We start from the raw sequence: 57,671 nt of genomic DNA on the forward strand, positions 1-57,671 counted from the left end.
CTTACAGTGTTCGCTACACCCTTGTAAGCTATTTGCCATCAAGGGTTCGTTAAGCATTTGGTAGCTGACTTTATCATTGTGAATAAAACGCCATAATGCTTGTGTTTGAGCGAAACTACTTTGATTATTAATGGTAGCTTTCATACCTGTGTGTAGATAACCATTTAGGTGTGTGTGATTACGTACGAGTTGTTGATATCGTTTAATGAGCCTCGTATCTAGCTCCATTTTCTCTATGCCATACTAATTTATTCTAACAGCTTTATGAGCTGTTACCAATTGTGTAGATACCTATGCTTTGAGAAAGGGGGACTTGCCCTCCGTTTCAACATATTGCAATAAATAAGCTAAAGATACAGCTAATAACTCAGTTATTAATATTCCCAACTATTCATGTTGAGAGTGGGGTTTATATACTGTGAATATATGACTTGCTGGGTGTTGTTGCACCCAGCCAGCCTACGCCCATTAATCTGCTCCCCTATTTAACTTGCACTTAGCAGGGTCTGTAAGCTTTCTATCACGTTTTTGGATTTGACTTGACCACTTAGCTGTTGCAATTGCGCTTGTGCCTCAGTGCGCATCGGCTCAGCAAGGGTGTACCAGCGTGATAATGCCTGCAATAAGCGAGAGGCCAATACAGGGTTGGTCGCATCTAGCTTTTGCACCACAGAGATATAGGTTTGTAGCCCTTCTGTCGTCCACAGCTTGGTTGGCTGTGACGCAAAGCTACCCACCACTGCACGGATTCGATTTGGTGTACCCCAATCAAAGTCCTCACGCTCAATCAACGCCTGAATATCTGCCACGCTGGCATTGACATCGCCGGCTTGTACACTGAACCATAAATCCATGACCAAGGCTTGCTTATTAAAGCGCTGATAAAAGTCGGACAACACCTCAGCTTTGGCAGGATGCTGATGATTGACCATAGCGGTCAATGCGCCCAAGCGTTCGGTCATACAGCTGGCCGTGTCATACTGAGATTGCGCCCACTGATGCGCCTCCTTGATACCCGCCGTCAGTGCCATATCTAGCACTACATTACGCAAGGCACGTTTGCCACGTGCTTCTGGCGTATCTTCATAGCTATTAATCGGTAACTGCTGATACACAGTAGCCCAATGTTCAGCTAAAGCTTGCGCCAGCTGCTGCTTTAAGGCCTGCCATTTTTGCTTCATCTGTTCAGGCTGATAGTTTGAATTGACCGAGCTTGCCAGCTCACGCTCAGCAGGAATGTCCAAAATGCGAGCCGCCAGCATCGCATCGGTTTCGGCCAGTTCAACGAAGGCTTTGCTAACGGCTTGTAGATACACTTTTGGATCATGACCTTGTAATAAGATTTGATTGACCAAAGCTTGTGCACTTTGCCACTGGTTAAAGCCGCTGGTTTCATGTGCCAACAAAAAGGCCAAGTCTTGCTCGCTGTGGTCATATTTTAACTGTACTGGTGCACTAAAGTTACGCAGCAATGACACCACAGGCTCTACACTCTCTACCGTATTTAATTGTTCAAATACAAAGTCTTGTTGTGCTGTATCTAGCATCAATAAACGCTCTTCAATCAGCTCACCGGTTGTTCTGTCGAACACTGCTGTCGCAATCGGTATTGGCAAGGCTTTTGGCGCATCACAGCCCTCAACGTGGCGGGTGCGCTGTGATAAGCTGATCGTTAGCCTGCCACTTTCTGGGTCAAACTGCTGTGAGCCAGTAACCTCTGGCGTACCTGGCTGAGTGTACCAGTCAATAAAGTGCTCGACCGATTTGCCATTAGCACTTAACGCCGATAGCCAGTCTTCAACGGTCACCGCTTGCCCATCATAGCGCTCAAAATAGGTATCTGTACCTTTCCGATACTTATCACCTAGGGTATTGGCGAGCATACGCACCACTTCAGCGCCTTTTTCATAGACGGTTGTGGTATAGAAGTTATTGATTTCAACAAAGCTATTTGGACGTGGTGGATGCGCTAAGGGACCTGCATCTTCAGTAAATTGATAGGCACGTAGCATAGACACATCATCAATGCGCTGTACCGCAGGTGACTGATGATCGGCCGAAAATGATTGATCACGGAAGACGGTTAACCCCTCTTTTAAACACAGCTGAAACCAATCTCGGCAAGTGACTCGGTTACCTGTCCAATTGTGGAAATACTCATGCGCAATGATGGCTTTGACGCTAAAGCTACGGGCATCCGTGGTGGTCTCTGGGCTAGATAACACGCAAGAGGTGTTAAAAATATTTAAGCCTTTGTTTTCCATCGCCCCCATATTAAACTGCTTCACCGCTACGATCATATAGCGGTCTAAATCATAGGCACGTCCGTAGTTGACCTCATCCCAATGCATTGCGTCTTTTAACGCCTGCATCGCCACATGACACTTATCTATATCATACTGCTGCGCATAAATCTCCAGCGTTACCTCTCGACCTTCAATAGTGGTATAGCTGTCGGTTAGCACAGCTAAGTCTGCAAACACACAGGCAAACAAATAGCTTGGCTTTTTGCTGGCATCATGCCAAATGGCATAATGGCGATTGCTGTCTTCTGCGACATCACCTGATTCAATCAAGTCACCGTTGGCAAGTAAGGTCGGGAACTTTTTGTCCGCCTCTAAGCGAGTGGTAAACACCGACAGCACATCAGGGCGGTCGGGATAATAGGTAATCTTACGAAAGCCTTCTGGCTCACATTGAGTAACATACATCACCTCATCACCATCGCCAGCGATATACAAGCCTTCAAGCTCGGTGTTCTTTTGTGGCTCATGGCGGACACTGATTTTCAGTTCAACAGCATCTGGCGCATCTGGGATGATTAACTGAGTGTCATCTAAGTGATATCGACTGGCATCAAGAGGCTCATTATTCATATTGATACCAGTTAAACTCATGTTTTGACCAAATAACACCAAATCGCCTGAGTGCTGACGAGTCATCTTCAGTATGCTATCTACGGTCGCATGATCATCAAACATTTTAATATCTAAATGGACACTATCGACACCAAAGCTAGGTGGGGTATAGTCTTTTAGATAAATTTTTTGTGCAGGAGTGCAGGTTTTTTGTTGGTCTTCAGCTTCAGTACTCATGATATCTCTCTTGTTTGCCTATTTGCTGTCAGTTATGCTGTATTTTTAACTTTAAATAACTAAGTTTTTCAATGGCTAGGTTTTAATTTGATTTAAATTTTTTGTTTTAAAAGATGTATAGTGTTTTAAAAGATGTATAGTGTTTTAAAAGATGTATAGTATATTGTAGCATCCATTCTTATTTAAAGCCCCTAACCAAAAACCCATCTAAAATAAACTAAACTCAGACAGACTAAGCGAAATTATGCCAACTCAGCCTTTATCAACCCAGCAGCCAGCACAAAGACAGCGCTCACCTATTGTCAATGCAATGGTACAGCATCTATTACAGGTCATTGATTATTTACAGCAAGACGGGAATGAAGTACCTTTTAGCCTGCTTTTGATCAGTGAACAAGCAGTGCTAGAGCTAATGCCCATCTTAATTAAAAACAACTATGCTGACTTAGATATAGACATCTATACCCTCACTACTGAGGACTTTATTACAGCTGACTTTAATCATCGCTACACCTTAGGCTGCTTTATTGACCCTCAGTTAGTAGCAGTTGCACAACACAATGAACAATGTATGAATGTGACAAACATCACCACTATTCACAGCCAGCAACAACAGATTGCCACCCGATTAAGAGACTTATTTGCCCAACAAAGCGTGATATTTTTAGCCAATTCTAGCCTATCTACCACACACTCAAACCAAGGGGCTAATCAGATAAATATGTCAAGAAATCTCAATGATCTAGGTTATATCTTAACGCCCATAGCTGATGGTATCACCAATAAAGACCTAGCCACACAATCCACCATTATTAACTGCTGGCAATTTAATTTATATGATTACAAAGCTCGCCCTGATTGGCTCAATGCCAAATACTGGGCCAATCCTGAAAACTATGATAAATATCGCTGGTAACTAATCCCTAAAATATTCCCTAAAATAATCCCTAAAAATAAACCCCTAAAGCAGCCCTAGAATATACCCTAGAATAAGCCCTAAAAAAGTAACTAAAGTAGGCCAAGCTGATGGCAACAAAGATAAATTAACTTGTTATCTGGTCTAAATTTTGTCATGATTTTATCATGCTTCTATACAGCTACTATCTAGAAAATCGGAAGTCTCAATCCAGTAACACGAATAACACAACACAATATCTATTTTTATTTGTGTAATATTGGTTATAATGCATCTGTAATTATTTTTGCAAATATTCCAGTGTCCATCTGCGCGCTTGCTTCATCTGAATGTTCGTTGAAACAACACAGCGCTGAAAACACTTTTGAGTAAACTGAGGAACTCATATGCTTTCATATCTTAAAGTTTCAGCCATTGCACTTGCTTCTGCTACCCTACTTGCCACAGTCGGCTGTGCCAGCAAATCAAGCTCATCAGATCTTGTGGTTGCGCCAATGGCAGTGCCAGGTAACGCTGCGCACCAAGTACAACCGCTTATTGCCAACTCAGCTCAAGTTCAGGCTGATGCTCAAAATGTACGTAGCGTGGTTCATTTTTCCTTTGATAGCTTCGAGATAGATCCTGAAGCCGCCGCCATTTTAAATGAGCAAGTCGACTTTTTAGCCAACAATCCTGAAGCACGTGTGTTAGTCGCAGGCCACACTGATGAGCGCGGCAGCCGTGAATATAACCATGCGTTAGGTGAACGCCGTGCCCAAGCGGTAAAAGCTTATTTGGCCGCACAAGGTATCCCAGATGCCCGTGTTGAAACCATCAGTTATGGTGAAGATCGCCTGCTTGAGATGGGTACGGATGAAGCGTCACACGCTAAAAATCGTCGTGCGGAATTGACTTACTAGCACTAGCGCATTGCTTATTTGCTAATGACTCGCTCAATTTAATTTGATGACAGCCTGATAACATTCAGTATTAGGCTGTTATTATTTACAATCGATCTTAAACCGTCAAACAGCAAACACACAATCTAAGCTTCAGCACACAGCATAAACTGCAAAAAGCCAATGCAATGATAACGCCAAAAACCATCAACCTTAGTAATATAAACTTTCTCGCCTTTGATTGTTACGGCAACCAGCAGCCTTTATTTTCTACAAAAGCTAAGATTTGGCTTGCCTCTGCATGCTTTGAGTCCTTAAACACAACATTAACGCAACAACAAAAACAAAAACTGGCAGTACGTAAGCTTGCCAGTAAATTGATAGCGCAGCTTTCAACACAAATCACTGCTATTGAGATTTCTCAGGCAGTGAGTTTAGATGACTCTCACTATCCATATCGATTACAGCCTTTCGGTCATCGAGTCAGTTTTTCGCACTCTCAGCAGCAGGTGGCCTGCGCCATTACGTCATCACAGATGAATATCGGCATTGATGTAGAGTTAAATGGAGTTTCAGACAAGGTCTGTCAACGTTATTTTCATCGTAACGAGCTAAGCTGGTTACAGTTTTTGAAGCAACAGGGCACTATTGATGACGACGCCTTATGCCAACAAGCACGCCAGCTACTATGGATGCTTAAAGAAGGCTCTATCAAAGCCTTTAACACAGGTCAGCTTATCTCTGGGCTAAAGACGGATGTCAGCTTACCAGCGCAACGCCTATTATTACAATATCAACAACACTTACAAGATACCCAATCCTTTAACGCCACTACTGCCTTTTGTTGTACACAAAGTGGCACACCTCCCCTCCTGACAACAGGCTCATCTACTTATATTTATCTACCTTATTTGCAGTTGGTAGTTGTGATGGCACAAGGTGACTGACAATAAGACGATATCTATTAAACAAGTAACTGTTGAATAAGTAACTATTAAACAAGTAACTGCTAAATTTTCACCCTTTTTCATCAAAACTTACCTTTAAGCAATCCGTTAAAGATGACTTTAACGAGCACATCCATTACAATATTGCCCTGCCGAGAGGTGTTGCATCAGTTGCTACTGTTCCAGCTATTTGTTAACCAGCTATTTGTTAAATAGCGGATTGGTTTTATTCATAAAACTTATTATCTGCAAATAGATAGAGCAACTGTCAGGCTCGGTTAGTCAGAATGAATATGTGCTTTTTTACTGGCAAACAACGACACCTGCGTTTCTTTTCCCCTTAATTTTTTTATGTTCACCAAGGAGCTCGAGATGGACGCAGTGTCTAATATCGATTCAAAAACCAATTTAGAAAACTTCACAGATTACAAAGTAGCCGACATCAGCCTAGCTGATTATGGCCGTCGTGAAATCGCATTGGCCGAAGCAGAAATGCCAGCGCTAATGGGATTACGCAAGCGTTATAGTGAACAACAGCCATTAGCCGGTGCTAAGATTTTAGGCTGTATTCACATGACCATCCAAACCGCAGTACTTATCGAAACCCTAGTCGCTTTGGGCGCTGAAGTACGCTGGACGTCATGTAATATCTTCTCAACCCAAGACCATGCTGCCGCTGCTATGGCTGCCAATGGTATTCCTGTATTTGCATGGAAAGGTGAGACTGAAGAAGAGTATGAGTGGTGCTTACGTCAACAGCTGTATGTTGGTGGCGAAGAAAGTGGTCAGCTTTGGGATGCCAACCTAATTTTAGATGATGGCGGCGACTTAACCGCACTGATTCACAATGACTATCCTCAAATGCTAGAGACCATTAATGGTATCTCAGAAGAGACCACCACAGGTGTGCATCGCTTAATTGACATGCTAAACAAAGGGACGCTAAAAGTACCTGCTATTAACGTCAACGATGCCGTCACCAAGTCTAAAAACGATAACAAATATGGCTGTCGCCACAGTCTAAACGATGCTATCAAGCGTGGTACAGACATGCTACTTGCTGGTCGTCGTGCCCTAGTTATCGGTTATGGCGATGTGGGTAAAGGCTCAGCGCAAAGTCTGCGTCAAGAAGGCATGATTGTCCGTGTATCTGAAGTCGATCCTATTTGTGCGATGCAAGCTTGTATGGATGGCTACGAGTTAGTTTCTCCATATATTGACGGCAACAACACAGACTCAGCCGACAGCATCAATACCCGTTTGCTACAAGATACGGATCTGATCGTGACTACTACTGGTAACTACCATGTGTGCGATAGACATATGCTGGCCGCCCTGAAACCAGGCGCTCTTGTTTGTAACATTGGTCACTTTGATACTGAGATTGACACCCAATTTATGCGTGACAACTGGCGCTGGGAAGAGATCAAGCCACAAGTTCACCAGATTTATCGCTCAGATGACAAGGATGACTACCTCATCTTGTTGGCAGAAGGTCGCTTAGTGAACTTAGGTAACGCCACTGGTCACCCATCACGTGTGATGGATGGTTCCTTTGCCAACCAAGTACTGGCACAGATGTATTTGCACGAGCAAAAGTTCTCTGAGCTATCTGCAGAAGAGCGTGCCAACGGTCTATACGTGAAAGTATTACCGAAAAAACTGGACGAAGAAGTGGCTGCGGCAATGGTTGCTGGCTTCAATGGTGTTATGACTAAGCTAACACCTGAGCAAGCTGATTATATTGGCGTCTCTGTCGAAGGTCCATTCAAGCCAGACGATTACAAATACTAATCATCTGATTAGGCTAATAAAAAGTACTAACGTTAAACCATTTTAGTATTTAACAATTTGTGATAAGTGGTTTACATTATAAAGCTGAGAAATTGGATAATTTCTCAGCTTCTTTTTAGGGCCCATTTTTAGGATTTATTTTTTATATCAAGGACAGGGTATGACTAAGCCACAATTTTCTTTTGAATTTTTCCCAACCAAAACCGATGAAGGTGTTGAAAAGCTGTGCAACACCTTTGATACTTTAAACGAGCTGGCACCCAGTTATTTTTCAGTGACATACGGCGCTGGTGGTACCACACGTAAGCGTACTTTAGGTATTGTCGAAACTCTGCAAGCACGTAGCAACACTCCTATCGCACCGCACATCTCATGTATTGGTGATGATAAAAGTGAAATTGCTGAGCTACTCGATTTTTATAAATCCATTGACATTAACCGTATGGTTGCGCTACGTGGTGACTTGCCTTCTGGACAAGTGGGTATGGGTGAATTGCCATTTGCCGTTGATTTAGTACGCTTTATTCGTGAACATTCTGGCGATCATTTTCATATAGAAGTGGCTGCTTATCCTGAAATGCACCCGCAAGCCAAAAGCTTTGATGCGGATATCCAAAACTTAGTCAACAAATTTGAAGCCGGTGCAAACTCAGCAATCACTCAGTTTTTTTATAACGCAGAAAGCTATTTATACCTGCGTGACGCTCTAAATAAGCGTGGTGTTGACTTAGATCAACATAAGTTGGTCGCTGGTATCATGCCGATTACCAATTCAAGCAGTCTCATTCGCTTTGCTGACAGCTGTGGCGCTGATATTCCACGCTTTATTCGCAAACAGTTGGCCGATTATGGCGATGATCGCAAAGCCATTCGTGAGTTTGGCTTTGAAGTGGTACATCGTTTGTGTGAGGTGCTTATTTCTGAAGGCGTTCCGGCACTACACTTCTACTCAATGAACCGAGTAGAACCCAATAAGCGCCTGGTTGAATCTTTAGGTTTGAGCAATAGCTAACCTGAACAACAACTAACGCATAATTTTATTGATGACATGAAGGCTTGATAACATGCGCCGTTTTTTTTATTCATCCGACACACCCAACTTAAGCTTACAGCAGTTGCCTCTTGATAGTGAACTGCTATTAACAGACGACATTTATCATCACTGGTGCCGAGTGCTGCGTGCCAAAGTCGGTGAGCAAAGCCTTATCTTTGACGGCTTAGGCGGTAACAGCTTAATTGAACTGATTGAGGTTGATAAAAAAACAGCGACTGCCCGTATCTTAGCCCATCATAGCAGTGACAATATTTCAACGTTTTACAGCAGTATTGCGTTGGTCATGAGCCGTGGCGATCGAATGGATTATGCGATTCAAAAAGCCACCGAGCTGGGTGCCACTGCCATTCAGCTGCTCACCAGCCAGCATGGTGAGGTGCGCTTAAAAGCCAATCAAGTGGACAAAAAACTCAATCACTGGCAGCAAGTTGCCTTATCCGCCTGTGAGCAGTGCGGTCTCAATCGCCCACCACTTATCCTATCACCTGTCTCTATCGAAGAGTGGCTGCAAGGTAAAAAAGGTGATGTGCATGACAGCGTCCAGCTTTTAGTAACGGATGATTTTTATCAAGGCTTATGGCAACAGACTCCTGTCGCTTTAGTACTGGCTGTGCCCAGTCAGCAAGAAAAACAAACCCTAAATGTGGATGGCAAAATTCGACAGCAATTTAGCCGCTCTGTCACCACACAATCTCAGCACGCCCACCCTCGCTTTGACTTACTCATCGGTGCTGAAGGCGGTCTATCTGAGCAAGAATATCAGCTGGCACGTGACGCTGGATACTTGCCTTGGCAGCTTGGCAATCGAGTTTTGCGTACAGAAACAGCGCCTGTGGTTGCCCTCTCTACTTTGCTGTATATCAGTACAGCTACTCTTGCCTGAAACGGGGGAAATCAGGCGCTTTTTTCACGTTAAAAAATATAAAATCTACAACTTTTCTCTCAATTCAATATCTTATTTGTGACCCATAAGTCTTTGCAAACTCTTGTAAAATAACGGCTTAACTACTATCTTTTGATGTGAAATATTATCTTATCACCGCCAATCTCTTCTCTTAATAAAAGGCCTACTTTATTGAGATAAGTTCGGCTGTTTCTTTACTCACAACATATCATTTAAGGATAGCCTCATGCAGTATAAAGCCCCTCTTCGTGACATGCAGTTTGTTTTACATGAACTTTTAGACAGTGCAGCACACTACCAAAGCATCCCTCAGTTCGCTGAAATTGAGCGTGATATTATTGACAGCTATATCGAAGCGGCTGCCAACTTTGCAGAAAATGAAATTGCACCGCTCAACCGCAGTGGTGACGAAGAAGGCTGTACCTTTAATAACGGTGAAGTCACCACACCAACTGGCTTTAAAGAGGCGTACAAACAATATTGCGAGCTTGGTTTTGCTGCTTTGGCAGCTGAAGAAGAGTTTGGCGGTCAAGGCATGCCATTCTCACTGGGCACTGTGATTAACGAAATCATGGGCTCAGCCAACTGGTCATTTTCTATGTATCCAGGCTTATCACATGGTGCGATTGCTACCCTTGAGCACCACGGCACCGATGAGCAAAAAGCCACTTATTTAGAAAAAATGGTCACTGGCGAATGGTCAGGTACCATGTGCTTAACCGAAGCGCATGCTGGATCTGACTTAGGTATCATCCGTACCAAAGCTGAGCCCAATGGTGACGGCACTTACAGCATCACAGGTCAAAAAATCTTCATCTCTGCCGGTGAACATGATATGACAGAGAACATCATTCATATCGTCTTGGCTCGCCTGCCTGGCGCCCCTGCTGGTACCAAAGGCATCTCCTTATTTATCGTCCCTAAAGTGAATATTAATACTGACGGCAGCTTAGGTGAGCGTAACGGTGTAACCTGTGGTTCAATCGAACACAAGATGGGTATCAAAGCCTCTGCCACTTGTGTGATGAACTTTGATGGCGCTACGGGTTATCTTATTGGCCCAGAAAATCGTGGTCTAAACTGTATGTTCACCTTTATGAACGTGGCTCGTATCGGTACCGCAGTGCAAGGTTTAACTGCATCTGAAGTAGCGTTCCAAGGCTCACTTGAATACGCTAAAGAGCGTCTGGCCATGCGTTCACTATCCGGCGCCAAAGCACCAGATAAAGTCGCAGATCCTATCATCGTTCACCCAGCGGTTCGCAACATGCTATTGACCGAAAAAGCCTTTGCTGAAGGTGGTCGTGCACTGGTCTATTATCTGGCAATGTTTGCTGATATCGTGGCCAAAGGCACAGGCGAAGAACAAAAATACGCCGATCAAATGCTGTCATTGTTAACCCCAATTGCCAAAGCTTTCTTAACAGAAACTGGCTATGAAGCTGCCAACCACGGCGTTCAAGTCTATGGTGGTCACGGCTTTATCTCAGAATGGGGCATGGAGCAAAATGTCCGTGATACCCGTATCGCTTGTCTATACGAAGGTACCACTGAGATTCAATCTTTAGACCTATTAGGTCGTAAAGTACTGGGCTCACAAGGAAAGATGCTGGCCAACTTCACTAAAGTCATCCATAAATTCTGTAAAGAGCACGAAGACGATGACTCAATGGGCGAATTTATCCGTCCTCTAGCCAAGCTAAATACCGAATGGGCTGATTTAACCGCTCGCATTGGTATGCAAGCTACTCTAGATGCTGACTCAGTTGGCGCTGCAGCCGTTGACTATATGTACTTTAGTGGCTATGTTACTTTGGCCTACTTATGGGCACGTATGGCTGCTGTTGCCAAACAAGCCTTGGCCAATGGCACCACTGAAACTGGCTTCTATGATGCCAAAGTCAAAACCGCTCAGTTTTACTACAGCAAGCTATTGCCACGTACTCGCACTTACTTAGCTCGTATTGACTCAGGCGCTGAGCCTTATATGAGCATGGATGTGGACCAGTTTGCATTTTAATAAAATTGATTAGTTTATCCGTTTAATTAACTTTGTTAATAAAACAATTATCCCATTAAACTAATACGATTCAAGTCTATTGAGGTTTAGGTATAAGTGCTATCATCATGTATCGCACTTATACCGCACAGCTTATATTAATGACAGCAGCTCTTAATGACAGCAATCGCCTCAAATGAATCTCAAATCAATCACATCAACACATACAGCAACACATTAAACAATAACTGAATTAAGGACAAAACATGGCAATTTATAATCCACCGCTAGATGAAATGCGCTTTATGCTAAACGACGTTTTTGACGTTGAAAAATTTTGGCAAGCCAACGAAAACCTAGCTCATGTTGATATGGATACGGTCAACATGGTACTGGAAGAAATGGCAAAGCTGTCTAAAAACGTATTGTTGCCATTGAACCGTTCAGGTGATGAAGAAGGCGCAACTTATCAAGGTGATGGTGTTGTCACGACACCTACTGGCTTTAAAGATGCATTTAAACAATACGCTGAAGCAGGCTGGATTGGTCTTGGCGGTGATCCTGAATACGGTGGTCAAGGTTTCCCAAAAATGGTCACCATGTTGACCGAAGAGATGGTTTTCACTACTAACCAAGCTTTTGCACTCTACCCTAACCTAACCGTAGGTGCGACCCTTTGTTTATTAGCCTCAGCATCTGAAGAGCAAAAACAAACCTATCTTGAAAAAATGTACTCAGGTGAGTGGGCAGGTACCATGTGCTTAACTGAGCCACATGCAGGTACTGACTTAGGTATTATCAAAACCAAAGCTGAGCCACAAGATGACGGCAGCTACCTAATCTCAGGTACCAAAATCTTTATCACAGGTGGTGAGCACGACCTAGCGGACAACATCGTTCACCTAGTATTGGCCAAAACGCCAAATGCACCCGCAGGCTCAAAAGGTATTTCTTTATTCTTAGTACCTAAATTTATGGTCAATGAAGATGGTAGCCTAGGCGAGCGTAACACGGTCGCTGCTGGCTCTATCGAACACAAAATGGGTATCAAAGGCTCAGCCACTTGTGTGATGAACTTTGATAACGCCAAAGGCTGGATGGTGGGGGAAGAAAATACTGGTCTTGCCTCTATGTTCGTCATGATGAACTATGAGCGTGTCACCATGGGTCTGCAAGGTCTGGGTGGTACTGAGCTTGCCTATCAAAATGCAGCGGCTTATGCACTAGATCGCGTTCAAGGCCGTAGCGACCTTGGCGTACAAAACCCAGATAAAGCCGCTGACAGCATCGTGCATCATGCTGACGTGCGTCGTATGCTATTAAACGCCCGTGCCAACGCTGAAGCCTCACGCTGCTTTGCGATGTATGTTGCCAAGCAATTAGACGAGTCTAAGTTTAGCATTGATGAGGACAATGCCAAAGCCGCTGCTGCTCGTGTTGCGCTATTAACACCGATTGCTAAAGCCTTCTTAACCGATAAAGCCTTAGAAGCTACTATTGACTGTCAGCAAGTATTTGGCGGTCATGGCTATATCCGTGAATGGGGTATGGAGCAAATCGTTCGTGATACCCGCATCTCACAGATTTATGAAGGTGCCAACGGCATTCAAGCCCTTGACTTGTTAGGCCGTAAGATTGCTCGCAACCAAGGCAAATACCTAGAAAGCTTCCTAGCTGAAATCCGTGACTTTGTGACCAACATGAGCGCAGATCATGAGATTAAGCAAGCCACCCTAGATGCTGCGGATGTGATTGAAGAGTTAACCACAACCGTATTGACCAACATCGGCACACGCAAAACTGAAATCAATGGCTGTGCGGTGGATTACTTACATGCGATGGGCTACTTATGCTATGCCTTTATGTTTGCCATGATGGTTGAAGCAGCGCATGACAAAGAAGGCGAATTTTATGCCAATAAGCTAAAACTAGCCACTTACTTTGTTGGCCGTATCCTACCACGTATCAAAGCGCACGCCGCTATGGTTAAAACAGGTAGTGAGCCAATCATGGACTTTGATATTACTTACTTTGAACAAAATATCAGCTAATTGCTAGTTAATTATTAGCTGTTAGTCATTTCTAGCTAGCTGTTAGTCATTTATTAGTCAGTGCTAATCACATAATTGATACCAATAATACTTAAATTGACTAACAATTTTCGCTTATAATAGTCTGATAACGTTACAAAAAGACAGCTCTCGTGGCTGTCTTTTTTGTCAAAAAATGCTTATAGTCTTGTTTATCTTAACCACACAAACTTATTAACGATTACAATAATTGAGTTCTTTTTAAGGTTTGAGCCAAATTAGTTATATTAATCAAATCAATTAAGGGTATATAAGTGGCAGAATTAAAAGATATTTTGCAAAAAATAAATGCATTAGGTGACACACCTGAGCCTTATTTACTCAAAAAGCTGATTGACACTCTACGCGTATCAGAAACTGAGTTTAAGAAAAACCCAGATTGTACCAATGATCAATTACGTACTTTAAATACGCTACTACGTCAGCATCCTGAGTATGCTAATGGCTTAGCCATCTTTATTCTAACCTTGCTCAATAAATATCACCGTATGTCACTATATACGGATACTGGAATCTTATCAGACCATAGCTTTGCCAGTAGCTTATCACGTCTGGTGGGGCATCGTTTTGTGCCTTTATTACCAGATGATAACTCTATTGTGGAGCTAGTTGACTATCTATTTGACGGCAAACATGATGAAGACTGGCTGGCTAGTATTGATGAGACGCTTTGGTTTGAGCTCATTGATTTGCTCATGGTCGATGATGCCCACGCCAACTTAGTAGCAACAGCAAAAAACAATATCTTAAATGCCATGGTCATCTTGTCGTATCGAGTCAGTGGTATCGGCTTGCATCCTGATTTGATGAAAGCCTATCCGCAAATGCTCGATTACTCAGCCGCCTTTGTCGCACAAAACCAAGAAGCTGTGCTCTTTGCCAATGAGTATCGAGAAATCCATGAACTCGATAATTACACCGATATCATACCTGAGCAAGCCACCGACCTTGCGCCCCTTTTTGTGATGCTGGAGCAATGTGACAATATTGTTGATACGGTACGCAAGCGTATTTACAAAACAGGTATCTCCATTCGCCTAACCAACATGCTACTGCGCTTAGAGCAAAGCATTACCCGTATGCATATCTTGGGTTATCTATTGGGTGATGACAAAAAACAACGTGATAAAGCCGTCTATGAAATGACACAAGCCATTATCATCAGTGTCAAACGCCGTTATAGCATTGGTTATTTGATTAATAACAACACCAAACTTCTATCACGCAAAATCACCGAAAACTCTGGTCGTGTCGGTGAGCACTATATTAGTACCAACAAAGCTGGCTACATTAAGATGTTTAAAAAAGCCGCAGTTGGTGGTTTTTTGATTGCCTTTATGGCGACCATCAAGATTCTGTCTTATGACCTAGATCTGGCGCCAATGAGCCGTGCTTTTGTCAACAGTATGATTTATGGCTTAGGTTTTGTATTTATTCATATTATTCATGGCACGGTTGCGACCAAACAGCCAGCAATGACAGCAGCAGCGATTGCCTCGACCATCTCTGATAGCTCTGGCAAAAAATCGCATCAGTTGGTTAAACTATCTGAATTGATGGTAGATATTATCCGTACTCAATTTATTGCCATTATGGGTAACGTATTTATTGCAATGCCACTGGCACTGCTGATTTCTGTGGTCTGGTTGCAACAAATAGGGGCCCCGATGATTGACACTAAGCAAGCTGAACACTTATTACACGACTTGCATCCGTTTCATTCATTGGCCTTATTCCATGCTGCGATTGCTGGAGTATATTTGTTCTTAGCAGGTTTGATTGCTGGTTATTATGATAACTTAGCCTTGTTTAATAACATCGGTGAGCGTATCGCCCGTCATAAACTATTATTAAAAATATTGCCCAAAAACTGGCCTGAGCGCTTGGGAGTGTTTGTCGAAAACAACCTAGGTGCTATCATGGGCAACTTCATCTTTGGTATTTTCTTAGGTAGTACTGCTACTGTCGGATTTTTGTTTGGTCTACCGTTAGACATTCGCCACATTGCCTTCGCTTCAGCCAACTTTGCTCATGGTATCTTTAATATTCCAAGCGATGACTTAACTGCTGGGCTAATTCTGGTCTCGCTGCTGGGCGTGGTGTTGATTGGTATTATTAACTTGCTGGTCAGCTTCTTTTTAGCGATGACCGTTGCACTGCGATCAAAAGGCGTAAAAATACCAGAATGGAAAACCATCAGTAAACTAATGTTTACGCACTTATTAACCCAACCAAGAGACTTTTTTTTGCCGCGCCCTGAGCCAATGCAGTATGCTGAAATTGATAGCGATGGATTAATGATCCATGAGGACAGTAATAAAACTCAGAAAAATAAGCTATTTCCAAAGCACTTTGCGGTTCGTCGTTTGACCAACACTCATGTTAAGGTCACGCCAGAGGGTGTGGCTATTGATACCAAAGCTTCAGAAGCAGCAGCGACAACAACAGAGGAAGTAGAACAGCAGCCACAACAGAAGACCTCTACTCTGGCTGCGGATAAGCAACCTAAAGCGGCTGAAGAGCAAAAAGACAGTGGTAATATGGTGGGCTTAACCAGCTTGCAATATACTTATGTGGGTGATGAGGAAGCAGAAAATGCCAGCGCCGAGCAGCAGGCAAAATCTGATGCATCCGAAGCCAAAGCAGGTAAAGAGAATAAAAATGACAAAACCAAAAATGCCAAAACACCGCTGCCAAAACCAAAAAACCCGCCAAAACTACCGGAGTAAGCTCACCACTCCTTGCTTTTTTTAACAAAGCATCTACACAAAATAATCTAGCCTCAGTTATTATATTAAACACTTGGTTAATATAATAACTGAGGCTTTATGTTAATTAGTAAACTATAAGCAATAAGCAACATGAACCAAAAAAAGTTGGTTTTTTAAAGTAAGTTTTCCGTTATAGTTGTAGTCAGATAAATGAGTTACAAGGCAACCGAGTGCAAGTACTACTGAAGTAGGCTAAACGAGGTTAACACTGTAACTCTTTTATATGGCTGTGGCTATATTTGCAAGGAGTTAGAAATGTCACGCCTACAAGACAAAGTTATTATCATCACTGGTGCCGCACAAGGTATGGGAGAAACCCACGCCCGCTTATGCCTACAACAGGGGGCAAAAGTGGTATTGACCGATATCAATGCCGAAAAAGGTGAGGCGTTGGCCACTGAGCTTGGTGAAAATGCCCTATTTATTCAGCATGATGTGACAAACGAAGCGGACTGGCTGCGTGTTGTTGAGCAAACTGAAGCCACCTTCGGTCCCGTTAATGTGTTGGTCAACAATGCTGGCATCACTATGGCCAAGTCTTTATTAGACACCTCAATTGAAGACTACCGCCGCATCTTGGACATTAACCAAGTATCAGTCTTCTTGGGCATGAAGTCGGTCGTACCTTCCATGAAAAAAACCAAAAATGGCTCTATCATCAATATCTCATCGATAAATGGCTTGGTCGGTGGCGCTATTGGTTATACTGATTCTAAATTTGCGGTGAGAGGTATGACTAAAGCGGCAGCGATTGAGTTGGCTAACTACGGTATCCGCGTAAACTCTGTGCATCCAGGCGTCATTGCTACGCCGATGATTATGCAAGGTGACACCAAGGATGCGGTAGAACAGTTTGCCAAAACCATTCCACTCAAACGTGTGGCGCAACCAAAAGAAGTCAGTGGCATGGTGCTGTTTTTGGCCTCAGATGACTCAAGCTACTCAACCGGTTCTGAATTTGTTGTCGATGGCGGGTTAACTGCTCAATAAACCTTAGCGCTTAGTTTTAAGTTATCCTCATCAAACAGTTACAGCCAAAAGCAAAAAAACCACCCTACTCTTTGATGAGGGTGGTTTTTTATTAGAGGCTGTTATTGTTAACATTAAATCTATTATGAAAATTTCATTACAGCCTTAATAGAAAAAAACTATTTTGGGCATTTATCAGAAGTAGAGAATACCTTACCATCAGACAAACGATAAGCAAGCAAACTATTGCCCCATACACAGCCTGCATCTAGTGCACGCGCATGAGGCAAATCTATCTCTGCTTTTAATGCCGCCCAATGCCCGAACAACACCTTATGATCACGTGGCACATCCCACTCAAACCAAGGTAAAAAGCCGGCTGGCATCTCATCGGTTAAACTAGATTTAAAGTTTAGCTCTAAAGTACCATCTTGTTGGCACAGACGCATACGGGTGAAATAATTTGTAATGGCACGAATACGTGTAAAGCCGTGCAAACTTTCCGACCATTCATCGGCTTCTTTGCTATATAAATGCGGCAATACCCTATCGAGCTGCTTTAAGCTACTAGACAATTGCACTTCAACTTCACGCGCATATTGCTTAGCCTGCTTTATACTCCAATGTGGCGGAATGCCAGCATGTACCAAGACTTTATCTTTCTTAGGCATCAACATTAACGGCTGCCGACGCAACCAATCCATAAGCTCATAACTGTCTTCTGCATCCAAGATCGACTGGGTCTTATCTTTATCTTTTATTGATGCAAATCCACGCCATACAGCAATCAAGTTAATATCGTGATTACCCAATACGGTTTCAGCAGCGCCTTGTTGGCATAGTTTTTTGACGTGACGTAGTGTTGCTAAAGAATCTTCTCCGCGTGCCACCAGATCTCCAACAAACCATAGTTTATCTTGGTTGGGATCAAATTGTATTTTGTCTAAAAGATCTACAAAAGCACCATAACAGCCTTGCAAATCTCCGATTACATACTCGGCACGATATGTCATATATTCACTCAAGTCTCATTTTAATTGTCGTTTGTTACTACTACTGTTTGCTATATACTGTGTATTACATCCACTGTTAGCTATTAGGGTGGGTGCCATCTAGAGGCGTTCTTTAGTTATATCATTAACACCGATGATATCAAAGTCCAATAGGTATCATGACTCATAACTTTATTTCACCAATAAGCATTTGACCAATAAACATTACGAATTTAAGCCAGACTCTTGCTTAGCCACTACCAAATTGCTTAACGCTACAAAGTCTTTTACATCCAAAGTTTCGGGGCGTGCGCTCATAGCAATGCCTATGCGATCAAAATCAGCATCGGTTAAGGTCGGCATTAACGATGACTGTTTAAAGATTGCCCGTAGTGTTTTACGGCGGTGATTGAAGGTCTCGCGCACTACCAACGCAAATACTTTTTCATCCTCAGCAACCACAGGCTTAGTCTGGTGTGGTCGTAAGCGGAACACTGCACTGGTCACTTTTGGCGGTGGATTAAATGCGCCTCTTGGCACAGTCAACAAATACTCAGTTTCACAAAAATATTGCATAATCACTGACAAGCGACCATATATCTTACTACCAACTTCAGCGGTGATGCGCTCCACCACTTCTTTTTGTAGCATAAAGTGCATGTCTTCGATAATGTCCGAATACTCTAACAAGGTAAACAATAACGGCGTAGAAATATTATAAGGCAGGTTGCCCACAATACGTAGCTTCTTGCCAGCAGTACTCGATTGAGTGGACGCTTCATCACCGCCACTTTCAGCGCTTGGCTGTTGATACAAACTGGCATAATCAAAGTTCAGGGCGTTGGTGTTGATAATGGTAAAATTGGGGTGGCTGTTGGCACCGATGCGAATACGCAAGCTGTTTGCCAAATCACGATCTAATTCGATCACAGTCATGGCATCTACTTGCTCAAGCAAGGGTTCAGTTAATGCCCCCATACCAGGGCCAATTTCGACCAAATTATCGTCTCTATTGAGTCTAATACTATCTACAATTTGAGAAATTACACTGCTATCGTGCAAAAAATTTTGACCAAATCGTTTGCGTGGTTGATGTTTGGCTGCTTTTTGTAGCGTGCCATGTAATGGGTGCTTATTTGAAAATGATTGCGTCATAAAAGATTGGTTTTGATTATAAAAAATTAGAAGGCTGTCAGTGAGATGTATCAATGCTATACAGCCTCTAGTTTAGCATAATTAAACGGGTATCAGGCTGTTATCTTATTTTTGTCGTTCAAGCTTATTTTTGTATCTAAGTCTCAAAACAGGAGCTAAAATTAATTTTACCTATTTACTTTTTTCCTATTTACTTATTTAATTTACTTATTTATTATCCATTTATTTATCAACTATACAAAGACTATCTTACTCCTTTCCTACTGTAACAGAGCCTGATGCCATCTGCGCTGCCATCGTCAATGCTCGCCATAAGCTATGACTGCTTGGTTGCAAGCCACTGTCTTGTACATTACCTGCCAAATCTAGAGCCGTACCATGATCTACCGAGGTACGAATATAAGGCAAACCTAAGGTTAAATTGACCGTATCACCAAAACCATGCGACTTTAATACTGGCAACCCCTGATCATGATACATGGCAAGTACCGCATCGCAGTGCTGCAAATGATCTGGTGTAAACAAAGTATCTGCTGGCATTGTCAAAGAGATATCTACTCCCTGCTGTTGAAACTCTTCCAATACTGGGTTGATGACCTCAATCTCTTCTCTTCCTAAATGTCCGTCCTCTCCAGCATGTGGATTAAGACCACAGACCAAAACTTTTGGCTGCTTTAAACCAAATTTTTGTTGCAAGTCCGTAATTAAAATCTGTACAGTTTGTCGCACATTGTCTTTAGTTATTGCCTCTGCTACTTTAACCAAGGGCAAGTGGGTTGTCACCAAAGCAACTTTCATCATGGCATTGGCCAGCATCATCACCACCTTGTCACAGCCACTTTGTTGCATAAAAAACTCAGTATGACCAGTAAACATACTGCCATCTGCCAAGGTAATACCAGCATCAATTAAAATAGACTTTTGCAGTGGCCCAGTGACTATGGCAGCAACCGCGCCCAATGTTGCCAGTTGATGTGCTAATTTTAATTGGGTAAACACCATCGCCGCATTTTGTTCATTTAAAATACCTGCTTCAACTGGAGCCGCACAGGCAACATGAATCACATAAAAGGCAACCGCTTTGGTTTGTTGCTGCTGAGACTCGGTTAGTCTCTGTTGTAAATAAGCGGCAGCATCTGACTGTTGATGTAGTATCTCAGCAGTAGTGATACGTTGCCATAAATGACTGTGATCTTGGTGCATCTGTGTACCATAGATGACAACAGCCCTTTGAGTTAATGCAATTTCATCACATAGTACAATCACCGGTCGTTGTAATTTTTGTAGTTTATCTTGTTTGGCTAACTGCAATATAATATCCATTCCAATACCAGCAGGCTCCCCTGTAGTAACCAGTAATGCGTTATTTGCTACGGTTATACCCATTTATCTTGTCCTATTATTGTCATTCCTTATTATATAACTCTTATCTGATTTACTAAGTTGAACAGGCTAGAGCCTGTCTTTAATTTGTGTAATGATATTTAAATGAGCTAAAAATAGCTAAATCTTGTTATGCAGCGTCAAATAACGGGTTAATATCATAATATTATCTGCGTTATTTTCTTAGTCTGACTGCGATTTGTCATATTTTTATCACCATTTTCAAAATGAAGACACACCCTTTTACAAGCAGCTTATTTGGTTTTAGTTATTTTGGCTTTATGGTAAACTTAGAAGTTGCCAATTTATAATCTCCAGTTATGATACTACTTGCTTATCTAACACTTTTTTGGCATGTCTGGCGTTAAGCTCTTGAATTTACTAAAATAATCCATATAAATTGTTGTAATACAGTTATGACACACCTAAAAATTTAATTCAAATCTAGTTACTTAAAATTCTAGTTACTTAAAATACAGTTATCCCAAATCTATAACCTAGATTTAGTAAACATAATACATATTAACATTATACCCTCACTTGCCTATTGTATGGTACGGATTGTTGTATGGTATGGCTTAACTATATCACTAACTTTCAAAGTTAAATCATAAGTTGACGTAAAACTATAAGTTAGCACCACAAGCAATAAAAGCAACAATACAAGTGGTAGTGGCAAATAATTATCCCATTTTTTAGGGCTGATCAACGCAGAGTAAGGCAAATTTAGCCTGATAGCCCCTAATAGACAAAGACAAGCATCCTATGGCAGACAGTAGCAATAAAAGTAACAAAAAAGACAACAATGATGCTGGATTATCAGACTTACTTAACCAGCAACCTCCGCACAATATTGACATTGAAAAAGCACTGATTGCCTCTTTAATGAGTATTGAAGATTCGTTTGACAAAATCTCTGATATTGTCTCAAAAGACGATTTTTATGCTGGTCGGCATCAGCATATTTTTGCTGCTATTTCTCACTTGGCTCAGGTCGGCGAACCCTATGATACCGTCATGGTGCACGACTGGCTAAGCTCACAAAAGTTGCTAAAATCTGCTGGTGGTGAAAGCTATCTAGCGGATATTTTAACCCAAAGCCCAGGCACCTTGTTCAATCTCACTGCCTATGCAGAGCGGGTACGTGAGCTATCTACACTACGACAATTAATCACCGCAGGAAATGAGATGCTGGCACTGGCTTATGATCCTAGAGAACGCGGTATTGGCGAGATTCTTGATACGGTTGAATCAAACATTTTTGCTATTAATGAGCAGTACAACAAGCGTGCCTCCCAACGCGGACCAACCGACGTGAGCTCGGTACTTGCCAACGTTATGGAACAGATTGATGAGCTAAAAAACAACCCTGACGGAATGATTGGTTTACAGACACCATTTACTGAATTAAACAACAAGACCCAAGGTCTGCAATCTGGAGACTTGATTATTGTCGCTGCCCGTCCCTCTATGGGTAAAACGACCTTTGCGATGAACTTAGCTGAAGGTGTCTTATTCCATGAAAATTTGCCTGTCGTTGTGTTCTCAATGGAGATGCCCGCTGAGTCTATTGTGATGCGCTTGCTATCTTCATGGGGGCAAATTAACCAAACCAATCTACGTTCAGGGCAGATGACTGAAGATGAGTGGGCACGTTTGATGAATGCGGTAGCTCACTTACAGAAAAAAGCTCTATACATAGATGATAGCACCGCCCTGCCCCCTTCAGAGCTGCGTTCACGCTGTCGCCGTATTGCCAAAAACCATGACGGGCAATTGGGCTTAATCGTAGTCGACTATTTGCAGCTGATGAAAGTGCCGAGTTTAAGTGGCAACCGTGTGGAAGAGATTTCTGAAATCTCGCGTAGCCTTAAAGCATTAGCACGTGAATTAAACTGCCCAGTCATTGCGTTATCGCAGCTTAACCGCAGTCTTGAAAACCGTCCAAGCAAACGTCCTATCATGTCTGACTTACGTGAGTCTGGAGCTATTGAGCAAGATGCGGATTTGATTACCTTTATTTATCGTGATGAAGTTTACAACGAAAACTCGGACTTAAAAGGCGTAGCAGAAATCATCATTGGCAAACAACGTAATGGGCCGATTGGTACGGTGCGTCTTGCCTTTGAAGGACAATATACCCGCTTTATCAACTTAACACCAGATCATTTCATGGCGGATGCCAGCTTTGAAAATGATGAATAAGGCTAGTTGAACATTCACCACCTGTACTAAATAAACCCTAATCACCCGCAATAAAATCCAAGTAGAGAGTTAAAACCATACCATGTACCATTTTTTAAATGATTATAGTGAAAGCGCCCATCCAGATATCATTGCCGCCCTACACGACAGCCACAAACAACAACATAAAGGCTATGGCTTTGATGAGTTTTCCGAAAAAGTTCGCAACAGTATCAAGCAAAAAATTGGCAATCCGGATATTGCCGTACACTTTGGCATCACAGGTACTCAAGCCAACTTAGTCTGTATCGATGCCATGCTCGCCTCGATTGATGGCATCATAGCTTGCGACACAGGGCATATCGCCGTTAATGAGGCGGGTGCGATTGAAGCCACAGGTCACAAAGTGATTATTGCACCATCAACCAACGGTAAACTTACCATTGACGCGTTAGAGAAAGTACGCCTGCGCCATAGCTTTGCCCCACATGTGGTGCGTAGTAGAGCCGTTTATATCTCTAACACCACTGAGCTAGGTACTGTTTATAACTATGATGAATTAAAGGCCATCTCTGATTACTGTCGTGAACATGATATGTACTTGTTTATGGATGGTGCGCGCCTTGGTGCTGCCATTGCCAGTAGCCATGACGACCCCAACCAACGCAACCTAACACTTGCTGATTTTGCAGAATTGACCGACATATTCTGGTTTGGTGGTACTAAAATGGGTGCTATGTTTGGTGAAATTTTGATCATCCCCAATCAAAAAATTGCCAAAGATTTTAATATTTATCTCAAGCAACATGGTGGCCTACTTGCCAAAGGCTATTTAATGGCATTACAGTTTGATGTGCTCTTAAAAAACGACAAGTACCTTGAATTATGCCGTCATGCAAATACTATGGCGCGCCAAATATCACAGAGTTTGGTTGATGCTGGTCATAAGCTATTTGTTGCCACTGAAAGTAATCAAGTATTCGCCGTCTTACCACAAACTTTGATTCAATTTTTAAAAACCAAATTTGAATTTTATGAGTGGGAAGTGTTAAACGATGAGTTTAGCATTGTGCGCTTGGTGACTTCTTGGGCAACAGACCCTAAGCAAGTAACCCGCTTTGTTGAAATGGTTAAAGAGCAAGCCAAGATATAGCCAACTAACCACCTTTGCTAATCTTTAAATTAATTAGCAAGTGTTAAGTTGTACAACTGAGCATCTTAAAGTTTAATGCTTAAAGACTCACTAAGCCCACTAACCCGTAAACTTTCCACAAACTTCTTAGGATAACCGTTATGACACAGCCTCAAGCGCCATCAGATGCTCAGCCACTTGTCTTATATCGAGTTGATAATCATATTGCGACCATCACGCTCAATGATCCAAAAAGCCTTAACGCCTTTAGTACGCCATTAAAAGATAAAGTACTGGAGGCGTTAAATAGCGCTGAAGCTGACAAAGAGGTTCGTGTCATTGTGCTGCAAGGCGCTGGCGGTAATTTTTCAAGTGGTGGTGACATCAAAGAAATGCTATCAAATGGGCTTGATAAAGAAAGCTTATCATCTACCTTACAAAATATGGTTGCAGGCGCTCGTGAAGTCAGCTTAAAGCTACGTCAAGTACATAAGCCAGTCATTGCCAAACTAGAAGGTGCGGTTGCTGGGGCGGGCATGAACTTAGCGTTAACTTGTGATTTTCGTGTGAGCAGTGATACTGCTAAGTTTCTGCAAGCCTTTGTACATATTGGCTTGGTGCCAGATGCTGGTGGCGTTTATTTATTAAACCATCTCATTGGCCCTGCCAAAACCACTGAGCTGATTATGCTGGGCGAGAAGATTTCAGCGCAAGATATGGCGAATTTAAACCTATTAAACGAGGTAGTCAGTGCCGACAAGCTCGATGAAACTGTACAAGCGCTTGCCACCCGTTTGGCCGCTTTGCCTGCTGAGGCGCTAGCGACGATGAAGCATATGCTCAATACCCATGCCTACTCTGGTCTTAATGAGGCGTTAGACATGGAAGTATTACAGCAAGCCAGACTTGCTAAGACGGATGACTTCGTTGAAGGAGTAACAGCTTTCGTTGAAAAGCGTAAGCCAGTTTATAATAAATAGTGCTTACTTGAAATAGCCACTTTAATTTATACGATACAGACATGAATAAGCCCCTTTGCTATAAAGGGGCTTTTTTTACCCTCACGAACCATACGGTTAAAGTATAAGTAACTATTACTTAAATTACGACTGATTGGGTAACGCAAAAATCTTGTCAAATATCAGGGTAAACAAAAAGGTGTAAACCAAGAAAAACAACAGCAAAGCTGCCTCCATCATAAACGCTTGATACAGACCAACCTTATACCAAACCATATAAAGCGGTAAGCAAATTAATAATAATCCTCCCTCAAATCCTACCGCGTGCAAACAGCGAATTAAAAACGTGCGCTCATGATTTTGGCGTCGTCTCTCCCACGCTTCAAACCCAGTATTAAAGATAAAGTTCCAAATTACAGCTGCCAAAGATACCATGACAGCAACGGGCAATGACTGCATTGCCTCCCCACCACTGAGCCACATTAAGATGTAAGTGGATAAAATAATGGCTACTATCTCAAACACCGTCACATACACTAAGCGACGCTTAAGCGGGGATAAATGGATCAAGATACTCTCCTAAAGACTAGCGCTTAGCTTAATCTGGCTTAATTCATTGCCATTTGACAAATATTTTTATAAAAAATTTTGTTAATTTTGTCCAATAATTTAATCAAACAGGTATAGTAGTACCATATTGTAACAAATTAGCAATGTTAACCGCTCTATTTATTTTTTGGAAACATTTATTAACTAAGCTGATGGGGATTTCACCATCAGCCTTGGCATTGGGGATCTCACAAGATGAGTCTTAACAATAATGAAACAAAAAGAATAAACTACTTTTTATATACCGCCGTCTTGGTGGGTATCATTGCTGTGTTAGCAGTGTGGAAGCCCACTATGTTGACAGGCGTCATCATTGCAGCCAGTAACTTTTTTTATCAGGCGTTTGACTGGCTAATTATGTGGCTGCCTTTATTGGCATTGACTGTCTGTCTGGCCGTTGCCTTTTCTCGCTATGGCAACATTCGCCTTGGTGGCAAACACGCCAAACCTGAATACTCGTTTTTGACTTGGATGAATATGCTATTTACCGCAGGTATTGGGGTTGGCATCGTCTTTTATGGGCCTATTGAAGGGATTTGGCATTACTATCAATCATCTATCGGTGTCAAAGACACAAGTTTAGCCGCTTATGAACAAGTCGGTAATGCTATGAGTCTGGCGTTACATGTTTGGGGCTTGCCAGCTTGGGCGCTATACACCTTAGCTGGCATAGTGATGGCTTACTTTGCGTATCAGCACAAGATGGAGTTTAGTCCTGCTGCCCCATTACAAAAAGCTTTTCCAAAAAAGCGGTGGGTAAAACCAGTCGGTGTCATTATCACTGCATTGGCTATTATTTCAATTGCTTTATCCGTATCCTCTTCTGTTGCGATGGCGACTGGACAAATTGGGTCAGGTCTTGAAATTATTTCTGGCATCTCTTTTGCTTCATTAGGCTGGAGAACGGTCATTTTAATTGTTATAGCCGCTTTATATACCCTAGGCGCAATTTTACCGATTGCCAAAGGTATGACCTTTTTAGGTAATATGACGGTTTATTTATCATTGGCCTTATTAGCCTTTGTCTTTTTAGTCGGCCCTAGCCATTACTTTTTGAGCACCATGACCGTTGCTGTCGGTAATATCGCTACCCAAACCATACCTCATTCGTTTCAACTGTATTTATTTGAGCCACGTGACTGGATTGTCTGGTACCCCATGGCATATTGGGTATGGTGGGTAACTTGGGCACCCTTTGTCGGCGTATTCTTAGCCAAGATTTCATACGGCAGAACCATTCGTCAATTTGTACTTGCCAGCATCTTAGTTCCTACTGGATTTATCGTTATTTGGTTTTCTGTTTTCTCAGGTTTTAGCTTATTAGATACCATTGAAGGTAGCGGTAAATTGGCTGAAATTGCCAACAAAGGCGATTATGAAGGTACTTTTTATTACTTATTAGAGATGTTACCTGGTTCTGCTGTCACAAAGATTGTGACTGTTATTTTATTTTTGGGATTTGTGGTCACTACGGTTACCAGTGCTGCCATTTCATTAGGAATTATGACCAGCCATGATGGCCGCACCGAAAGCCGCTATAAAGCGGTGGTCTGGAGTGTCCTGATTGCTTTGGTTGCTTATGCTGTTGTTGTAACAGGGAAAATTGAAGGGATTAAAGCGGTGGGATCTTTTGCTGGGTTCCCTTTTGTCTTCTTAACTTACTTATGGATGGCTGCCTTATGGAGACAGTTACGCCGTGACTATCCGACGGAGAAAAAAGAACTATGAAACAAACCATGTATTTAAATCAGTCATTAGCTGATAACGCCATTGAAACTGTATTACTGGTTTTAGTGCTTGTCTTCTTGGTCTATGTGATTAAGATTGCCTTTTTTGAACAAGATGTTGACAGTTAGACTGCTTATCAGCAAATAAACCTTAAGCAACATAAGCACTAAGCACTAAGCACTAAATAAGTAATACCAAATCTGAAAATTAAGATATCGAGGAAAAAGAGTGCAAACGCTACAAGTAGTAGGTTTAGCGAGTTTGACAAAGATAGGTTATTTTTCAGAAAAGGTATAATAAGTAATAAATACAAAAACCCCGCATCAAAAAAGATACGGGGTTTTTTTAGATATTGGATTCTTCAATCAAGACAGAACGATTAAGTGTCGCTCATTACAGATAGCAATTTATCGCTTACTGTAACTGTGCCACATTAATCTTGTCTGCTTCTTCAGAATAAGCTTCCATCTGATCGAAGTTCATGTAGCGATAGACTTCATCACCCATGCTATTTAACATACCAGCATACTGCTGATATTCTTCGTTAGTTGGAAGTTTACCAAGTACCGCTGCAACAGCAGCAAGCTCAGCTGATGCTAGGTATACGTTAGCCCCTTGACCTAGACGGTTCGGGAAGTTTCGGGTAGAGGTAGAAACTGCTGTGGACTTCGGTGCAATACGTGCTTGGTTACCCATACATAATGAACAACCTGGCATCTCAGTACGAGCACCTGCTTGTGCATAGACGTTATAATAGCCTTCTTCCATTAACTGGCGAGCATCCATCTTAGTAGGTGGTGCGATCCATAGGCGGGTTTTTAAGCTACCAGCTGGCACGTCTTGTAGCAACTTACCAGCAGCACGGAAGTGACCAATATTGGTCATACATGAGCCGATGAATACTTCATCAATTTTGTCACCAGCAACGTCAGATAGAGTCTTAGCATCATCTGGATCATTTGGACAGCATAGTACTGGCTCTTTGATTTGACTCATATCGATCGTCATATCAATCGCGTATTCTGCATCTTCATCAGCACGCATCAGGCTTGGGTTCTCCAACCACTCCTCCATCGCAAGGATACGACGGCTTAGGGTACGAGCATCGCCATAACCCTCAGAAATCATCCACTTAAGAAGTGTAATATTAGATTCCAAGTACTCTTTTACTGACTCTTCAGACAAGGTGATGGTACAACCAGCAGCACTACGTTCAGCAGATGCGTCAGACAATTCAAAAGCCTGCTCTACTGTTAGGTTCTCTAAGCCTTCGATCTCTAGAATTCGACCGTTGAACTCGTTGATTTTACCTTTTTTATCAACAGTTAAGTAACCTTCTTTGATTGCTTGTAACGGAATGGCATGTACTAGGTCACGCAATGTGATACCAGGCTGCATTTCACCAACAAAACGTACACGTACTGATTCAGGCATATCTAGTGGCATAACGCCAGTCGCTGCTGCGAATGCAACCAGACCAGAACCTGCTGGGAATGAGATACCCATTGGGAAACGCGTATGCGAGTCACCACCTGTACCAACGGTATCTGGTAGAAGCATACGGTTTAACCAGCTGTGGATAATACCATCACCTGGACGCAAGCTGACACCACCACGGTTCATGATGAAGTCAGGTAGTGTGTGCTGAGTCTCAACATCAACTGGTTTTGGATATGCCGCAGTGTGACAGAAAGACTGCATTACTAAGTCGGCTTGGAAACCTAAACAAGCTAAATCTTTTAGCTCATCACGAGTCATTGGACCAGTCGTGTCCTGAGAGCCAACCGTTGTCATCTTAGGCTCACAATACATACCTGGGCGTACGCCTTCCAGACCACAAGCTTTACCAACCATTTTTTGAGCCAATGTATAACCTTTATTTGACTCTTCTGGCTGTTCTGGCTTAGCAAATACTTCTGAATGGCCTAATTTTAAGTAATCACGGGCACGGTTGGTCAACGCACGACCGATAATTAATGGAATACGACCACCAGCACGCACTTCATCAAGCAAAGTATTTGAGTTTAGCTCAAAGGTTGACAATACTTCGTCTGAATCATGCTTAGTGATTTTGCCATCATGTGGATAGATATCAAAGATATCGCCCATGTTGATGTTTTCAACTTTAACGTTTTCAATTGGCAATGCACCTGAGTCTTCCATAGTGTTATAGAAGATAGGGGCAATTTTACCACCTAGTACAAGACCACCAGCACGTTTGTTTGGTACGTTCGGGATGTCATCACCCATTAACCAAAGTACTGAGTTGGTCGCTGACTTACGGCTTGAACCAGTACCAACAACGTCACCAACATAAGCTAGTGGATAACCTTTTTGTTTTAGCTCCTCAATCAGCTTCATTGGACCACGTACGCCTTCTTCATCGGCTGTGATACCATCACGAGAGTTTTTGTGCATTGCCAAAGCGTGCAATGGGATGTCTGGACGGCTCCAAGCATCCTGTGCTGGTGACAGGTCATCTGTATTGGTTTCACCAGTTACTTTAAATGCAGTATAAGTAAGCTTTTGTGGCACTTCAGGGCGCTCTAAGAACCACTCAGCATCAGCCCACGACTGGATAACCTCTTGTGCTTTTTGGTTACCTGCTTCAGCTTTTTCGGTCACATCATTGAACGCATCAAATACCAATAAGGTCTTTTTTAGTGCTGCTGCCGCATTATCAGCCAGCTCAGCATCGTCCAGTGCTTCAACTAATGGTAATACGTTATAACCGCCTTGCATGGTACCTAAAATATCAACCGCTTTCTTCTTATCAATCAGCGGTGAGGTAGCTTCGCCCTTCACGATAGCCGCTAAGAAGGCTGCCTTTACATAAGCAGCTTGGTCAACCCCTGCAGGAACACGGTTAACCAATAAATCCATTAAAAACTCTTCCTCACCTGCTGGTGGGTTTTTTAATAGCTCAACTAAGTCGGCTGTTTGGTGCTCAGAAAGTGGTAAAGGTACTGTACCTAGCTCGGCACGTTCTTCGACATGTTTACGATATGCGTCTAACACAATAAGCGTCCTCTTTGATTATATAATGCAGGTTTGGGTAGCTGCCACGGATAATAAGCACATCAGATTAAGTTTTTGCTCAAGGTTTTGAGTTGTCAAATTGACCGAACTATTGCAATCGATCACTACATCTATAATTTTACTGATCATCTGTGTTGGCTGATCGTGGTGGCTTCCGACACCTTGCAGGTGGGTTTAATGTTCGCCTCTATAATATCCGTCTCTAATATAGCCTAAAATCGTCAAAAAGTTAATGACCAAACTGTAAAGCCACTGTGTTTTAGAGCCATATCCAACATTTATTTATGAAATATCTACTATAATATAAAGCATAGGACTCATGCCAACCTCTGTTACCACCAAATCTTAATAGCCCTGTATTGCAAGGTATGACTATACCTTATTACCTTATTACCTTATTACCTTATTACCTTATTACCTTGTTACCTTATTACCTTGTTACCTTGTTACCTTACTACCTTGTATACCACTACCTTACTACTTTTCATGTCATTACCTGCTTTTACCTTATTTTAACTTTTCATATTTGATTAGGTCCTGCATCGAATATTATAAGTTGAAAATAGGGTATATTTATAATAAATTCGTCAAGTGGCATCTCGCTGTCCTTTAGTCTTCTTGGTCGAAAACTTGTAGGGTGGTGAGGTGCCATTTTTTTTCAAGTTCCAAAAGAGTTGAGAGTGGGGTATTAAGTGGGGTATTAATAGTAACTTATAATCCAAGCCAAGCACTTACCCTTAGCCATTGAGTTATCCGCAATACATCCCTATATCTGTTATAATATCGGACATAATCTTCGCTCAAATATTAATTCAAATATAATGGGGAATAAAACTAGGGCGTGTCTTCGATTTTGATATTTTTAAAATTCTTATTATAGAAAGAGTTAGGACAGATATTACTATGACAAATACTGTAGAGACTTACATCCCAAAAGCACCGCCAAAACCAAAAAAAGCTGTCAAAGGAGAGAAGTTACGTGGTTACGATAAAGTAGCTCGTATCCCAATTAAAGTCATCCCAACAGTTGAAGCGCCAAAAAAGCCTGACTGGATTCGTGTCAGAATGTCATCGCCAGCTGAAGTTGAGCGTATCAAAAAAACATTACGCAAACAAAAGCTTTATACTGTCTGTGAAGAAGCAGCTTGCCCCAATCTTCCACAGTGCTTTGGTGACGGTACTGCTACCTTCATGATTATGGGTGATATTTGTACCCGCCGCTGTCCATTTTGTGATGTCGCACATGGTCGGCCAAACGAACTAGATAAAGATGAGCCCCGTAATACGGCTGAAACTATTTTAGGCTTAGGTCTTAAATATGCCGTTATCACATCAGTTGACCGTGATGACCTAAAAGATGGCGGTGCCCAACACTTTGTTGATGTGATTAATGAATCAAAAGCTCTTAGCCCAAACTGTTTGATTGAGATTTTAGTACCTGACTTTCGTGGTCGGATGGAAATTGCCCTAGACTTATTAACTGAAACAGCACCAGATGTGTTTAATCATAACATCGAAACTGTTCCACGTTTATACAAAGCATTTCGACCAGGCTCTGACTATCAGCATTCTCTTAATCTACTAAAAGAGTATAAAGCCCGTCGTCCAGACATTGCGACCAAATGTGGCTTTATGGTTGGTCTGGGTGAGACAGAAGAAGAAGTTTACGCCTTGCTAGATGATTTAAAGGCGCACGATGTAGATATGATTACTATCGGTCAATACCTACAACCCAGTAAAAACCATGCTCCTGTCGATCGCTATGTTCACCCTGATGAGTTTCAGCGTTATATGGACTATGGTAAAAAAATTGGCTTCTTTAGTGTCTGGGCAGGACCTATGGTGCGCTCAAGCTACTTTGCCGACCGCCAGTTCTATGGTGAAGATTGCCCTGCTCCGGTTCGCAGCAAAAAAGCTCTAGAAACAGAGGGCAAGTTAGGTTGTTAGGATATAAATAACGACTTTTGAAAGCTTAAAATCAAGAACTAAAAAAAGGAGGTCTATTTATTAAACCTCCTTTTCTATTTTAATTTTTCACTTTAATTCAAAGCGTTTAAAAACTTAAAAAGATTATAAATGAGTCACACTTACTGGCTTACCTTTCGACCTGTTAGCTCTCACATTTAATATCATAATGCCAAGTACAACAACGCCACCAACGATATCCGTCATCATCTCTGGATAAATCAGTAACAAGGCGCCGATAGCCAATACCACACGAGTAACCACATTCATATTACCTTTAAAGTAACCCTCAACGGCGGCACTTAACCCAATAACACCTGTAACAGAGGTGAAAACGACGGTAACAATCTCAATAGTAGGTGGTAATGGAAACTCTTTAGCTGTAACAGCTAATCCCACTGGATCTATCATCAACATGGTTGGGTTATAAATAAACATAAATGGCACAATAAATCCTGCTAGCGCCAATCTTAGAGATTGAAATCCAGTTTTCATTGGGTCTCCACCAGCAATACCAGCACCTGCAAACGCTGCCAAACACACAGGTGGCGTGATATTGGCAAAAATACCAAAGTAAAACACAAACATATGAGCAGCCAAAATTGGAATATCAAATCCAGCCAGCGCAGGAGCAGCCATGGTTGCAGTAATAATATAAGCAGGAATTGATGGCAGTCCCATTCCAAGAACCATTGATGCAAGCATGGTTAATATAAGTGTTAAAAACAATGATCCCGCACCTAGCGTTACAATAGAGGATGTCATGACACTACCGAAACTGGTTAAGCTTACCACCCCGATGATAATACCAACCACCGCACAAGCTGCCATGACTGCTAAAGATTGACGTGCGCCATCTTCAAATGCGCCAAGTATATCTTTAAAACCCATACGTGTTTCAGCCCTTAGCATACTCATAACAACAGTAAAGCCAATAGTATAAGCTGCAGCAAAACCAACAGGAACGGACTTGCCTAATAAAAATACCAAAAAAACAATTGGTAATAGCATATGACCACGCGCTTTCATCACATCCTTGATACGTGGCAAGCTTTCTTTAGCTATACCTTTTAAATCTCGTCGCCCTGCTCTGAAATGTACTTGAGCTATCACACCAAGATAATACAATACCGCTGGAAGTAGAGCTGCCAATGCAATTGTACTGTATTTTACGCCAGTAGTTTCTGCCATAATAAAAGCACTGGCTCCCATTATAGGTGGCAATACCTGCCCACCTACTGATGCACTGGCCTCAACAGCACCCGCAAAATTTTTGTGATAACCAACCTTTTTCATTAAAGGAATGGTAAATGCGCCAGTTCCGACAACATTTGCGACAGCTGCACCATTAATACTGCCCATAAACCCACTGGATATCACAGCTACTTTTGCAGGCCCACCCTGCTTATGACCTGCCAACGCCAATGCTAAATCATTAAATAACTGCCCCATTCCTGATCGAGATAAGAAAGCACCAAATAGAATAAATAGAAAAATAAAAGTCACCGATGCGCCAATAGCTGTTGAATATAATCCTTCCGTTTTCAAATACAGCTGACCAAAAATATCTCCAATATCATAAGGTCTAGTTAACAGCCGATCAGGCATAAAATCTAAATGACTAAAAAAAGGATAAGCTAAAAATATAAGCGCAAATAAGGGCAATATAAATCCAGTAATACGACGTGTCCCCTCAAGCACACATAATACCGTTATCATAGCAAAGACAATATCAAGCTGACTTGGAATACCACCTCGTACAGTCACAATATTTTGATATTCAATTAGTAAATAAGCAACGCCTGAAAAGGATAAAGCAAACCAAATCCAGTCATACCAAGCAATCGTCAGTCTTGAAGATTTTTTGGTTGCGGGATAAATCAAAAATATCAATGCAAATCCAACACCGACATGTGCAGCACGCTGTAATAGCGCAGGCATTGGATTAAAAGTAATATATAAATGGAAAATAGCATAAATAACTGCTAGTGCAGAAATAAACCAACCTATATGTTTATTCTTTAAATGCCGAGTAATAGACTCTCTATCAAACTTCTCTAATATCTGTTGTTGCTTCTCAACTGATGGTGAGTCCGAATCAATCACTGATTCTATCTGTGTGGTTTGGGGTGTAGTCATGGCATGACTCCTGTAACAACTGCGCCCATATCGTCATTTTTCTGGGTGCAATGTAAATATTAGTATAACCACCACTAACCCATTGATAGATAGGCAGTACGTGATTCTGATTAACAATGGTCGCTTTTATATTTGATGACACCATCCAATTCAGATAAGGCAATTGCTGATTGACTTGATAATGAATATATCCACTATATTTTTTATCAAGGTGACTTTGATGAGCTCTTTCTCCAATCGATGAGCCGCTCACTGATACCGATGGTACTCCTGCACCAAAGGTTTCAAAGTATGTGTCCGTCAACAGCAGCCTATCATTATATAACTCATAGACTTCGACCCATTGTTGCCTTTCAACAGAATGCATCCATTGAAGCTCAAAACCTGTGCCATCTAACAAGCATGATTTCTGTTCAAAAACAATCACTATTCGTTGCTGCTGTTGACTTACAACAAATAACACTATGGCTATCAGCCCTATTAAAACAAAAAAACCAGTAAAGCAACAAAGTTGGCCGTACTGGTTTCTTAATAGCGATATCATCTAAATTCAGTAGCGACAAATATAACTATTGCGTTGCTTGCTCATCATAATATTTTTTGGCACCTGGATGGATAGGTGCAACCATGCCTTGTTGTGCATTTTCTAAACTAATATCCGCTGCCGCCTGATGTGCTGTTTTCAATTTATCCAAACTCTCAAAAAATGTTTTGGTTAATTTATAAACATCACCTTCAGACAAATCAGAGCTCACAACTAAAGCATTCATGATTGCCGCGGTTGGAATGGCTGTCTCATTACCATAAGTGCCTGCTGGAATCTCTTTTGCTGTAAAGTAAGTTTCATTCTGTGCAATTTCAGCAACCTTAGCAGGATCAATGCTTACTAACTGCAAATCAAAACCTTGTTGCAACTCCATTAAAGAAGAGTTTGGCAAACCACTAGTTAAGAATGCAGCATCTAACTTACCAGACTTTAGTGCATCTGCGGCTTCTGCATAACCTAAATAATCCACTTTGACATCATCATAGGTCATACCAAAGCCTTGAAGTAAATTACGTGCATTTACCTCAACACCTGAGTTTTGCGCACCAACAGCTATACGTTTACCTCTCAAGTCTTCAAAGTTTTTTATCCCTGACTTTTGTGAAGTAACCACTTGCACATAGTTAGGATATAAAGCTGCTATTTGCTGAACTTTTGTAATTGGTGCACTAAAGTTATTTCTACCTAAAACAGCATCATTAACCACATCGCTCATCGCAAATGCCATTTCAACTTTCCCTTGGTCAATCAGGTTCATATTTTCAACAGAAGCACCTGTTGTTTGCGTTTTAGAGTTGACACCATAGGTTGCATTATAAGCTTCAGTTAGTGATGTTGCGATAATATTATAAGGACCCGAAGCCCCACCAGTTGCTACTGTGACAAATTTTGTTTCTAGCTTATCCGCTGATACTGTTGTAGCTTCACCAGCAACTTCTTTACTACTATCACTTTGATTTGAACATGCTGTTAAAGCAAGAGTGCTTAGTAATACCCCTGATACCAACAAACAACCCTTTGTTTTAAAAGTTTTTTTTATCATAGTAATGTCCTTATCTTTTTTTGATTCTGAGCTATAAACAAGCTTTTTTACAGCTCAATGCGTTTTATACTAGTAATATTTATAACACATATTACAATAAACTAATACTTTAGCGCTAGAATAACTTACTGACTGGACTAACTTAATATCAAAACCTCCACTCTCAATTTATTAGAATTCAATCTAAACTGGTACTGTTAGTCCAGCAAAATTTAGCTTGTTATTAAAGCTCGGCTAAAGCCCTAACCTACACCAAGAGTTGAGAGCAAGGTTACTAAAATAATTAGTTAAAAAAATAATTAGTTAAAAAAATAATACTGATAGCCAAAAATTGGCCTATTAATTATCTGATGTCAGTGTTATGTTATAATGCTTAGAAAATTTCCAGTCGATATAGTAGATGTAAAGCTAAAATTATTGATATAAAATAAAATGCAAAGGATGCCTTATGGCTAAAACCCTACTTTCTTCCGACAAAACTCATACGTTAAATCACACCTTATTTGAACCACAACAACCTGTCAAAGCTACTTTACTTATTTTGCATGGCATGACAGAGCACAGCGGTCGCTACGCAGACTTTGCTCAGTTTTTAGCAGGACATGGTATTGCGATTATTACCTACGATCATCTAGGTCATGGACGCAGCATCAATAATGCCAATGAACTGGGGTATTTTGGCGAAAAGCATCCGATGCAAACTCTGTTAAAAGACGCCATTATCATGGCAGACACACTCAAAGTCCAATATCCTGATGTGCCACACTTTATTATGGGTCACTCGATGGGCTCTTTTATCGTTCGTACCTTATTGCAAGTGCATAGCAGTCAATTTTCTGGTGCGATTTTGATGGGAAGTAGTGACTATAACCCTTTGGTAAAACTCGCTATTCCATTAGCTACCGCGTTAAATAAGTTGCAACCAAGACGACCAAACCCAATCTTTACCAATATTGTTAACAAAATATTTAACTCTCGCTTAAAAAATAATCGTATTAAATCAGATCGTGCTTGGCTATGTGCCAATCCTGAAGCAATTGCATCCTATGAAGATGATCCTTTATGCGGTTTTGATTTTACTAACAATGGATTTTGGACCTTATTTCAATTAATGCAAGAAGGTCTTTCCAAAAATTGGGCTGATACCATTGAGCCAGACTTCCCTATGCTATTTATCAGCGGTGAAGATGATCCTGTGGGTGATATGGGTAAAGGTATTCGCAAGCTGACCATTCGTATGAAAAAACAAGGCTTTAAACAGATTGAACAACTACTATATCCATTAATGCGCCATGAACCCTTGCATGAGCAGGACAACCAGTTGGTATATCAAGACTTACTACACTGGCTTCAACAACAGCTTACAACCAACTAGCTGATGCGGACAGAGTCAACATAATATTCGCTTCAGCTAAAAGTGACGCGAGAGTATTTAGTTTTTTGTCCCCATCTGGTTTGCTAAACTGTAAAAAATTAGCGACAATAACCAACCCTAATAAACAATTATCCGATAACCAACTTTATTTAATGCAGTTATCGGCTTATTGTTTGATTGTGATTAACCACAATCAATGACAAATTAAACTAACTGGCTTATCTAACATATAATCCATCAACTTATATCGCTTATATAAATGGCGCAATTAGCTTAATGAAATCAAAACCAATGAACTTAAATTAATACCAAACTGGAAAATCTATGTCATTAGAACAAATCATTGAACAAGCATTTGAAAAACGTGCTGAATATAGCCCAGCTACTATGCCAAAAGATGTCAAAGATGCTGTAAACAGTGTGCTTGATCAACTTGATAACGGCAGCCTACGAGTAGCCGAAAAAATAGACGGCGAGTGGATAGTTAACCAATGGGCAAAAAAAGCAGTGTTATTATCTTTTCGCCTAAACGATAACTATCCAATGCCTGCATGTGAACATTTGCAATTCTATGACAAGGTTCCCACTAAGTTTTCAAGCTGGACCAAGCAACAATTTGAAGACGCAGGTGTGCGTGTTGTTCCACCTGCTGTCGCACGCCGTGGCTCATATATTGCTAAAGGCGTGGTGTTAATGCCAAGCTATACTAATATTGGCGCCTATGTGGACGAAGGTGCTATGGTTGACACATGGGCAACCGTTGGCTCATGCGCACAAATTGGTAAAAACGTGCATCTGTCAGGCGGTGTTGGTATCGGTGGTGTATTAGAGCCGCTACAAGCCAACCCAACTATTATTGAAGACAACTGCTTTATCGGCGCTCGCTCTGAGATTGTTGAGGGCGTTATTGTTGAAGAAGGCTCGGTAATCTCAATGGGTGTTTATATCGGTCAATCTACTAAGATTTTAGACCGTGAAACTGGTGAGATCAGCTACGGCCGCATTCCAGCTGGTTCGGTGGTTGTCTCTGGTAGCATCCCTGCAAAAGACGGTTCACACAGCTTATATTGTGCTGTCATTGTCAAAAAAGTTGATGCAAAAACACGTGCCAAGACTAGTATTAATGAGCTATTACGTTTGGCCTAGGTTTTTTAATTACACGATGTTGTCTTAGTCTTAATATGATGTTTAAAAGTTTGCCATAACCAACTTTTATTTGTTGACACGCCCTAAATACCAGAAGGTAAGGATTATTTTAGTCCTTACCTTCACTTTTTTATTCTCATTTTTTAATTCTATTGTTTGTTCTAATACCAAATCTAAAAATTAAGCTATCGAGGAAAACGAGTGCAAACGCTACAAGTAGTAGGTTTAGCGAGTTTGACAAAGATAGGTTATTTTTTAGAAAAGGTATAATATCCAACTCTCACTTTAATTCTAATAGTATCATTAGCCAACGTTATGTCAAATTTACGAACCACCAGTATTCCTGTTACTGACCCTGAATCCGGTCTTCGCATGACTGAGATTTTTTACTCTTTACAAGGTGAGGCTTTAACTGCTGGCTTGCCTACCATTTTTGTGCGCTTAACCGGCTGCCCATTGCGCTGTGTCTATTGTGATACCACCTACTCTTTTACTGGTGGTGAGAGGCTGTCACTAGATGCCATCATGGCAGAGATAGCCCAATATCCTTGCAAACGCATCTGCCTAACTGGCGGTGAGCCATTAGCACAGCCAAATGCCATTCCCTTAATGCAGCGACTGCTCGATGAAGGCTATGAGATTTCATTAGAGACAGCTGGTGCGTTAAGTGTGGCCAATGTCCCCACCGCTGTCAGCAAAGTCATGGATATCAAAACGCCCAGCAGTGGTGAAGCGGATAAAAACCTATGGTCTAACCTTGATTATCTCACCAAGCATGATCAATTAAAATTTGTGATTATGAACCGTGAAGATTATGACTGGGCAAAACAAAAACTTGATGAATATCAATTAGATAAACTAGTTAATACGGTTTGGTTTTCACCTATGTTTAATGTTCATGTAGAAGCGCTTGGTGATGCCTATGCTAGCCATTCACCTAGCGTTGATGTGCCCAATTTGGCCCGTGAACTGGCAGAATGGATCTTAGTAGATGCGCTACCGGTGCGGTTACAATTACAATTGCACAAAATAATTTGGGCAGATGCCAAAGGTAAATAACCCCTATCCACAAGAAGTCTTTATGATAAAGCTGATTTTTATTACGCTTATTGCCTGTGCTTTTTTTAGCACAACTTATATATTCAATGAGCTCATGAGTGATGCAGGTGGCCACTGGTACTGGTCGGCTAGCCTACGTTATTTATTCATGTTTATCTTACTGACCATTATTATTGGCTTTCAAGATGGCTGGCAACGCATTAAAGCGCTATGGCATATTTACATTTCCCATTGGCGCTTTTGGACACTTACAGGCAGTATTGGCTTTGGTATCTTTTATGCAGCCCTATGTTATGCTGGAGATCATGTTAGCGGTTGGGTGGTAGCCGCCACTTTTATGTTTACCGTAGTGGCCAGTTTGTTTGTGCTCATGGCATTTGGTCATCGATTTGACAGACGTTTTATTGTATATGCTGGCATCATTTTCATCGGAGTGGTGATGGCTAATATTAGCGAAGCCATTGCAGGTGCTAACGAATCATTGGTGATAGATATTCCTCTATTAGACATTATTATTTATGGTACCCTGCCCTCTTTACTTGCCGCGTTCAGCTATCCTATCGGTAGTCAGTTAGTGTGGCAAGCCTCTTACAATGCACGTGTATATAACGTACAGCAAGCAAAACAACAGCAGACCCTAAAGAACTTAACATTTTGGACAGTCAACAATGAGTTTCAACCTTTGACCACCTTAGCACCCAGAATTGTATCATTAAAAATGGGGGACTACTTTCAGCAACAGTCTGAAAATGTAGCCATCACGCAACTGCCAAAGTCCAAGCTTCAACAGCTAATAGAGCTAATTCCCACCATCCCCACTACTTTATTGCGCAGCTCTTTTAATAAGGTATGGTTAATGACAGTGGGTAGCATTCCGTTTTGGATTGCCTTAGGCATAGCAGTTCGTCCTGAGGCACCCATGCAAAGCCAAGTGCATAATACTTTTTTAGTCGCTTTGTTATCTGGAGTGATTGCCACCAGCCTGTATTTATATGCTCGTGAACAAGCACAAACTCCCAGCGAGGTTGCTGGTGTTGACGCAACTCAGGCTAGTGAAATTATCTTTGCCTTATTAGGTGGCATACTGCTTTTAAACAACCCGCTACCATCTATGCTAGGCATTGGGGGCATTGTATTGGTATTAACAGGTTTAATGTTATTTGCAAAAAATGGGTAATTGATTAGGGAGTGATTCATTGCTCAAATTCATTGCTCAAATAATGACAGTACATAATCAATATGTCTGGCAACAACTTGATCCGAAAAAGGATCTTTGCCAGATAAGCGCTGATACTGAGGGGCAAAAGTAAATATTGAAGTCACTGCACCGATAAAAATATAACGAATATGCAGGCTATCACCGTCAGGCATTAAGCCTAATTTTTGTGCCTGATGCAACAAATCAAGCTCTGAGTCTGAATACTGACTTAAATATTCATCAGTAAACCAGTTTAATAACTCTAAATCACCCCGATTGGCCTGTATCATAAAGCGGTGAAAATCAGGAAATTCAGCACTAAACTCAATGTAGTGCTTTAATAGTTCACGCACCACGACCTTTTGCTCAACCTCACCCAGCTCTTTTAGTCGCTTTTCTGACTGCTCTGAATAAGTATCAAATATAGCTTTTGCAGCAGCTTTCCATAAATCTGCTTTGCTACCGAAGTGATGGGTAATTAAGGTATGGTTAACACCAGCATGACTGGCTATCGTACGTGTGGACACCCCTTCAAATCCAGCTGCCGAAAACTCACTAATCGCTGCATTTAGTATTTTTTCTTTAGTTTTACGTGCGCGTTTTTGTTCAGAGCGTTTGACAACTTTTGTATTCATTAAATCCTCAAATATTAATAATCAGCGCTTGTTGACTGCCTCTATATTAGGATTAATTATAGCAATTACTAACCATTTTATGTGAGTGACCTTTTACCTTTTACCTTTTACCTTTTACCTTTTTTATCTTTTATCTTTTATCTATGCTAATTATTGATTAATCACATCGACCCCAGCTGGCGGTGTAAACTTAAACTGACTGCTAGCAATACTGGTATTTAGCTTAACATTATTAAAGCGAATAGTCGTTACCTGCCCCAGCGAATCATTTAATACCATCATCACCGGCTTACCACCATTAAAACTAACGCTTAAACTTTTAAAGCTAGCATCACCGCTTTTTGGATACAGTACATAGTAGTTCTTCTTGGCATTTGGTTGAGTGATTTTAAAGTTTTGCGCAATTTTGTTAGGATCTCCTGATAATAACAATGCAGGAGTATTACCCAGCTGCTTTGACGCATCTTGGCGAGTTGCCTGATCAAGGTCTTTGTCATACACCCACAGCGCACTACCGTCAGTGACAATCAACTGCTCAAAGGGAGCTGTAATATTCCAGCGAAAATTATTTGGTCGTTGCAGGCTCATCGTACCAGAAAACGAACCATTTTTAGCGCTCAAACCACTTTGATTTCCATTGGCGCCTTTGGTGGATTGAGTAAAGCTAGCAGTCATACTCTTGGTACCGCTAAGCAAACTATTTAGGCGCTTTACTGCCGTCATTTCACTGGCGGCGGTTGCAGCCTGAGCTTGAGTCGCTATCATTGCTGGCATCACTGGTGCCGCTACCATCAAGGTGGCAATTGCAGTACCCATAAGCTTATTAGTTAAACGTTTCATATATTTTGTCTTTTGCTGTTGTTGCTGTTTGTATTGAATGCTTGAGTAAAACATACGAGTTCCTTTTTTATTTAAAATACAGCTAAAATAACTTGATAAATAGTGTGCCATTTCTTTTCTTACCTGACTAGATGAAAATTGCAAATAAAACTTCTGCTTTGTTACGCTCTGCTCATTTGTGGCTATTTATTAACAATAACTACTTATTAAAAACGACATTTACTAGGCATGGGGTTATTAGGTATGAGCATTTAAGCTCATTCTCAACTTATTACAACTTGATTTAGACGGGTGTTTTAATCCAGATAAAAGTAACTTTAATCAAATATACTGGAATCAAATATACTGGGCCACAGCCAACGCTAAGCGCTGAAAATAAAGAGCATTTCGTAAATAAATATGAATAAGCAAAATACAAAAACGCTCTGATAGCAGGGCCATCAGAGCGTTTACAAGTAAAAATTCTACTTGTTATAATGCCGAATAATTATGCTTGCTCAACAGATACATAACGACGGTTAAATTTACCCTTGGTATCGAATTTTACAACACCGTCAGTTAAGGCAAATAACGTATGGTCACGACCCATGCCTACGCCTTCACCAGCGTGGAATTCAGTACCACGTTGACGAACGATGATGTTCCCAGCGACCACATCTTGACCACCAAATACTTTTACGCCAAGCATTTTTGGGTTAGAGTCACGACCGTTACGAGTTGAACCTGCGGCTTTTTTATGTGCCATGAGAAATCTCCTTACTGAGACTAATTTATAAACTTGATGATGATATAGGATGATGTAAAGAATCATTGATAATAAGCATTAGCATCTAAAATGAACTGTTATTTATCTTTATCAGCCCTACTCAATATTATCTATACCATCGATAAAAAAGGATTACCAGCTATTGGTCTGTTTGATAACAATAAACAATCAAGACCATTTAGCTTGAAAGGCTATTAAGCGTTAATCGCTTTAATTTTAAGAAGCGTGTACCACTGACGATGACCTTGCTCTTTGTGATAATGCTTACGACGTTTGTGCTTAACGATACGAATTTTTTTGCCACGTCCGTGCTCAACGACTTCAGCTTCTACGCTTGCGCCTTCAACAACTGGCTGACCGATTTTATAATCATCGCCATTAACAACCATTAATACATCTTCAATTTTAATGGTTTCGCCTTGCTCAGCTTCTTTTAAAAGCTCAACTTTTAGTAGTTCATCAACGCTTACACGGTGCTGTTTGCCACCACTTTTGATAACTGCGTACATCTTACGACTCCGTTTAACCCGTGTGCCGTGGTTATCGTATGCAACATCATCGTTAACTATTATAATAAATAGCCATAAAGACGCACACTTAATAACACTTCAGCAGTTTGCCTGATCTACGGTCACGACAGGGAAAGTTACAGAAAAAATAGCGAGCAATCATGCCAATTCAAACTGGTATTGATTACAAGCCTTGAATATGAAAACGAAATTTTACGCATTTCATTCATAAATTGCAAGGGATGAATGCAAATTAGGGCTATGTTATGATGCTTTTTTGTTGTTGAAGGTAAATTTTAGCTAATTTTGGTTCAAACCCTCTATTTTTCAGCTGTAATGTTAGCCTTAATATGGGATGGGGCAATAAAAGCAAAAGCCTTTTTGTTTTTTACAATCACAAACCTTATTTAGGCTACGATTAAAACTAGCTTACGATAAAAGAACCCTAAACTAACTTTTTTCACGTAAAATACACTTGACAAAAAACACCAAACAATAAGATCTATTCGAGGCTGTATAAAATTGATAGATGCGTACCGCTGATCAACTCTATACAATACAGCCTCTAAATCCACCTCATTACTTTTTTCTTCCTCTTAATTACTTTATTGCAGTTGGTAGTAATATGAATAAAACAAACACCGCTACAAATATGCTAGACAGTATTCCTACTCCAAGCTTAGACTATGCTGACATTCAGCAAATCATCGCCGATGATTTTGCTATTATGGATAAGCAGGTTTTTGGTAGCTTAAACTCCAAAGTTCAATTGGTAATGAATGTATCACAGCATGTCATCAATGCTGGTGGCAAACGGATGCGTCCACTTATTACCCTGCTTTGCTCACGTTTGTGCAAAGATGAGCAGTCAAAAGAGGCGATGCATTTGGCTGCCATTACTGAAATGCTACATACTGCAACCTTGGTACATGATGATGTGATTGATGAGTCAGGATTGCGCCGTGGCCGTCCGACTGCCAATGCTACTTGGGATAATGCGACCGCAGTGTTGGTTGGTGATTATTTGATTGCGCGCGCCTTTAATTTATTAGTTGGCTTTCAAAGTTTACCTTTGCTCAAGTTGTTTTCAGATGGTACTTGTGATATAGCAGAGGGCGAAGTATTGCAACTTCAACATCAGCACAATCCAGCAGCGACCGAAACCGACTACATGAACATCATTGATGGCAAAACATCACGCCTATTTATGATGGCGACCTGTGGGGTTGCTATTTTGCAAAATCGCCCCGAATTTATGCAACCCTTTCGTGATTTTGGTCAGCACTTTGGTAATGCCTTTCAAATCATAGATGATGTGCTCGATTATACTGGTGACGCTGAAGTTATGGGTAAAAACTTAGGCGATGATTTGGCCGAAGGCAAACCTACCTTGCCGACTATTGTTGCGCTGCGCATACTAAAACAAACTGCTGAAGAAAAATACAACATCTTGCGCATTGCTGTACAAACTGGCAAAGTTGATGATGCACAAAAAGTTATTGACATCGTGCAACAATCTGGCGCATTAGATTACTGTCGTAGCCGTGCACTAGAAGAGACTCGATTAGCGCAGCAAGCGCTGAGTCACTTACCAGACAATGAATATCGTCATGGATTATGGCAGTTGACTGAGCTTGCAAGCTCACGTCTAGCGTAAGTGATGACTAGAGCCTATTGGACACTGTCGTACAGACCCTACTTTCACATAGGTTACACTTTGCAAGCTTAGTGTCAGATTCTGATACATAAGAAACGACTTAATAATGCAAATAGGATAACGCACAGACACTAATTTTTGTTATACTTTACGCTTGTAATGTTTAATGGACGCCATAACTACAACATAGCTACATTGTTTGGTTAACAGAATATAGTTTGGTTAACAGAATATTGTTTGGTGAACAGAATATAATATAGTTTAGTGAGCAAAATGATAGATAGATTAGCGAGACAATAATACAACAGCTTGCCCTAGTTATGTGAGTTTAAGCTACGTGAGTTTAAGTTGTATGGGCTTACCTCATATTCACTATCCATATTTATCGAACCATATTTATCGAAGCTATCTAGAAAAGAGCAATCAAAAATAGTATCTAGCTCTAAACAATAAAAGACCACATTTTGTGGTTTTTTATTGTTATAGCTTCAACAGTAGCCAAGCTCAACGACAAGCATAAATCTGTCTAAAACAAAGCTAACCTTATAACTTTAGCTAAGTTTACAAAAGTAACACATCTGTGCCTGTCATCATTGCTAAAGTAATACTATTTGTGTCCGTATTGTTTGTATCTGTCTTAGGGCTGTGCTGTATAAATGAGTTGATACATGAGTAGTGCTGACAGTCAACTTTAGCTCAGGCTAGGTCAGAATAAAAGTCAAGATCATGTTTACAAGGCTTTTAACTCTATCTAAGGAAACTGTGGCAAAGGACTAAAGAGACAGGGCTGCTTATTAATTCTATACATTTATATAGTCCCTATTAGAATCAAACTTAAAAAATTTAGCTGCATCTTTAGCCAAAAGCATATTGAGTTTCTGGGGTTAATTTATTAACTTATCGCCCTATTGAATAAAGCCGTCCTATAAAATAAAGATGCTTTATTAAGTTTGGCTACTATACAGGCAACTTAAATGATTGAGATTAAAATAATTGAACGAACTGATAAGTTATTTTGTTCATTTGATTAATTTAATATATTCAATTTATTTAACTTGCTTTATTTTATATTTTTCGTCTTTTACTTTATTAACTTATTACTTACTTGTGATGACCCAAATTAAGGTTTTTTTACATGAAACGATCACATCTTTATCTTGCCATTAGTTTAGCCGTATCTGGCCTATTTATTGCTGGATGCAACTCTAAACAAGACGAAGCAGACGCTGCTGCCCAGCAACAAATGCCCCCTGCAACCGTAGATGTTATGCCTGTACAGTTTCAAACTGTACCAATTATCAAAGAGTTTTCTGGTCGTATCGTAGCCTATGAAGTGGCAGACATCCGACCTCAAATTACTGGGGTAATTGATGAAATATTATACCGTGAAGGTGGTATGGTTGAAAAAGGTCAACCTTTGTACCGTTTAAGTGGCGAAAACTATGAGTCATCACAAGCAGCCAATCAAGCCGCAGTACAACAAGCCTTGGCCAATGTTGAAACAGCAAAAGCAAGTTATAACAATAGCGTAGCAAATATTGAATCACGTAAGGCTGAGTTTGAACAGGCCATAGCTGATATGGAAAGGTTGCGCCCCTTAGTATCCAAGCAAGCCATCTCAGAGCAACAATATCAACAAACAGAAACTCGGGCTAAAACCGCCAAAGCAGCTTATGAAAGTGCAATAGCATCTGCCCAACAAGCACAAGCCAATATTGCGAGTGCAGAGGCCGCTGTTGCTACTGCTCAAGCACAACTCTCTGGTAGTCAGTTAAGCGTTGACCGCACGACTGTTATTGCTCCTATCTCTGGCGTTACCGAGCGCTCTGGCCTCACCGTTGGTGCTTTAGTCAATGCCAACCAAGCCCAACCCTTGGTGACTATCTCCAAAATTAGCCCCATTTATGTCGATATCAGTCAGTCTTCAGCTGACTTATTAAGGCTAAAACACCAGCAAATGCAAGGTGAGCTACAAGGTGGTAGTGCACGTGTTGAATTAATACTTGAAGATGGGACACCTTATGCAGAGCCTGGGCAACTATTGCTTGCAGAAGCCAAAGTTGACCAAGATTCAGGAGCAGTAACCTTACGCGCTATCTTTAATAATGAGCAATATATGTTATTGCCTGGGATGTACGTCAAAGCTCGACTGTTACAAGGACTTATTAATAATGCGGTCTTATTACCGCAAAGTGCCTTAAAGCGGACACCTAGAGGTGAAGCTCAAGTATATATAGTCGATAACGAAGACAAATTACAAGTGCGTACTGTTACGACTGAAGGTACCTATCAAGGCAACTGGATTGTCTCTGATGGCTTACACTCTGGTGATCGTGTCGTAATAGTTGGTGGTGCCAACTTACAGCCTGAACAAAAGGTGATCACCAAAGCTTATCAGCCAGAGTCTAATCCAGCTGCTCCAGCACAGGGACAAGGGCCAGTTGCACCTCAAAACCAAAGCAATCAAGGCCCTGTTGCAGCTCCTAATACTAATGCAGTACAGGAACAAAACAGACAAGGTCCAGTGGCGCCTGAAGTGAATAATAACAGTGCTGCGACAGACGCTAATTAATACAAAAATAGGCAGACTAGGAATAAATCATGTCACGATATTTTATTAACCGCCCTATTTTTGCATGGGTGATTGCCATTTTAATCATGTTAGTGGGTGTCATATCGACAGTGAATCTGCCGATAGAACAGTACCCACGTATTGCGCCACCTGAAATTCGTGTCAGTACTACTTATCCAGGTGCCAACGCTCAAACTGTTGAAGACTCAGTGGTACAAGTTATTGAGCAGCGCATGAAAGGACTTGATGGGCTGATGTACATGTCCTCTGAAAGTGCATCTTCTGGCCGAGGAGTTGTCACCTTAACTTTTGAAAGCGGGACAGATCCAGATACAGCACAAGTACAAGTACAAAACAAGTTACAAGCAGCGATGAGTACGCTACCTGAGCCAGTACAGCGCCAAGGGGTAAACGTTAACAAATCATCAAGTAGCTTTTTGATGGTACAAGCTTTTGTCGCTGAAGATGATAGCATGGATCGCGCTGATATCGCTGATTATGTTAGCTCCAATATTGTTGATCCTATCAGCCGTGTTGATGGGGTTGGTGAAGTACAGCTATTTGGATCATCTTATGCAATGCGCATCTGGTTAGACCCATCACGCCTACGTAGCTATCAACTGATGCCAGAAGATGTCGTCAATGCCATTCGTGCTCAAAATACGCAGGTTTCTGCTGGTCAACTGGGACAAGCGCCTTCTAACGTTGAAGAACAAGTCATCAATGCCACAGTGACGGTGCAAAGCTACCTACAAACCCCTGAAGATTTTGACAATATCTTATTAAAAACTGACGCTGGCGGTGCTCAAGTTAAGCTAAAGGATGTAGCAAAGGTTGAGATTGGCAATGAAAATTACAGCTCTAACTCTTTGTTTAATGGTAAAGCATCTGCTGGTATTGGCATTTCATTAGCGCCAGGGGCAAACGCATTAGAAACACGCGTTGCAGTTGAAGATCGCATGGCAGAGCTTGAGGCCAACTTCCCTACTGGACTAACTTCGGTTGTGCCTTATGATACAACCCCCTTTATTAAGCTATCTATTAACCAAGTAGTACAAACCCTAATCGAAGCCATTATCTTGGTCTTTATTGTGATGTATATCTTCTTACAAAACTGGCGTGCTACTGTTATTCCAACATTGGCCGTGCCTGTTGTATTACTTGGAACATTGGCTGTCTTATATGTAGCAGGCTTTACCATCAACGTATTAACCATGTTTGCGATGGTCTTATCTATTGGTCTTTTAGTGGATGATGCTATTGTAGTGGTCGAAAACGTTGAGCGAATTTTGGAAGAACAACCCGATATATCTATATATGATGCTACCACCCAATCTATGGGTGAAATCAGTAAAGTCGTTATCGGTATGTCATTAATCTTATCTGCAGTATTCGTACCAATGGCCTTCTTTGGTGGCTCGACTGGGGTTATTTACCGTCAGTTCTCCATTACTCTAATCACCAGTTTAATGCTATCAGCTTTTGTGGCATTATTCTTTACACCTGCGCTGTGCGTTACCATGCTAAAACGTACCAAAGCGCATGATAAGACGCAAGAGCGCAAAGGTTTCTTTGGTTGGTTTAACCGTGTATTTAACAAGCTTAGCCGCTCATACGAAGGTTTTGTTGGTAAAAGTATCAAAGTTAAATGGCTATATCTTGTCGGCTATGCGGCCATTATTGGTTTAATGGCAGCTATCTTTATGCGCATTCCAGGCTCATTCTTACCTGATGAAGACCAGGGCGTTATGATGACTTTGGTACAACTACCTTCAGGGGCATCACTTGATGATACTCAGGAAGTGTTAGACAAAGTTCGTGGTTACTACGAAAACGAAGAAACTGATAACGTAGCCTCTGTATTTACCATTGCCGGCTTTAGCTTTGCAGGGCAAGGACAAAATATGGGGCTGTCTTTTATTCGCCTATCAGACTGGGATGACCGTGGTGGTAAAGACAATATTGCTCAATCTATTGCCCAACGTGCCAACCAGTATTTTGCTACACAAATCAATGAAGCGACTGTGTTCGCCATTGTGCCACCTGCTATTATTGAGCTTGGTAACGCCAGTGGTTTTGACTTAATGTTACAAGATGTCGGTAATATTGGTCATGAAAAACTAGTTGAAGCACGCAACCAACTACTTGGTATGTCTGCACAAAACTCAGTTGTTGCTGGTGTCCGTCCCAACGGGCAAGAAGATGCTCCTCAATTAAAAGTAAATATAGATCATGAGCAAGCTTCAGCCTATGGACTGTCGATTGCTTCTATTAATAATACTATTTCTACCGCTTGGGGGTCAGCATACGTTAATGACTTTATGGATCGCGGTCGTATTAAACGAGTATTCGTGCAAGGTGAACCAGACAGCCGTACCAATCCAGAAGACATAAATAAATGGTATGTGCGTAACAATCAAGGTAACATGATCTCGTTTGATGCCTTCTCAAATAGTGAGTGGCAGTATGGATCTCCTCGCTTAACTCGTTACAATAGCTACCCTTCTATGAACATCCAAGGCTCCGCTGCACCAGGTCAAAGTACTGGTGAAGCGATGGATGCAATGGAAGAGATGATTGAACAGCTACCAGAAGGCGTGGGCTTTGAATGGACAGGTATTTCTTTAGAAGAGAAAAAGTCTGGTGCACAAGCACCTATGCTATATGCTCTTTCTATCTTAGTTGTCTTCTTATGTCTAGCTGCCCTATATGAAAGCTGGTCTATACCATTTGCAGTAATCTTAGTTGCACCATTAGGTGTCTTGGGTGCTGCTTTATTTACCATGTTTAGAGACTTTGCAAATGATATTTACCTACAAGTGGGGTTATTAACTGTTGTGGGGCTATCTGCACGTAACGCCATCTTAATTATTGAGTTTGCTAAAGACCATCAAGAGGAAGGTTACTCATTACGTGAGTCTGTTATGACAGCAGCGCGGCAACGTTTTCGTCCGATTATGATGACTGCGATCTCATTTGGTGCTGGTGTTGCGCCACTATATTTTTCAACCGGTGCGGGTGCGGGTAGCCAAAATGCTATTGGCACCAGTGTTATCGGTGGTGTAATAACAGGTACTTTTTTGGGTATCTTCTTTATACCTATGTTTTATGTTTGGGTGCGCTCTATTTTTAAATATAAAGGTGGTAACAACAAAGGTGGCAATGATCCTGAATCAGGCTCAAAGCCAACAGCACCTATACAATCGCCTGATGGAACTTTAGCTGTATCTGCTGCTCCCACCAACCTTGGAGACAATACTTAATGACGATCTCTACCTACATAAATAACGAAAAAAATATGACTGGCTTCGTTGTTACTATTGATAATAGTAGCAACACTGGTGGTCACAAAACTGGTAGCCGCAAAGCCTGGTCTCGTCTGTTTGGTTTATCTACACTCGTCGTTGCGCTTAGTGCCTGTCAAAGTATTCCGAAGGCAGAACTAGAACCTGTGGTAGCACGTCCAAACTTACCTTTAGCAGGTGAAGGTTATGAGCTAGAAGACCCAAATCAACAAAATCTGAGTCATGCTGCTGTACGCTGGCAAAGCTTTTATACAGATCCTAAGCTACAACAGTTAATTCAGCTAGGTCTTGAAAATAATAAAGATATCAGACAAGCCATCTTAGCAATTCAAAGAGCACAGGCACAATACCGAATCACCGACAATCGTGACTTACCAACGCTTGATGGCAACGCCTCTTATGCCCGCAGTAGTCAAGCTGGCTATAATAATGATAGCAATGTATTTCAGGTTGGACTCGGTATGGCCAGCTATGAGCTTGATTTTTGGGGTAGAATTGGCAGCTTGAAAGAACAAGCCTTACAAGAATACCTATCAACAGCAGCGGCTAAAGAAACTGCTCAGGTTAGTTTAATTGCCAATATTGCTCGTAGCTATGTCAACCTTAGTTATCAATTAAAACAGCTAGAGCTAGCCCAAAGCACTCTAGAAAGTCGTGAGCGCTCTTTGTTTATTACCCAAGCCCGTCTTGAAGCTGGCATTGATTCTAAAGCACCCTCTTTGCAAGCTGCTGCTTCTGCAGAGGCGGCTCGCATTGCCGCTTATAATGCCCAAAGTAATATCTTAAAAGCTAGAAACGCATTAAAATACTTAGTCGGTGCGCCGATTACCGATGAGATGCTTCCAGAGCCTGCAGTAGCCTCCATTACATCAAGCGAGGTATTAAGTGCTGGTCTGCCAAGCGAACTATTACAGCTACGTCCAGATATACTGCAAGCTGAGCACAGGTTGAAGGCAGCTGGTGCCAATATTGATGTGGCTCGTGCTGCTTACTACCCAACGATTAGCTTAACTGGTAATTTGGGCTATCGCAGTGATAGCTTATCAGATCTATTTAATAGTAGTGCCGCAAGCTGGTCGTTTGGCCCATCAATAAATTTACCTATCTTTGATGCTGGTCAACGTGATGCCAACTATGAAGTAGCTCAAATTGAGCGAGATCAAGCCTTGGCTAACTACGAAAGTACCATTGAGACCGCCTTTAGAGAGGTGAATGACGTCCTTGCTGAACGTGCTACATTACAACAAAGAACAGCATCGCAATATCGCGTTCAAGACAGTTTTGCTCAAATTTTAGAGGTATCTCAGGCACGCTTTGAGGCACAAGTTGATGATTACTTGGGCGTTTTGGATGCAGAGCGCTCACTGTTCTCAGCACAGCAAAACATCTTAAATCTAGAGCAAGAGCGCTTAACCAATCAAATAGACTTATATCAAGCCTTAGGTGGTGGTGCTAACTTAGATCCTGTTACCGTACCTGTGTCACGTTATCGCAACTTGGTTAACGTGTTTGATGCTAATAATAAGCAGCAAAAGAAAGCAGAAGTTATCAAAGCCAGCAGTGGACCTGCTGTTATTTCTGCACAGCAAGCAGATGCTATTGAAGCTGCAAAACCTGCGCCAGTTTATTATAAACAGCAACAAGTACTACCTGTAACAAGCCACTCCAATCAGGCACCTGCACAACCGTTAGCAAATCAACAACCCAGTACTTCAGCAGAGACTAGCTTATCCTCTACTGAAGCTGATGTATATATTACGCCAGTTGTGCCCGTCAGTCCTGAACAATCCAGTCCTAACCAAGCCAACTAATCTAACTAATCGCTAAGTTTTCTTGATTAAGACTATGATTGTTAGGTTAAAAAAACCGCCTTATTAAGTTAAGGCGGTTTTTTTGTCTTTAGATTTTTTTGTTTTTATAACAAATCTAAAAGTTAAGATCTCGAAGAAAACGAGTGCAAACGCTACAAGCAGTAGGTTTAGCGAGTTTGATAAAGATAGGTTATTTTTCAGAAAAGGTGTTAGATACAAACTTGCTTTTTAATCTGGCAGGTCATGGCGAATGTGATCTGGGCTTAATCCAAACGAAAATACAAAAGTTGCTACCACACTATTAACGATAATAAACGCCCAATCAAAGCCTTGGTGATCAAGCACAAAGCGACCTAACAACGCAGAAACCACCAGCATTAATCCTAAAAAAAGACCTAAGATCTGGACAACCTTAGGATGTTGCAAACTATAACCTTGCTCAGGTCGAGGTCCTTTTTCAAGTACATAGATGCGCACTGCCCAGCCTGCTGCATACGCTAAAGCGCCCAATAATAAGTAATTTAAAAACCCCATATTTTTATCCTGTTACTTGTGCCTGTGACTTGCTTAATACGATTACTTACTAGATATGATTGTCGATATCTTTCTTATTTATTCTTACTTACCTCATTCTCAACTTATTAAAACTCAATTTAGACTGGTGCTTTTAATCCAAAAAAAGTAACTTCAATCAAATATTCTGGGCTAAAGTTACAGCCTTGCTAAGTGTTGAAAGAGAGGTACTTATTTATACTTACTGAACCTCAACTTTACCGATTGGCTTAACCGTGATATTACTCATATCTTCACTATCAATTAAATCCATATTCACCGCATCGTCACAACTGACTTTATAAATCGTATTAGCACCTTGTAAGATAAAACCCAAATACTCACTGTCTAACATTGGATTGATATTGGCATAAGCTGGCTTGATGTTTGCCAAGACAAATACCCGATCTGGTCGTCCTATTATGGCTGTTAAATTATTCTTATTAATAGAGAAATAATTTTTTGTTTGGCTAAGATCTATCGGCTCTAATGGCTCAGGATCGTCCCATACTCTACCAGCAGATTTTGGCTCTTTCATTTGCATCACCAACCTATCGTTCTGCTGGCTGACTTTAATTTGTGCTGGCTCATCATGGCTAACTGTATAACATCCAGAAAATTGCTTAGCATATTGCCCAATATCCACTGTGCTTGAACTGCTTTCTGCCGCTGTTTTAGCTGTTTGAGTCGTGGCTTCTGAATTGTCTTGGTTGTTATTACATGCAGTAAGCAGCAGTGCCGCACTGCTCAAGACTAGGCTACTGCCTATTTTTGATATGCTAAGTTGCTTCAAGGTTATCTTCCATCAACAAGGTTTGGGTCGGTAGATTTGCGTACATTGCTCTGATTCACAGCCATGCAGCTATAGTCAAAGAAATCTAAAATGGCTACAAGGCAACCGAGCGCAAGTACTACAAATGTAGGCTTAACGAGACACCGCATTTCGTATTGCTCTAGCTATTATTGGCATATTTTAACAAACTTAGCTTTATAAAGGGCATGTAATTGCATTAAGGCAGTGATAGTACATCGACAGCGCTAAACGGATTGTGTTCTCTTAGGTTATCTATAATCACAGCAAATCACTGCAGCAGCCCAATCAGCCTAAAAACAAATCAATTATTTGTTATACTAGGGCGTATTGCGAATCCATAGTGAAATACGCATTTACTTCCTGAAAATCAAAACTTGTTACTGTGAGTCCTTATGTCTGTGTTAACCCCAAAACCAAATACCACAATCGCCTTCACTGATGGTGCCTGTAAAGGTAATCCAGGTCCTGGTGGCTGGGGTGCATTTTTGGTGATGAGCGACGGTCAGCAGATTGAACACTTTGGCGGAGATGCCCATACCACCAATAATCAGATGGAACTGATGGGCGCTATTGTGGCGCTTGAAAAAAGCCCACATGATCAAAAACTAGAAATATGGACTGATTCAAGTTATGTCAAAAATGGAATTACCCAATGGATTGATAACTGGAAGAAAAAAGGCTGGAAAACATCCGCCAATAAACCAGTTAAAAATCAACAGCTTTGGCAACGCTTGGATGCACTGCAACAAGATCGTGATGTCAGCTGGCACTGGGTAAAAGGTCATGCCGGCCATGAAGGTAATGAAAGAGCAGATGAGTTGGCTAATCGAGGAATTTTGTCCTCATCTGAAACATTGCCCTCCTCTGACACACTGACCTCCTCTGATGCACTGCCTTACTCTGAAGCAGAAAATGAGCAACCGTCAGCTGCTAAAAAAAAACTAAATAGTAGCAACCCGCCAGACGATGCAGACTGGCTGCTAGATGATCCACTTGGCTTTAATGATGACTTTATCGATGCCGACCTAGTTGATGCCGACATAGAAGAAACTGACGCTTTAGATGAGACAAGCCCTCTAAATATAGCAGACGATATGGTTGATTTTAATGACATACATGATAACACCAGCGCAATGAATCAAAATACAAATAACCAAGATACGCCTGTCTTTGAAAATAATGTGCCGCCACTGGAAACTGTCGGTGCAGAAGTTGACAACGCCCACTCTCAGTTTGCAAGCGGCATGAGCAACGAAGTGGTCGAAAAGGTTGAGTTTGACGGTGATACCAGCCGTGCCAACCCACATTTTAAGCCGTTATTGCCCGATCCCATCCATCGCGGTGAGTCAGGTCGTCAGCTTATTATGGATACCGAAACCACAGGTCTGGATGCGCTTAAAGGCGATCGCATCATTGAGGTGGGTATTATTGAATTGGTAGATCGCAAATTTACCGGCGAAAAACTCCACGTCTATATCAATCCGCAACGAGGTATGGACGAAGAAGTTATCAGAGTTCACGGTATCTCCGAAGCATTCTTGGCAGACAAACCCACTTTTGATAAAGTAGCACAAAAGCTATATGACTTCATGCTAGGTGCAGAAGTCATCGCTCACAACGCACCCTTTGATATCAGCTTCTTATCAATGGAATTTGATAAAGTTGGGCTAACTGACTTTGCTGAGAAGATTCGAGTTACTGACTCGTTAGTGCTTGCCAAACAGCAGTATCCTGGCCAAAAAAACACCTTGGATGCCTTGGTACGCCGATTAAACGTTGGTAAGATGGATCGTACGTTCCACGGCGCTTTACTTGACTCTGAGATTTTAGCAGAAGTTTATTTGGCGATGACAGGTGGTCAGGTTGCGCTTGCCATTGATGAAGATATTCAAACCAAGGGCGCTGGCTCTCATGCTGATTTTAGCCATCTAGCCGACAAGCTATTAACCGCTACCGCAAACTTTAGTGCGCATCTAAGCTGGGTGGCAAAATTGATAAAAAAACATCCAGATTTGGCAAAAACTCAAGGCGTAACCTGCTTTTATCACGTTACAGATACTCAAACTGTGCCCAATCTACTACTACAAAAGCCAGCTTTTGGTCAACATCAGGCCGCCAATACATTAGCAAACTATCTGTATCTAGCCAGTTAATGATAGCAACCGTTAATAATAGCAACAGTTAACTCAGATATAATGAACTTATTTATCAATCGGTAACTTTATGACAGCAGCAACCTCGCAAGTAGTCACTCAAGCCTTCAGTGTTACAAATTTTGATCTTAACGCTTTGCATCTACTGCGTTCTGAAATAAAAACCATCCTAAAAAATGCTGAGAAAAATCTGACTGAGTTTTATGATAACCCTGAACAAGCACCTTTATTACTTAACTCTATTGCCATGCTCAATCAGTTGGCCGCTGTGTTCAGATTGATCCAATTATCAGGTGCCTGTGAGTTAACCGAGGGCGTTGCAAACGCTATGCAGCAACTATATCAACATGCAGAGCAAAAAAGCGAATCCCTTATTTTATCTGTATCACAAGCGGTAATAATTTTAGCACGTTACATTGAGTTTGTTCTATTACAACAGACGGTAGAGCCAAGCTTATTATTACCGACAATTAACCAACTACGCCAGCTAACAGGACAAACATTGCTGTCTAAGCAAGATCTGCTATCAACAGATTTTCATCAAATAACCTTGGCCAACCCAGCCAGAAACTTTCAACCGCTATCTGAGCTTAATTTAGACTTGTCCGTGCTTACCACAGCCTACCGCTCAGGGCTTGCAGTGGCTTTAGCAGCTTCCGATAATAAGCCACTCACAGAGACCCAAAAGCAGCAGCTCAATGCCATGTACCAAGTCTGTCATTTGATTGCCAGTCATACGGACAGTTTGTTTTGGCAAGCAGCGCAAACGGCAACCAAAGACATAGTGACACAGCTGCCACTGACCGATGCACAAAAACGTATTTTTATCTTTTTAGATCAGCAGTTCCACAGTTATCTGCCCGCTGATGACAGCCGTTTTGCCGACTTGGTAAGCTATGCCTGCTCACAACAAAATGAGCTGGCTGCCAAGTTAAAACAGCAACTACAAAGCAATCAGCTAGACACTGAGCAGCTAAAAGAGTTTGCC

41 protein-coding genes (1 of these 41 running past the window's edge) are annotated in these 57,671 nt (G+C 41.4%); 26 read left to right on the top strand and 15 right to left on the bottom strand.

Going from position 1 to position 57,671, the window contains the following annotated elements; all coding sequences use genetic code 11:
• Positions 1–485: 485 nt before the first annotated feature.
• Positions 486–3,095, bottom strand: a complete 2,610-nt coding sequence (pepN, locus tag H140_RS0107570; protein WP_019673060.1) for an aminopeptidase N — start codon at positions 3,093–3,095, stop codon at positions 486–488.
• Between the two features lie 244 nt (positions 3,096–3,339).
• Between pepN and H140_RS15170 the strand changes: the two genes are divergently transcribed.
• From H140_RS15170 to H140_RS0107620, 10 genes are all read left to right on the top strand, one after another.
• Positions 3,340–4,011: a DUF6231 family protein gene (locus H140_RS15170; protein WP_019673061.1), complete on the top strand. Its 672-nt coding sequence runs from the start codon at positions 3,340–3,342 to the stop codon at positions 4,009–4,011.
• 386 nt (positions 4,012–4,397) lie between these two features.
• Positions 4,398–4,910: a peptidoglycan-associated lipoprotein Pal gene (pal, locus tag H140_RS0107580; RefSeq protein ID WP_019673062.1), complete on the top strand. Its 513-nt coding sequence runs from the start codon at positions 4,398–4,400 to the stop codon at positions 4,908–4,910.
• Positions 4,911–5,077: 167 nt separating this feature from the next.
• A complete protein-coding gene (locus H140_RS15175; protein WP_019673063.1) occupies positions 5,078–5,836 on the top strand; it encodes a 4'-phosphopantetheinyl transferase family protein in 759 nt (252 codons plus the stop codon).
• Positions 5,837–6,208: 372 nt separating this feature from the next.
• Positions 6,209–7,630 (top strand): adenosylhomocysteinase, encoded by a 1,422-nt coding sequence (gene ahcY / locus H140_RS0107590; RefSeq protein WP_019673064.1) that lies wholly within the window; start codon positions 6,209–6,211, stop codon positions 7,628–7,630.
• A 160-nt stretch (positions 7,631–7,790) separates the two neighbouring features.
• The gene (gene metF, locus H140_RS0107595) at positions 7,791–8,642 is read left to right on the top strand and encodes a methylenetetrahydrofolate reductase [NAD(P)H] (RefSeq protein WP_019673065.1); all 852 of its coding nucleotides are present in this window, start codon (positions 7,791–7,793) and stop codon (positions 8,640–8,642) included.
• A gap of 52 nt (positions 8,643–8,694) precedes the next feature.
• Entirely contained in the window at positions 8,695–9,567 is an 873-nt protein-coding gene (locus H140_RS0107600; RefSeq protein WP_019673066.1) for a 16S rRNA (uracil(1498)-N(3))-methyltransferase, read from the top strand.
• 247 nt (positions 9,568–9,814) lie between these two features.
• Positions 9,815–11,608: an acyl-CoA dehydrogenase C-terminal domain-containing protein gene (locus H140_RS0107605; protein ID WP_019673067.1), complete on the top strand. Its 1,794-nt coding sequence runs from the start codon at positions 9,815–9,817 to the stop codon at positions 11,606–11,608.
• A gap of 245 nt (positions 11,609–11,853) precedes the next feature.
• Entirely contained in the window at positions 11,854–13,638 is a 1,785-nt protein-coding gene (locus H140_RS0107610; RefSeq protein WP_019673068.1) for an acyl-CoA dehydrogenase C-terminal domain-containing protein, read from the top strand.
• 293 nt (positions 13,639–13,931) lie between these two features.
• Positions 13,932–16,406 carry a site-specific recombinase gene (locus H140_RS0107615; protein ID WP_019673069.1) on the top strand — a complete coding sequence of 825 codons (2,475 nt, stop codon included), beginning with the start codon at positions 13,932–13,934 and terminating at the stop codon, positions 16,404–16,406.
• 297 nt (positions 16,407–16,703) lie between these two features.
• Positions 16,704–17,438 (top strand): glucose 1-dehydrogenase, encoded by a 735-nt coding sequence (locus H140_RS0107620; RefSeq protein ID WP_019673070.1) that lies wholly within the window; start codon positions 16,704–16,706, stop codon positions 17,436–17,438.
• 158 nt (positions 17,439–17,596) lie between these two features.
• On the opposite strand, the gene H140_RS0107625 is transcribed toward H140_RS0107620, so the two are convergent.
• The 3 genes from H140_RS0107625 to pdxA form a co-directional block, all read right to left on the bottom strand.
• Positions 17,597–18,430, bottom strand: a complete 834-nt coding sequence (locus H140_RS0107625) for a symmetrical bis(5'-nucleosyl)-tetraphosphatase (RefSeq protein WP_019673071.1) — start codon at positions 18,428–18,430, stop codon at positions 17,597–17,599.
• A gap of 204 nt (positions 18,431–18,634) precedes the next feature.
• The gene (rsmA, locus tag H140_RS0107630) at positions 18,635–19,564 is read right to left on the bottom strand and encodes a 16S rRNA (adenine(1518)-N(6)/adenine(1519)-N(6))-dimethyltransferase RsmA (RefSeq protein ID WP_019673072.1); all 930 of its coding nucleotides are present in this window, start codon (positions 19,562–19,564) and stop codon (positions 18,635–18,637) included.
• Between the two features lie 249 nt (positions 19,565–19,813).
• Positions 19,814–20,950 (bottom strand): 4-hydroxythreonine-4-phosphate dehydrogenase PdxA, encoded by a 1,137-nt coding sequence (gene pdxA / locus H140_RS0107635; RefSeq protein WP_019673073.1) that lies wholly within the window; start codon positions 20,948–20,950, stop codon positions 19,814–19,816.
• Between the two features lie 762 nt (positions 20,951–21,712).
• Between pdxA and dnaB the strand changes: the two genes are divergently transcribed.
• From dnaB to H140_RS0107650, 3 genes are all read left to right on the top strand, one after another.
• Positions 21,713–23,152, top strand: coding sequence for a replicative DNA helicase (gene dnaB, locus H140_RS0107640; RefSeq protein WP_019673074.1), 1,440 nt, complete (start codon positions 21,713–21,715; stop codon positions 23,150–23,152).
• Between the two features lie 82 nt (positions 23,153–23,234).
• Entirely contained in the window at positions 23,235–24,284 is a 1,050-nt protein-coding gene (locus H140_RS0107645; protein ID WP_019673075.1) for a threonine aldolase family protein, read from the top strand.
• A gap of 140 nt (positions 24,285–24,424) precedes the next feature.
• Positions 24,425–25,243, top strand: a complete 819-nt coding sequence (locus H140_RS0107650) for an enoyl-CoA hydratase/isomerase family protein (protein WP_019673076.1) — start codon at positions 24,425–24,427, stop codon at positions 25,241–25,243.
• Positions 25,244–25,366: 123 nt separating this feature from the next.
• On the opposite strand, the gene H140_RS0107655 is transcribed toward H140_RS0107650, so the two are convergent.
• On the bottom strand, positions 25,367–25,792 hold the full coding sequence (locus tag H140_RS0107655) for a PACE efflux transporter (protein WP_019673077.1): 426 nt from the start codon (positions 25,790–25,792) through the stop codon (positions 25,367–25,369).
• A gap of 234 nt (positions 25,793–26,026) precedes the next feature.
• Between H140_RS0107655 and H140_RS0107660 the strand changes: the two genes are divergently transcribed.
• Both H140_RS0107660 and H140_RS16390 read left to right on the top strand, forming a co-directional pair.
• On the top strand, positions 26,027–27,559 hold the full coding sequence (locus tag H140_RS0107660) for a BCCT family transporter (protein WP_019673078.1): 1,533 nt from the start codon (positions 26,027–26,029) through the stop codon (positions 27,557–27,559).
• A complete protein-coding gene (locus H140_RS16390) occupies positions 27,556–27,687 on the top strand; it encodes a hypothetical protein (RefSeq protein WP_019673079.1) in 132 nt (43 codons plus the stop codon). Before H140_RS0107660 ends, H140_RS16390 begins: the two co-directional genes overlap by 4 nt.
• A 286-nt stretch (positions 27,688–27,973) precedes the next feature.
• On the opposite strand, the gene acnB is transcribed toward H140_RS16390, so the two are convergent.
• Positions 27,974–30,577, bottom strand: coding sequence for a bifunctional aconitate hydratase 2/2-methylisocitrate dehydratase (gene acnB, locus H140_RS0107670; RefSeq protein WP_019673080.1), 2,604 nt, complete (start codon positions 30,575–30,577; stop codon positions 27,974–27,976).
• A 924-nt stretch (positions 30,578–31,501) separates the two neighbouring features.
• Here acnB and lipA point away from each other — a divergent pair.
• On the top strand, positions 31,502–32,545 hold the full coding sequence (gene lipA / locus H140_RS0107675) for a lipoyl synthase (RefSeq protein ID WP_019673081.1): 1,044 nt from the start codon (positions 31,502–31,504) through the stop codon (positions 32,543–32,545).
• A 123-nt stretch (positions 32,546–32,668) separates the two neighbouring features.
• Here the strand turns inward: lipA and H140_RS0107680 are convergent, their stop codons facing one another.
• The 3 genes from H140_RS0107680 to H140_RS0107690 all read right to left on the bottom strand — a co-directional run bounded on the left by H140_RS0107680 (position 32,669) and on the right by H140_RS0107690 (position 36,291).
• Complete coding sequence (locus tag H140_RS0107680; RefSeq protein ID WP_019673082.1) at positions 32,669–34,702, bottom strand: TRAP transporter permease; 2,034 nt, start codon at positions 34,700–34,702, stop codon at positions 32,669–32,671.
• Positions 34,662–35,165, bottom strand: coding sequence for a DUF1850 domain-containing protein (locus H140_RS0107685; protein WP_167320791.1), 504 nt, complete (start codon positions 35,163–35,165; stop codon positions 34,662–34,664). The genes H140_RS0107680 and H140_RS0107685 overlap by 41 nt, the downstream gene beginning before the upstream one ends.
• Before the next feature lie 106 nt (positions 35,166–35,271).
• The gene (locus tag H140_RS0107690; protein WP_019673084.1) at positions 35,272–36,291 is read right to left on the bottom strand and encodes a TAXI family TRAP transporter solute-binding subunit; all 1,020 of its coding nucleotides are present in this window, start codon (positions 36,289–36,291) and stop codon (positions 35,272–35,274) included.
• 448 nt (positions 36,292–36,739) lie between these two features.
• Between H140_RS0107690 and H140_RS0107695 the strand changes: the two genes are divergently transcribed.
• The 4 genes from H140_RS0107695 (at position 36,740) to H140_RS0107710 (ending at position 41,048) form a co-directional block, all read left to right on the top strand.
• A complete protein-coding gene (locus H140_RS0107695) occupies positions 36,740–37,666 on the top strand; it encodes an alpha/beta fold hydrolase (protein WP_019673085.1) in 927 nt (308 codons plus the stop codon).
• Between the two features lie 324 nt (positions 37,667–37,990).
• Positions 37,991–38,812: a 2,3,4,5-tetrahydropyridine-2,6-dicarboxylate N-succinyltransferase gene (gene dapD, locus H140_RS0107700; protein WP_019673086.1), complete on the top strand. Its 822-nt coding sequence runs from the start codon at positions 37,991–37,993 to the stop codon at positions 38,810–38,812.
• A gap of 315 nt (positions 38,813–39,127) precedes the next feature.
• On the top strand, positions 39,128–39,871 hold the full coding sequence (locus H140_RS0107705) for a radical SAM protein (protein ID WP_019673087.1): 744 nt from the start codon (positions 39,128–39,130) through the stop codon (positions 39,869–39,871).
• 22 nt (positions 39,872–39,893) lie between these two features.
• Positions 39,894–41,048, top strand: a complete 1,155-nt coding sequence (locus H140_RS0107710) for a multidrug resistance efflux transporter family protein (RefSeq protein WP_026348938.1) — start codon at positions 39,894–39,896, stop codon at positions 41,046–41,048.
• 29 nt (positions 41,049–41,077) lie between these two features.
• Here the strand turns inward: H140_RS0107710 and H140_RS0107715 are convergent, their stop codons facing one another.
• The 4 genes from H140_RS0107715 to rplU form a co-directional block, all read right to left on the bottom strand.
• Positions 41,078–41,704 (bottom strand): TetR/AcrR family transcriptional regulator, encoded by a 627-nt coding sequence (locus tag H140_RS0107715; RefSeq protein WP_019673089.1) that lies wholly within the window; start codon positions 41,702–41,704, stop codon positions 41,078–41,080.
• Between the two features lie 150 nt (positions 41,705–41,854).
• A complete protein-coding gene (gene lolA / locus H140_RS0107720; protein ID WP_019673090.1) occupies positions 41,855–42,598 on the bottom strand; it encodes an outer membrane lipoprotein chaperone LolA in 744 nt (247 codons plus the stop codon).
• 433 nt (positions 42,599–43,031) lie between these two features.
• Positions 43,032–43,289: a 50S ribosomal protein L27 gene (gene rpmA / locus H140_RS0107725; RefSeq protein ID WP_019673091.1), complete on the bottom strand. Its 258-nt coding sequence runs from the start codon at positions 43,287–43,289 to the stop codon at positions 43,032–43,034.
• Positions 43,290–43,504: 215 nt separating this feature from the next.
• Complete coding sequence (rplU, locus tag H140_RS0107735) at positions 43,505–43,819, bottom strand: 50S ribosomal protein L21 (protein ID WP_019673093.1); 315 nt, start codon at positions 43,817–43,819, stop codon at positions 43,505–43,507.
• Positions 43,820–44,444: 625 nt separating this feature from the next.
• Between rplU and H140_RS0107740 the strand changes: the two genes are divergently transcribed.
• The 4 genes from H140_RS0107740 (at position 44,445) to H140_RS14225 (ending at position 53,164) form a co-directional block, all read left to right on the top strand.
• On the top strand, positions 44,445–45,476 hold the full coding sequence (locus H140_RS0107740; protein WP_019673094.1) for a polyprenyl synthetase family protein: 1,032 nt from the start codon (positions 44,445–44,447) through the stop codon (positions 45,474–45,476).
• A 1,135-nt stretch (positions 45,477–46,611) separates the two neighbouring features.
• Positions 46,612–48,048 (top strand): efflux RND transporter periplasmic adaptor subunit, encoded by a 1,437-nt coding sequence (locus H140_RS0107745; protein WP_019673095.1) that lies wholly within the window; start codon positions 46,612–46,614, stop codon positions 48,046–48,048.
• Between the two features lie 29 nt (positions 48,049–48,077).
• Positions 48,078–51,311, top strand: a complete 3,234-nt coding sequence (locus H140_RS0107750) for an efflux RND transporter permease subunit (RefSeq protein ID WP_019673096.1) — start codon at positions 48,078–48,080, stop codon at positions 51,309–51,311.
• The gene (locus H140_RS14225) at positions 51,311–53,164 is read left to right on the top strand and encodes an efflux transporter outer membrane subunit (RefSeq protein WP_019673097.1); all 1,854 of its coding nucleotides are present in this window, start codon (positions 51,311–51,313) and stop codon (positions 53,162–53,164) included. Before H140_RS0107750 ends, H140_RS14225 begins: the two co-directional genes overlap by 1 nt.
• 228 nt (positions 53,165–53,392) lie before the next feature.
• Here the strand turns inward: H140_RS14225 and H140_RS0107765 are convergent, their stop codons facing one another.
• On the bottom strand, positions 53,393–53,698 hold the full coding sequence (locus H140_RS0107765) for a hypothetical protein (RefSeq protein WP_019673099.1): 306 nt from the start codon (positions 53,696–53,698) through the stop codon (positions 53,393–53,395).
• Between the two features lie 220 nt (positions 53,699–53,918).
• Complete coding sequence (locus tag H140_RS0107770; RefSeq protein ID WP_019673100.1) at positions 53,919–54,509, bottom strand: hypothetical protein; 591 nt, start codon at positions 54,507–54,509, stop codon at positions 53,919–53,921.
• Between the two features lie 413 nt (positions 54,510–54,922).
• Here H140_RS0107770 and dnaQ point away from each other — a divergent pair, with 413 nt between their 5' ends.
• Entirely contained in the window at positions 54,923–56,683 is a 1,761-nt protein-coding gene (dnaQ, locus tag H140_RS14230; RefSeq protein ID WP_019673101.1) for a DNA polymerase III subunit epsilon, read from the top strand.
• Between the two features lie 70 nt (positions 56,684–56,753).
• Positions 56,754–57,671, top strand: partial view of a hypothetical protein gene (locus tag H140_RS0107780; protein ID WP_019673102.1) — the 5' portion only. 882 nt of this gene lie beyond the right edge of the window; only the first 918 of its 1,800 coding nucleotides appear in the window; the start codon lies at positions 56,754–56,756; its stop codon lies off the right edge, out of view.

It is taken from the genome of Psychrobacter lutiphocae DSM 21542 (assembly GCF_000382145.1).
GTDB classification, from domain to species: domain Bacteria; phylum Pseudomonadota; class Gammaproteobacteria; order Pseudomonadales; family Moraxellaceae; genus Psychrobacter; species Psychrobacter lutiphocae.

What these genes read in the sequence shown, in the direction of transcription:
- pepN (WP_019673060.1), bottom strand. Translation starts at nt 3,095, where the DNA reads ATGAGTACTGAAGCTGAAGACCAACAAAAAACCTGCACTCCTGCACAA.
- H140_RS15170 (WP_019673061.1), top strand. Translation starts at nt 3,340, where the DNA reads ATGCCAACTCAGCCTTTATCAACCCAGCAGCCAGCACAAAGACAGCGC.
- pal (WP_019673062.1), top strand. Translation starts at nt 4,398, where the DNA reads ATGCTTTCATATCTTAAAGTTTCAGCCATTGCACTTGCTTCTGCTACC.
- H140_RS15175 (WP_019673063.1), top strand. Translation starts at nt 5,078, where the DNA reads ATGATAACGCCAAAAACCATCAACCTTAGTAATATAAACTTTCTCGCC.
- ahcY (WP_019673064.1), top strand. Translation starts at nt 6,209, where the DNA reads ATGGACGCAGTGTCTAATATCGATTCAAAAACCAATTTAGAAAACTTC.
- metF (WP_019673065.1), top strand. Translation starts at nt 7,791, where the DNA reads ATGACTAAGCCACAATTTTCTTTTGAATTTTTCCCAACCAAAACCGAT.
- H140_RS0107600 (WP_019673066.1), top strand. Translation starts at nt 8,695, where the DNA reads ATGCGCCGTTTTTTTTATTCATCCGACACACCCAACTTAAGCTTACAG.
- H140_RS0107605 (WP_019673067.1), top strand. Translation starts at nt 9,815, where the DNA reads ATGCAGTATAAAGCCCCTCTTCGTGACATGCAGTTTGTTTTACATGAA.
- H140_RS0107610 (WP_019673068.1), top strand. Translation starts at nt 11,854, where the DNA reads ATGGCAATTTATAATCCACCGCTAGATGAAATGCGCTTTATGCTAAAC.
- H140_RS0107620 (WP_019673070.1), top strand. Translation starts at nt 16,704, where the DNA reads ATGTCACGCCTACAAGACAAAGTTATTATCATCACTGGTGCCGCACAA.
- H140_RS0107625 (WP_019673071.1), bottom strand. Translation starts at nt 18,430, where the DNA reads ATGACATATCGTGCCGAGTATGTAATCGGAGATTTGCAAGGCTGTTAT.
- rsmA (WP_019673072.1), bottom strand. Translation starts at nt 19,564, where the DNA reads ATGACGCAATCATTTTCAAATAAGCACCCATTACATGGCACGCTACAA.
- pdxA (WP_019673073.1), bottom strand. Translation starts at nt 20,950, where the DNA reads ATGGGTATAACCGTAGCAAATAACGCATTACTGGTTACTACAGGGGAG.
- dnaB (WP_019673074.1), top strand. Translation starts at nt 21,713, where the DNA reads ATGGCAGACAGTAGCAATAAAAGTAACAAAAAAGACAACAATGATGCT.
- H140_RS0107645 (WP_019673075.1), top strand. Translation starts at nt 23,235, where the DNA reads ATGTACCATTTTTTAAATGATTATAGTGAAAGCGCCCATCCAGATATC.
- H140_RS0107650 (WP_019673076.1), top strand. Translation starts at nt 24,425, where the DNA reads ATGACACAGCCTCAAGCGCCATCAGATGCTCAGCCACTTGTCTTATAT.
- H140_RS0107660 (WP_019673078.1), top strand. Translation starts at nt 26,027, where the DNA reads ATGAGTCTTAACAATAATGAAACAAAAAGAATAAACTACTTTTTATAT.
- H140_RS16390 (WP_019673079.1), top strand. Translation starts at nt 27,556, where the DNA reads ATGAAACAAACCATGTATTTAAATCAGTCATTAGCTGATAACGCCATT.
- lipA (WP_019673081.1), top strand. Translation starts at nt 31,502, where the DNA reads ATGACAAATACTGTAGAGACTTACATCCCAAAAGCACCGCCAAAACCA.
- H140_RS0107680 (WP_019673082.1), bottom strand. Translation starts at nt 34,702, where the DNA reads ATGACTACACCCCAAACCACACAGATAGAATCAGTGATTGATTCGGAC.
- H140_RS0107690 (WP_019673084.1), bottom strand. Translation starts at nt 36,291, where the DNA reads ATGATAAAAAAAACTTTTAAAACAAAGGGTTGTTTGTTGGTATCAGGG.
- H140_RS0107695 (WP_019673085.1), top strand. Translation starts at nt 36,740, where the DNA reads ATGGCTAAAACCCTACTTTCTTCCGACAAAACTCATACGTTAAATCAC.
- dapD (WP_019673086.1), top strand. Translation starts at nt 37,991, where the DNA reads ATGTCATTAGAACAAATCATTGAACAAGCATTTGAAAAACGTGCTGAA.
- H140_RS0107705 (WP_019673087.1), top strand. Translation starts at nt 39,128, where the DNA reads ATGTCAAATTTACGAACCACCAGTATTCCTGTTACTGACCCTGAATCC.
- H140_RS0107710 (WP_026348938.1), top strand. Translation starts at nt 39,894, where the DNA reads ATGATAAAGCTGATTTTTATTACGCTTATTGCCTGTGCTTTTTTTAGC.
- H140_RS0107715 (WP_019673089.1), bottom strand. Translation starts at nt 41,704, where the DNA reads ATGAATACAAAAGTTGTCAAACGCTCTGAACAAAAACGCGCACGTAAA.
- lolA (WP_019673090.1), bottom strand. Translation starts at nt 42,598, where the DNA reads ATGTTTTACTCAAGCATTCAATACAAACAGCAACAACAGCAAAAGACA.
- rpmA (WP_019673091.1), bottom strand. Translation starts at nt 43,289, where the DNA reads ATGGCACATAAAAAAGCCGCAGGTTCAACTCGTAACGGTCGTGACTCT.
- rplU (WP_019673093.1), bottom strand. Translation starts at nt 43,819, where the DNA reads ATGTACGCAGTTATCAAAAGTGGTGGCAAACAGCACCGTGTAAGCGTT.
- H140_RS0107740 (WP_019673094.1), top strand. Translation starts at nt 44,445, where the DNA reads ATGAATAAAACAAACACCGCTACAAATATGCTAGACAGTATTCCTACT.
- H140_RS0107745 (WP_019673095.1), top strand. Translation starts at nt 46,612, where the DNA reads ATGAAACGATCACATCTTTATCTTGCCATTAGTTTAGCCGTATCTGGC.
- H140_RS0107750 (WP_019673096.1), top strand. Translation starts at nt 48,078, where the DNA reads ATGTCACGATATTTTATTAACCGCCCTATTTTTGCATGGGTGATTGCC.
- H140_RS14225 (WP_019673097.1), top strand. Translation starts at nt 51,311, where the DNA reads ATGACGATCTCTACCTACATAAATAACGAAAAAAATATGACTGGCTTC.
- H140_RS0107765 (WP_019673099.1), bottom strand. Translation starts at nt 53,698, where the DNA reads ATGGGGTTTTTAAATTACTTATTATTGGGCGCTTTAGCGTATGCAGCA.
- dnaQ (WP_019673101.1), top strand. Translation starts at nt 54,923, where the DNA reads ATGTCTGTGTTAACCCCAAAACCAAATACCACAATCGCCTTCACTGAT.